The organism is Microbaculum mangrovi (assembly GCF_051390635.1).
Classification (GTDB): domain Bacteria; phylum Pseudomonadota; class Alphaproteobacteria; order Rhizobiales; family Tepidamorphaceae; genus Microbaculum.
Genome location: NZ_JBPODT010000002.1, coordinates 452,003 through 507,599 on the forward strand (window position 1 = coordinate 452,003; position 55,597 = coordinate 507,599).

A 55,597-nucleotide genomic window follows, 5' to 3' on the forward strand; every position below is an offset into this window, starting at 1 on the left:
CGGCGGTGGTCGCCACCGATATCGACGAGGCCGGTCTTGCCGCGCTTTCGGACGGTGGGATTGCGCGAACCCTGCGCCTCGATGTGCGCGATACCGACGCGGTGACCGCCGCCGCCGAGTCGGTCGGTCCGGTCGACATCCTGTTCAACGCCGCCGGCTTCGTGCATCACGGCTCGGTGCTCGACTGCTCGGAAGACGACTGGGACTTCTCCTTCGACCTCAACGTCAAGGCGATGCACCGCACGATCCGCGCGTTCCTGCCGGGCATGCTGGAAAAGGGCTCGGGCTCGATTGTCAACGTGGCCTCGGGGGCGGGCTCTGTGCGCGGCATTCCGAACCGCTACGTCTATGGCGCCAGCAAGGCTGCCGTGATCGGTCTGTCCAAGGCGGTCGCCGCGGACTTCATCAAGCAGGGCATCCGCTGCAACGCGATCTGTCCCGGCACCATCCAGTCGCCCTCGCTGGATCAGCGCATCGCCACGCTGGCCGCGGAAACGGGCCAGGACGAGGCGAACGTGCGCCAGGCTTTCATCGATCGCCAGCCGATGGGACGGCTCGGTACCGCCGAGGAGGTTGCCATGCTGGCGGTCTACCTCGCCTCCGACGAGTCGTCCTACACGACCGGCCAGATCCACCTCGTCGACGGTGGCTTCGCGCTCTAGGAGAAGGTCATGGATATCCTCATTACCGGTGGCGCCGGCATGATCGGACGCAAGCTCGTCGAGAGGCTCGCTCGCGATGGCACCTTGAACGGCAGGAGGATCGATCGCGTCACGTTGCAGGACGTTGTCGAGCCGGCCACTCCGGCGGACGCGCCGTTCGCCGTCGAGACCCGCGTCACCGATCTGTCCACGCCCGGTGAGGCGGACACGCTGCTTGGGAACACGCCGGACGTGATTTTCCACCTCGCCGCTGTCGTCTCGGGCGAGGCGGAGACCGACTTCGACAAGGGTTACCGGGTCAACCTGACCGGCGTCCTCAACCTGCTGGAGGCGGCGCGGCGCGCCGGAAACGTCCCGCGGATCGTCTTCGCCAGTTCGATCGCCGTCTATGGCGCGCCGTTCCCCGAGCCGATCCCGGACGATTTCTTCCATCAGCCGCTGACCTCGTATGGCACCCAGAAGGCGTGCGCCGAGCTGCTTCTGGCCGACTACACCCGCAAGGGCTTGGTCGACGGCATCGGCATCCGCCTGCCCACGGTCTGCATCCGGCCCGGCAAGCCCAACAAGGCGGCGTCGAGCTTCTTCTCCGGCATCCTGCGCGAGCCGCTCGCCGGCGTGGAAGCGGTCTGCCCCGTGGATGAAACGGTCCGCCACTGGGTTGCCAGCCCGCGTGCGGCGACACAGTTTCTGGTCCATGCCGCCGGCCTCGACGGCGACAAGGTCGGCCCGCGCCGCAACCTGTCGATGCCGGGCCATTGCGTATCCATCCGCGAGATGCTCGATGCCCTGCGTCGCGTGGCAGGCGACAAGGTCGCCGACCGCGTGCGTTTCGTGCCCGACGATTTCATCCGCAGGATCGTCGCCGGCTGGCCGCAGAATTTCGCGACGGATCGCGCGCTTTCGCTCGGGTTCAAGGCCGATCCCGACTTCGACTCGATCATTCGCTATCACATAGAGGACGAACTCGGCGGCAAGGTCGCGGATTGATCTGGCGAGGGAGGCGCGATTACGCTCGCCGCCCGGACCGCAAGCAATTGATACCGCACGCTATCGATACCGTACGCAATCTCTGGAGATATTAATGGCGACGATCCTGCAATTCGATTTCCCCTATCCCGGCCCGTGGGGCGCGGACGGCACAAAGGCGCTCAAGGATTTGGCCGACAGCATCGCCGCCCAGCCCGGCCTGATCTGGAAGGCGTGGACGGAGAACGAGGCCGAAGGAATCGCCGGTGGCATCTACTATTTCAAGGACGAGCCGAGCGCGCTCGCCTACAAGGACATGCACGCCGCACGTCTCGCCTCCTTCGGCATCAAGGATATTCGGGCGAAGGTTTTCGACATCAACGAGGGCCTCTCGGAGATCACCCGGTTCAAGAGCGCCTGAGCCGAAGGTCGCGCAAGACATATGATGAGCTGGCCGGATCCCGGTACTAATCGCGCCCGGCACCGGGTGCCGGCGGGATACCGGGTCCACGGTCACGCCATCGTCTCCGCCGATGACTTCATCGCCGGGGCGGACGGGCTGACCCCTCCCGCGTTGCGCAACGAAGCCGACTGGCGCCGTTTCCAGGCAGCCCTCAACGAGGCGACCGTGACCGTTCTCGGCCGTCTCGGCCACGAGGCCAATCCGAACTATGCACGCCGCCGGCGCCTGGTGCTGACGCGGCGGGTTCAGCGGCTGAAGGAAGGGGAGGGCTGCTGGTGGTGGAATCCGGCCGGCATGAGCCTCGCCGATGCGTTGCAGGACGTCGCGCCCGGCGGCGGCACGATTGCGGTGCCCGGCGGCCAGCCGGTCTTCGATTTCTTCCTGGCGGTCGGCTATGACGCCTTCGATCTGGCGCGCGCCGAAGACGTCGTCCTGGGCGAGGGGACCACGGTGTTTTCCGGTCTGGAGCCCGGCAGGACGGCGAACGACGTGTTGCGGGACGCCGGCCTCGTCGCCGATCCGGCCGAGGTCCTCGACCCCGCGGCAAACGTCACGCTGACGGTCTGGTGGAAGACCTGACGTCGCCGGGGCGCGGCCTTCTTCTAAGGCGGCCGGCTACACGCGTGGCCGGCTACTCGGACTGCGAAAGCACCAACGGGTCGCCGTTGGCCGAGATTCCCGTGAAGACCGATTTCGCCTCGTCGTAGTTCATCTTCGCCAGCACCCTGCCGCCGTCGTTCAGGAACACCAACTCGTGGGGCACGTCGATGCGCCACTTGGTGGCCTGGCCCAGCGCCGGATTGATCCCGCTGCATTCGGCGCCGCCATCGAGATGGCGGCCGCCTTTGACCTCCGCGTCGCCGAGTATGAGCTGGCAGGCCTCCCCTCCCGTACCGAGGGCCCACGGGCCTTCCGTCAGGTCCATCTGTCGGACATCGATTTCCGCGGCCGTGCCGGGCGTGGCGTAGAAAAGCGTTGCGAGCCCGAGGGCCGCGAGGGAGGGGAGCGTCTTTCGCATCAGGGTTTCCTTCAGTCCCGCAGGGGTGTTTCGACGACCGGCGTCAGCGGTTTTCCGGTCTCGAAGTAAGATTTGAGATTGTCCACGCACAACTGACCCATCTGGTTGCGGGTGTGGACCGACGCCGAGCCCACATGCGGCAGAAGCACCACGTGCTCCATCTCCATCAGTTCGGCCGGCACGTGCGGTTCGTTCTCGAACACATCGAGCCCCGCCGACAGGATCTTGCCGGTCTTCAGCGCCTCCACCAGGGCCTTTTCGTCGACCACGGAGCCGCGACCGACATTGATCAGGATACCGTCCGGGCCGAGGGCGTCGAGGATCTCGGCGTTGATCATATGGGTAGTGGCGGGGCCACCGGGGGCGACCGACAGCAGGATGTCGACGTCGCGCGCCATGTCCACCAGATTGGCGTAATAGCCATAGGGGACGTCCGCCTGCTCGCTGCGGCCGTGATAGACGACAGGCACCCTGAAGGCGTCGAGCCGGCGGGCGATCGCCTTGCCGATGCGGCCGAGACCGACGATGCCGATGCGACGGTCGCGCAGCGAGGCCTTGGTGAGCGGGAAGGGACCTTCCGTCTCCCAGCGCCCGGCGCGCAAATGACGTTCGGATTCGGAGAGCTGGCGCACGGTCATCAGCAGCAGGCCGAGTGTCGTGTCGGCGACTTCCTCGGTCAGCACATCCGGTGTGTTGGTGACGTAGATGCCGTGTGCGCCGGCCCATTTCGCATCGACCGTGTCATAACCGACCCCGAAATTGGAGACGATCTTGAGGTTGGGCAAACGGCTCATCAGGGGGTCGTCGACGGGCGTGTGCGGGCCGACCGCGATCGCCTCGATCTTGTCGCTGATCTCACCGATCATCGCGTCGGCGTCGTCGGCTTCCCACAGCCGATGCACCTCGTAGGCGGCGTCGAGCTGCTCCATCACCATCCGCATCATCGGCCCGGTCATCAGGAGATGGCGTTTCGTCATCGTATGTAGCCTTCTTGTTTGCGTACACGTCCGAACAAGAACCTAGCTGTTTGTCCGGTTCTAGGAAATTCTTCCCTTAAGGCAAACTGTTTGTCGCCTATTGCGGACCTTCGACGGCCCGTTCGCGGAACAGCAGATAGAGGCCGGAGGCGATGACGATGCCCGCGCCCAACAGGTTGGCCGTCGTCGGCACATGACCGAACACGGCGAAGCCGAACAGGGTCATCCAGATGATCTGCACATAGATGAACGGCGACAGGATTGGCGCGGGCGCATAGCGGTGCGCGGTAATCAGGAAACCGTGTCCGACAAAGCCGAAGACTCCCGTGCCAACCATCAGCGCTATGGAAAGCAGATCCTGCGGCCAGACCCATACGAACGGCATGGCCGGCAAGAAGGCCAGGGTGCCAACGAGCGAGGCATAGAACTGCTGGACCCTGTTCGAATCGGTTGCCGTCAGGATGCGGGTGACGATGGCGTAGAGTGCGTAGCAGACGCTGGCCGCGATCGAGTACAGCGCCGCCCACTGGAAACCGGCGGTGCCCGGCTGCGTCACGACGAGAACGCCGGCGAAGCCGAACAGAACCGCCGCCCAGCGGCGCGGGCCGATCCATTCACCGAGCACCGGGCCGGCGATGATCGCCACGAGAAAGGGCGAGGAGAAGAAGATCGAGACGGTCTCCGACAGCGCCAGGTAGCGAAGCGCCATGAAATTGCCGAGCGTCGAGCCGAACAGCAGCATTCCGCGCACGACCATCAGCACCGGGCGCCTGGTACGCCACATCGAGGGCAGATTGCGTGGCCCCGCACTACCGACCGTCAGCACCAGATGGCCCAGGAAGCGAACGAAAACCACCTGAATAGCTGCGAATTCGACGACCAGCAGCTTGGCGAAGGTGTCCAGCGCCGAAAAGCATACCCCCGCGACAATCATCAGCAGGATGCCGCGCAGCCTCAGCGATTGCTCGTCGACACCGGACAGGACCGTCACGGCGCGACCGGCGTGTTCCGCGTCATGGAAGGTGAGGTCTGCAGGTGGGGCACTGGACCGGATCCATACGTCGTTCGCGCGAGGCGATATCTGTACATTGCTATACCGACGCCGGGCGGCGCAAAGGTCAATTGGTTTGGCGGTATGGTTGGGGCGCGAACAATGCATACGTCGCGGGTGGGGCGAGCGCGTTTCGGATCGGCAACCAGCAACTGCTTGTGGGATGGCCGCGGAACGGCATAGAACGCCCCCAGTGGAGTGATGTTGAGGACGAACCATGGCACAGGCCTCGTCGCGTACGCGGGTGCGACGCAAAGCGGACGCTGCGGCGAACGACGCTGCGGCGGAGGATCGGTCGCAACGCGAGCGCGCCTTTGCCGATATCCGGCGCCGGATCCTCGAGAACGAATTGCCCGCTGGCGTCCAGATGCTGGAAACGGAAGTCGCCGACATGCTCGGCATGAGCCGCACGCCGGTGCGCGAGGCGCTGATCCGTCTTGCCGAGGAGGGGCTTGTCGAAATCCGTCCCCGCCACGGCATGCGCGTCAAGCCGGTTTCGCCGGACGACATGCGCGAAATCTACGACGTGCTGACCAGTCTCGAGGCGACCGCCGCCTCGCTTGCCGCCGCCCATGGCCTGCCGCCGGCCGAGCTGGCCGCGCTGGACAGATCGGTCGCCGACATGGACAAGGCGCTGAAACGCGAGGACCTGAAAGCCTGGGCCAATGCGGACGAGCGCTTCCATGATCTGCTGGTGGCCGGGTCCGGCAACAAGCGCCTGCGCGATATCGTGGCGACGATGCGCGATCAGGCGCACCGGGCGCGGATGTCGACGCTGACGCTCAGGCCGCTGCCGACGGAATCCAACGAGGATCATCGCGCGGTCGTCGAGGCGATCCGCGACCGCGATCCCGACGCCGCCTTCGCCGCGCACCACCACCACCGCCAGCGCAGTGGCGCGATGCTGGTCGAACTGCTGACGCGTTTGGGGCTGGGGGCAATCTAGGCGGCGCGAGTCCTAGGGCCGGTCCCCGTCCATGAACATCTGCCACTGACGTTCTCCGATATCGCAGGGAATCCGCGGCGAAGCCGCCGACGTCCGGATCAGTTTCGGCCGCTCGATGCCGGCAATCTCCAGAACCAGCTTGTTGCGGATCGCCTCGGCGAACTCCGACGCCGATCGGACGGGAAGCAAAAAGGCGCCGGGGCCGCCGATCACGCAGTCCTCGTAATAGATATCGAGCTCCGTCAGGTCGAACAGCGAAAGCGGTCCGGTCGGGTCGGGCACGAAGGGCAGCCCGTTGATGGTGATGCCCTGCGCGATGGCCGCGTCGCGAGCGAGATCGGCGCGGCTACCCTGGTTGTTCGGCCCGTCGCCGGACACGTCGATGACGTGACGCAAGCCCCGGAAGCCGTTGTTTTCGAACAATTTGCTGGAAAAGATCAGCGCGCCGCTGATCGACGTGCGGCGCAGGCGGGCGATCGGCGCTTCGGCCAGCAGAGCCGACATTTCGGCCGCGGCCGCCTTCCCGTCGATCAGCAGCCAGTTGATCGTCACGTATTGCGAGATCGCGCCGGCCCATTCGACATAGGCCACCGCTATCTTGCCGTGTATCCCCTGTTCGATGGCGTCGATGACACGCGGATCGAGGAATGCCTTGACATAGCCTTCTCGCTGCAGGGCCTGTTCGTCCAGGTCCATGCTCAGCGACACGTCGACGGCGATGACGAGTTCGAGGTCGACGGTGATTTCGTCCTGCGCCCATGCCGGCTTGGGCACGCCAAAAAGCGTTGCGGTGAAAAGGCACACCGCCGCAGCCACAATCGTACCGATCCGGCCTCGCGATCGCATGGGAGACCAGAATAGGCCAATGGCTCGCGAAGCGCATTCACGAATTGGCGACCCGCGACACGGTCGCCTCTTGCCGGCGCGGGAATAGCCGGGTTCACTGGCGCGAACCGGAGGAATCGCATGCGCGACGCGCTATTCGCCCGTATCGACGCCAAGACTGACGAACTTGTCGAGCTGACCCGCACCCTCATCCAGATTCCGACGATAAATCCGCCGGGCGAGGATTACGAGGATTGTGCCCGACTGATCGGTGAGCGCATGCGCGCGCGCGGCTTCGAAATCACCTACGTGCGCGGCGATGGCACGCCGGGCGATTCCGACCGCTATCCCCGTGTGAACGTGGTGGCGCGCCGCGAGGGCGGATCGCCGGGTGCGTGTGTCCATTTCAACGGCCATACGGACGTTGTGGAAGTCGGCAAGGGCTGGACCGTCGATCCTTTCGCCGGGGTGGTGAAGGACGGCAAGGTGTTCGGTCGTGGCGCCTGCGACATGAAGGGCGGCATCGCCGCCTCGATCATCGCGGTCGAGGCCCTGATCGAGATGCACCCGGACTTCCCCGGCGCTTTGGAGATATCCGGCACCGTCGACGAGGAGACCGGCGGCTATGGCGGCGTCGCCTATCTCGCCCGGCAGGGCTATTTCTCCAAGCCCCGCGTCGACCACGTCATCATTCCCGAGCCGCTCAACGTCGACCGGGTCTGCCTCGGCCATCGCGGCGTCTGGTGGGCCCAGATCGAGACGCACGGGCGTATCGCCCACGGATCGATGCCATTCCTCGGCGACAACGCCATCCGCCACATGGCAGCGGTTCTGGAGCGCTTCGAGGACGATCTCTATCCGCATCTCGCCTCCAAGCGCACCGACATGCCGGTCGCGCCCGAAGGCGCACGCCAGTCGACCATGAACATCAACTCGATCCACGGCGGCCTCGGCGAGGATTTCGACGGCTGGCCCTCCGCCGTCGTCGCCGATTCCTGCCGCGTCGTCGTCGACCGCCGCTACCTGATCGAGGAAAGCTACGACGAGGTGAAGGGAGAGGTCGTCGATCTGCTCGAGAGGCTGAAGCGCGACCGGAAGAATTTCCGGTACGATCTCAAGGAATTGTGGTCGGTGCCGCCGACCATGACCGACAAGGATGCCGCCGTGGTGCGGGCCGTCGCCGCCGAGATCGAGGCCGTGCTCGGCAAGCCGGCCGACTATGTCATCTCGCCCGGTACCTACGATCAGAAACACGTCGCCCGCTTCGGCCACCTGCACGACTGCATTGCCTACGGACCCGGAATCCTCGACCTCGCCCACCAGCCCGACGAATATGTCGGCATCGACGACCTGGTCGCCTCCGCCAAGGTGATGGCGGCATCGGCCTGGTCGCTGCTGACGGGACAAGTGGCGTGACGGGTTGCGATAGATTGCGTGCTAAAAAGAGATTCCCGGAGATTCCGGAAATAGGGATTCGGTGATGGCCGATCGATCGAAACAGTCACGCGCCCAGGCCGAGGCGGCCTTCCGCAAGGCACAGAAAGCCGAGCGGGACAAGGACAAGTCTTCCGCGATGCGGGAGTACGAATCCGAAATCGAGGCGACTCGCAAGAAAACCGCGCGCCTGAAGGAACTGCGCATGGCCAAGGAAGCGGAGGACTCGAAGGCCGCGGCCAAGGCCCCCGCTGCGAAAAGAAAGAAACCGGCCCCCAAGGGCTGATCGGCCCGTACGGGCAAGAAAAAACCCGGCGATCGTCGATCGCCGGGTCTCTAGAAGTTCGCGAACCCGCGATGTCTGATCAGACAGTCTGCAGGTCGGAAGCGGCGGTCTTGCCGCTGCGCCGGTCGGTGGTGACTTCGAAGGAGACCTTCTGTCCCTCGACCAGACCGCGGATGCCGGCGGCTTCCAGCGCGGTGGCGTGGACGAACACGTCCTTCGAGCCATCGTCGGGCTGGATGAAGCCGTAACCGCGGCCAGCGTTGTAGAATTTCACGATACCAGTAGCCATTGAGGATTTTCCTGAAGCAAGAGCACGCACAGGCGAGCCCGGGCCGCGTGACGATCACACGGCCTTCCGTCCGAACTCAGCGATGTCTTGGAGGAACCCCTCTTCGTGGGGGCAGGACTGCAAGGCAGGCTGCAAGTCGAAGTGCGAAACATATAATCTTGCGTCCACAAGATAGCAAGGATAACCGGTGAAAGGTCTGCCGGCGACTTCGGATGGGCGCGACCGAAGCCGACACGGGTGGTGCATAGCCGCGATGGCGAAGGACAGCGAGCGGATCGTCGGTCTGTACGAGCGCCATGCCCTCGCATTCGACCGGGATCGTGGCAGGTCGCTGTTCGAGAAACCCTGGCTCGACCGTTTCCTGTCTCTCGTTCCTCCGGGTGGCCGGATCCTCGACCTAGGATGCGGGGCCGGCGAGCCCATCGCGCGCTATTTCATCGAATCTGGCTGCCAAGTGACGGGGGGTCGACGCGTCGCCGACGCTGATTTCTATCTGCGAGGAGAGGTTTCCGGGGCATGGCTGGACGCTGGCCGACAGCAGTTTCGGGGGCGAGCCGATCTACCACGCAAACCTTGATCCGCACGAATATCGCGCGCTGCTGCGGGAGCACGGCTTCGAGGAGATTGCCCACGTCGCCGAAGATCCGGGCTGCAACGGCCATACGGTCTGGCTCGCACGTGCAAAAGATACGCCCGCAACATCAACGAATTGACGCGCCTTCGCTGGTTTCTGCTACTCTCGCGGAAACGGGTATCGCGTTCGAGGGAGAATACAATGAAGCGTTTCGGTTTGTTCGCCGCTCTGGCGTTCGCCGTGGCGGCGGTGTCGACGCCGGCGCATGCCGCCAGGACCGATCTGACCATGGGCCTCGTGCTTGAGCCGCCGCATCTCGATCCGACCGCCGGCGCGGCCGCGGCTATCGACGAGGTGGTCTACGCCAACGTCTTCGAGGGGCTTACCCGCATCGATCGCAACGGCGAGGTCAAGCCGGCACTGGCGAAAAGCTGGACCATCTCCGAAGACGGCCTGACCTACACGTTCGCGCTCAACGATGGGGTCAAGTTCCACGACGGTTCCGACATGACCGCCGAGGACGTCAAGTTCACGCTCGATCGCGCCATGGCCGAGGATTCGACCAACGCCCAGAAGGCCCTGTTCGAGCCGATCGAGATGGTCGAGGCGCCTGATCCGAAGACGGTGGTCATCACCCTGAAGCGCCCGACCGGCCACTTCCTGTTCAATCTCGGCTGGGGCGACGCCGTGATCGTCGCGCCCGAGACAGCGGATACCAACAAGGAGCAGCCCGTCGGCACCGGCCCGTTCAAGTTCGTCGAATGGGTGCCGGGAGACCACATTACGATCGAGAAGAACCCGGACTACTGGGGCAATCCGGTTGCGCTCGACACGGCGACCTTCAAGATCATCCCCGATCCCGCCGCCGCCACCGCCGCGATTTTGGCCGAGGACGTCGACGCCTTCGCCATCTTCCCGGCTCCTGAAGCCCTGCCGCAGTTCGAGGCCGACCCGCGTTTCACCGTCGTCAGCGGTTCGACCGAAGGCGAGACCATCCTGTCGACCAACAACGGCAAGCCGCCCTTCGACAATCTCAAGGTGCGCCAGGCGATCGCCCACGCCATCGACCGGCAGGCGATCATCGATGGGGCCATGTTCGGCCTCGGCACGCCCATCGGCAGCCATTTCGCCCCGCACCATCCCGCCTATGTCGACCTGACCGGCACCTATCCCTACGACCCGGAGAAGGCCAAGGCCCTGCTCGCCGAAGCCGGATTCCCGGACGGCTTCGAGGCGACGCTGAAGCTGCCGCCTCCGTCCTACGCCCGTCGTGGCGGCGAAATCATCGCCGACCAGCTCGGCAAGGTCGGCATCAAGCTGGAGATCATTCCGGTCGAATGGGCGCAGTGGCTCGAGCAGGCCTTCAAGGGCAAGGACTACGACCTCACCATCGTCTCGCACACCGAGCCGATGGACATCGGCATCTATGCGCGGCCCGACTACTACTTCGACTATCACAACCCGAAGTTCAACGAGGTCATGGACAAGCTGGCCGCCGAGACCGACACGGAGAAGCGGTACGATCTGATGCGCGAGGCGCAGAAGATCCTGGCAGACGACGCGGTCAACGGCTTCCTGTTCGAGCTCGCCAAGCCCGGTGTCTGGAACGCGAAGCTCGAGGGCCTGTGGGAAAACAGCCCGGTTCAGGCCAACGACCTGACGGAGGTTCGCTGGACGGAGTGAGGTCGCCCGAGGATTTGTGCCGGGCCTCGCCGATGCGCCACCGCCCCGGTTCTCTTTCGAACACGGGGAGGGGCGTCCGGTGCGTTGCATCGGGCGGTCCAGGGTAAGTCCCGGGCGCTCATGCTCACTTGGTCGACCCGTTCATGAGCCAGCTCCTCGCCAAACGCCTGGCCGCACTGGTCGCGACGCTGTTCGCGACCTCGCTGATCGTCTTCCTGGTGATGGCGGTGCTACCCGGCGACCCGGCGCAGATCATCCTCGGCATCGGCGCGCAGGAGGATACGCTCGCCGCGCTACGCCACGAGCTCGGTCTCGATCGGCCGCTGATCGAACAGTATTTTCTCTGGGTCAGCGGGCTGCTGACGGGAGACCTCGGCGAGTCCTACACCTATTCGCGGCCCGTCTCCGAGTTGATCGGCCAGCGTGTGCTCGTCAGCCTGCCGCTGGCGATATTCGCCATCATCCTTTCGACCGCCATCGCCATTCCCGCCGGCGTCTTCGCCGCCGCGAAGCACAACAAGGTCGCCGATGTCGGCGTCTCGGCGCTGGCGCAGATCGGCATCGCCATCCCGAACTTCTGGTTCGCGATGCTGCTGATCCTGTTCTTCGCGGTAACGCTCGGCTGGTTTCCCGCCGGCGGCTTCGCCGGCTGGGACGATGGCGTTCTGCCGGCGCTGCGATCCCTCCTGTTGCCGGCCGTCGCGCTGGCGCTGCCGCAGGCGGCGATCCTGACCCGCGTGACCCGGTCCGCCGTGCTCGAGGTGCTCGGCGAGGACCATGTTCGCACGGCCCGCGCCAAGGGGCTGACGCGCGGCGCCGCGCTCAGGCGCCACGCGGTGCGCAACGCGCTGATCCCGGTGGTCACGATCATGGGCCTGCAATTCTCGTTCCTGCTCGCCGGCACCATCGTCATCGAGAACGTCTTCTATCTGCCGGGTCTCGGCCGGCTGCTCTTCCAGGCGATCGCCCAGCGCGACCTGATCGTCGTGCAGTCGCTGGTAGTGCTTCTCGCCGGGGCGGTGGTGATCGTCAATTTCATTGTCGACCTGGCGTACCTGGTGATCGACCCACGGCTGAGGAAGGCCGTCCATGGCTGAGGCGGCCGCCATCCGCGAGGTCTTGTCGAAGGGATTGAGATCGAGCGCCTTCGTTCTCGGCGGCGCGATCACGGCGGTGTTCGTCTTCGTCGCCGTCGTCGCGATCGTCTGGACGCCGTTCTCTCCGACGGCAATGAACATCCCCGACCGGCTGCAGCCGCCGTCCTGGACGCACTGGTTCGGCACCGACCAGTTCGGCCGCGACGTCTTTTCCATGATCATGAAGGGCAGTCACAATTCTGTGCTGGTGGCCGTCGTCGCGGTGGGCATCGGCATGGGGCTCGGCGTTCCGCTCGGCGCGGCCGCGGCGGCGCGGCGCGGCTGGATCGACGAGATCGTCATGCGTTTCTCGGATTTCGCCTTTGCCTTTCCCTTCCTGCTGTCGGCGGTGATGATCACCGCGCTGTTCGGCCCCGGCGCAGTCAATTCCATCATCGCCATCGGCATCTTCAACATTCCGGTCTTCGCCCGGCTGACGCGCGGCTCTGGCCTGTCGGTGTGGCAGCGGGACTACGTGATGGCCGCCCGCGCGGCGGGAAAGGGCGCGGCGCGGATCACCGCCGAACACATCCTGCCCAATATCGCCAGTGTCCTGATCGTCCAGGCGACCATCCAGTTCGCGCTGGCGATCCTCGGCGAGGCAGCGCTGTCCTATCTCGGCCTCGGCACCCAACCGCCGCAGCCGTCCTGGGGCAAGATGCTGAACGAGGCCCAGACCATGGCCGCGATCGCGCCCTGGCTCGTCATCTTCCCGGGGCTCGCGATCGTCTTCACCGTGCTGGGCCTGAACCTGTTCGGCGACGGTCTGCGCGACGTGCTCGACCCCAGGCTGAGGCGGGCCCGATGACGGCGCTGCTCGACATCCGTGATCTGGTGCTCGAATTCCCGCTTCCCGGCGGCGCGGCGCGTGTGCTGCATCACGTCGATCTGCAGGTCGCGCCCGGAGAGTCGGTCGGCATCGTCGGCGAATCCGGCTGCGGCAAGTCGATGACGGCGCTCGCCGCCATGGGGCTGACGCCGGATGGCGCCGAGGTCTCCGGATCCATCCGGCTCGATGGCCGGGAAATCCTCGGCCTCGGCGATGCGGCGATGAGCCGGATCCGCGGCAAACGCATCGGCATGATCTTCCAGGAGCCGATGACCGCGCTCAATCCCGTGCGCACCATCGGCGATCAGGTCGCCGAGGGGCTGCGCCTGCATCTCGGGCTGTCGGACGCCGAGGCCCTGGACCGCGCCGTGGCGATGCTGGAGCGGGTCGGTCTGCCGCGATCGCGATTTTCGCCCGATCTCTATCCGCACCAGCTTTCCGGCGGCCAGCGTCAGCGGGTCGTTATCGCCATCGCGCTCGCCTGCGGCCCCGAGCTGCTGATCGCCGACGAGCCGACCACCGCGCTCGACGTCACGATCCAGGCGCAGATCCTCGACCTGATCTGCGAGGTGACGGCGGAAGCCGGCATGGCGCTCCTGATGATCAGCCACGATCTCGGTGTCATCGCCGAGACGACCGACCGGATGCTGGTCATGTATGCCGGCACCGTGGTGGAGGAAGGGCCGACGGCGGCGGTCTTCGCCGACATGGCCCACCCCTACACGCAAGGGCTTTTCGCGGCGATGCCGGCGGCGGAACTCGTTCGCGGGGAGGGGATCGGCGGCGCGCGGGGGCGGCTGACCACGATTCCCGGCCAGGTGCCGGATCCGCGCGAGCCTCGTGTCGGCTGCCCCTTCGCCGCGCGCTGCCCGCGCGCCCGCGAACGCTGTCGTATCGAGGCGCCCGCGGCCGATCCGTTCGGACCCGACCACACCGTGCGCTGCTTCTATCCGGGCAGGGAGGAGAGGGCGGCATGAGCACGCCCCCCCTCATCGAGATCGACAACGTCGTGCGCGACTATGCGCTGCCGCGGCCCGGTCTGTTCCAGCCGCATCCCGCGTTCCGCGCCGTGCACGGCGTTTCGCTTGCGATCGAGAGCGGGCGGAGCCTTGGGCTCATCGGTGAATCCGGCTGCGGCAAGTCCACGCTCGCCCGTATCGTCCTCGCCCTCGATCGCCCGACCGAAGGCACCGTGCGCCTCGACGGAGAAGACCTGTTCTCGGTCTCGCGGGCCCGCCTCGCCGTGCTGCGCCGGCGCATGCAGATCGTCTTTCAGGACCCTTATGGCTCCCTGGACCCGCGCCACAAGGTCGGCTGGATCGTCGCCGAGCCGTTGAGCGTGCTCGCCGCCGACCTCGGCCGTGCCCAGCGGCGCCAGCGCGTCGCCGAGGCGCTCGACGCCGTCGGCCTGTCGCCGGCCCATGCCGACCGCTATCCGCACGAGTTCTCCGGTGGCCAGCGCCAGCGGATCGCGATCGCCCGCGCGCTCGTCACTGGCCCCGAACTGATCGTCGCCGACGAGCCGGTCTCCGCCCTGGACGTATCGATCCAGGCGCAGATCCTCAACCTGATGATGGAGTTGAGCGAGGCGTGCGGCGTCACCTTCCTGTTCATCAGCCACGACCTGACGGTGGTCAGTCACGTCACCGACGACGTTGCGGTGATGTATCTCGGACGCGTGGTCGAACAGGGGCCGACAGCGCAGGTGTTCGCGGCGCCGGCGCATCCCTACACGCAGCTTCTTCTCTCCGCCGTTCCCAAGCCCGATCCGGCTTTCCGCCGCCGCGCCAAAGGAGTGCCCATCGAACCGCCGGCCGCACCGGCGGAAGGCGCGTGCCCCTTCGCGCCGCGCTGCCCGAGGGCGACGGAGAGGTGCCGGATGGAGGATCCGGCGCTGGAGGCGTATGGAGCGGGCCGGAAAGTGGCGTGCTTTCACCCGGTCGGGTGAAAGCGGTCGCCGCGTCCTCTGCCGGTTCCCGAAAAGGCTGGACCTAGGTCCAGGCGACAGGCTGCAGTGCCCCGCCCGTGGCGGCCGCCTTCACGGGGCGTGCGCCGAAGTTGGCCTACTCCGCCGCCTGCGGCAGGTCCTTCTTTCCGACAGCGTGGATCTGGGCCATTTCCTCGTCGCTCGCCCCGGGCGCCTTGCTGCTGGCGATATAGGTGTAGACCACCGGGATCACGAACAGCGTGAAGAAGGTGCCGACCAAAAGGCCGCCGACGATGACGAGGCCGATGTCCTGTCGGCTTTCGGCGCCGGCGCCCATGGCGATCGCAAGCGGCACCGCGCCGAGCACCATGGCGCCCGTGGTCATCAGGATCGGGCGCAGTCGCAGCACCGAGGCCTCGATCACGGCGTCGCGCATGTCCTTGCCGGCCGCCCGCAGCTGGTTCGTGAACTCCACGATCAGGATGCCGTGCTTGGTGATGAGGCCGATGAGGGTGACGAGGCCGACCTGGCTGTAGATGTTGAGCGTCGAGCCGTCGAGCCAGAGCGCCAGCAGTCCGCCGGTGATCGAAAGCGGCACGGTCAGCATGATGATCAACGGGCTGCGGAAGCTCTCGAACTGGGCGGCCAGTACCAGATAGATGAAGGCGAGGGCGAGCCCGAACGTCACGTAGATGCTCGTGCTGGAGCTCTTGAACTCGCGCGACTGGCCACCGTAGTCGGTGCGCGCGTCCAACGGCAGCGTATCGGCCGCGACCTCGTTCATGAAGGCGAGCGCCTGGCCTAGCGTGTAGCCGGGTGCCAGGCTGGCGGTGATCGAGGCCGAGCGCAGTTGGTTGAAGTGGTTGAGCTGGCGCGGCGCCACGGTTTCCTCGACCGTCACCAGGTTCGACAGCTGCACCATGTCGCCGTGCGCCGATTGCACGTAGATCTTTCTCAGATCGTCCGGGTTGGTGCGCTCGACGTCGGCGATCTGCACCACCACGTCGTACTGGTCGCCGCCGCGCTTGAAGCGGGTCACCTGGCGCCCGCCCAGCAGCGTCTCCAGCGTCCGGCCGAGCGCGGCGAGATCGACGCCGACGTCTGCGACCTTCTCGCGGTCGACCTCGACCTTCAGCTGCGGCTTGGTCAGCTTCAGGTCGGAATCGACGTTCACCAGCCCTTCGTTTTCGGCGGCGCGTGCGACGAAGGCGTCGACGAAGCCCTGCAGTTCCTCGTATGGCCGCGACGTCTGGATCACGAACTCGACCGGCGAGGATCGGATAGACTGGCCCAGCGGCGCCGGCGTCGAGGGGAAGGCGCGCACGCCGGCGACCTGACCCATCTTCGGCATCATCGATCCGGCGACCTGCTGAGCGGTGACGGTGCGCTCGCTCCAGGGATTGAGGCCGAGGAAGGCGATGCCCTGGTTTGCGAGCGGCGTGCCGACGATGACGAAGTAGCGCTGCAAGTCGGGAACATCGGCGAAGATGTCCTCGATCTGGCGGGCGTAGCGGTCGGTATAGGCGACGGTGGCGCCTTCAGGTCCGCTGAAGAAGCTGACGATGGTGCCCTGATCCTCGTAGGGCGCGAGCTCGGAATTGATGTTCTTGATGAGGAAATAGCTCGAGCCGGCCACGGCCAGGCCGAGCAGGATGATGAGCGGGCGCACCCGCATGGCCCCGCGCAGCAGCCCGCGATAGCCCGCCGTCAGCGAGTTTAGGCTGGTTTCGAACACCTGATAGAGCCAGTTGTGCCGGGTCTGGTGCTTCAAGAGCATCGCGCACATCATCGGCGTGGCGGTCAGAGCCACGAACCCCGACACCAGCACCGCCCCTGCAAGGGCCAGCGCGAATTCGGTGAACAGACGACCGGTCGATCCCTGCATGAAGCCGATCGGCACGTAGACGGCGGCAAGCGTGAGGGTCATGGCGATGATCGCGAAACCGATCTCGCGCGCGCCCTTGAAGGCGGCGGCCACCGGCGCCATGCCGTCCTCGATATGCCGGTGGATGTTCTCCAGCATGACGATGGCGTCGTCCACGACGAGGCCGATGGCGAGGACCATCGCGAGCAGCGTCAGCGTGTTGATCGAGAAGCCGAACAGGTACATCAGCGCGAAGGCGCCGATCAGCGACACCGGGATCGTCACAAGCGGGATGATGGTGGCCCGCAGCGAACGCAGGAACAGGAAGATGATCAGCACGACCAGCACGATGGCCTCGCCGATCGACACATAGACGTTGCGGATGGATTCCTGGATGAACAGCGTGCGGTCGTAGGACGTCGTCAGCACCATGCCCTCGGGCAGCGACTCCTCGATGCGCGGCAGCGCCGCCTTGACCTCGCTGGAGATGTCGAGCGGGTTGGCGGTCGCCTGCTTGATCACGCCGATCGCAACCGCCGTATTGCCCTTGAAGCGGACATTGCGGTCTTCGTTGCGTGGGCCGATCTCGGCGCGGCCGACATCGGCGAGGCGGACGAGATAGCCCGTATCGGTCTGCCGGATGATCAGGTTGTTGAATTCCTCGACCGTCTTGAGGTCGGTTTCCGAGAGGACGGTGAATTCGCGGTCGCGGCTTTCGATAAGGCCGGCTGGGATCTCGACGTTCTGCTGCCTGAGCGCCGCCTCTACGTCCTGGACCGTGACGCCGTAGCCCGCCATCCGTGCGATGTCGAGCCAGATGCGCATGGCGTATTCGCGGTCGCCGTAGATGCCGATCTGGGCGACGCCCGGAAGGCTCTGAAGCTGGTCCTTGACCACCTTTTCGGCGATTTCCGAGACCTCCAGCGGGCTGTGCGAACCGGTCGAATAGAGCGAAAGATAGATCACCGCATGGGCGTCGGCCTCCACCTTGCGGATGGTCGGCTCGTCGATTTCGTCGGGCAGCTGCCGGCGCACGCGGGACACGCGGTCGCGCACGTCCGCGGCGGCGTCGGCGGGACTGCGGTCCAGATTGAAGGTGATCGATATCTGGCTGCGTTCCTGCCGGCTGGTCGAGGTCATGAAGTCGATGCCCTCGATACCGGCCAGCGTATCCTCCAGGACATTCGTTACCTTGGTCTCGATGATCTCGGCGCTGGCGCCGGGATAGGACGTGTCGACGCTCACCACCGGCGGATCGATATTCGGGTATTCCCGCACCGACAGCCGGTCATAGGACACGAGCCCGACCAGCACGATCACCAGACTGAGCACAGTGGCGAATACCGGCCGGCGGATGCATATCTCCGAAAGTGTCATGCGACCGGCCTCAGGATGCCGACGGAGCGGTTGCCGCGGCGGGGGCCGCGGCGGGCTCGTCCAGCATTTTCACGTCGACCGCGGCTCCGTCGCGAAGCTTCATCTGCCCGGCGACCACCACCACGTCGCCCTCCGACAGGCCCTTCAGGATCTCGACCGTGCCGTAGCGGCGTTGGCCGAGCGTGATCGGTGTCAGCACCGCCTTGCCGTCGACGACCCGGTAGACGAAATTGTCGCCGCCCTGCGACACGATCGCGTCCTCCGAGGTGATGATGGCGTTGTCGCGCACCGCCGTCTGCAATCCGACGCGGGCGAACAGGCCGGGGCGCAGTATTCCGTCCGGATTGGGGACTTCCGCGCGCAGCGCGATCGAGCGGCCCGCCGGATCGATCTGCGGATTGATGGCGTAGACCGTGCCGGTGAATTCGCGGTCGCCGAGCGCGTCGACCTTGAGCCGCACGCTGGCACCGGTTCGGACGTCGGCCAGGTACCGTTCTGCGATCGAGAAATCGACCTTGATCGGGTCGATCTTTTCGAGATTCACGAGTTTCGCGCCGGGCTGCACATAGTCGCCGCGGCTGACGTTGCGCAGCCCGACAATGCCGTCGAAGGGGGCGGAGATCTTGGTCTTCTCCAGCCGCACCTCCGCCATGGTCAGGAGTGCGCGGGCGACCTGCATCTCAGACAGGGCCTCGTCGCGCGCCCGGACCGTGCCCACCTTGTTCTTGAGAAGACCGTCGGCCCGATCGAAGTTGCGCTGCTTGAGGTCGTAATTCGATTGCGCCTCGGCGAGCTGCGCCTCGTAGACCGAGGGATCGAGCTGAAACAGCAGCTCCCCTTCGTCGACCGGCATGCCTTCGTCAAAGGCGATCACCTCGATGCGGCCGGCGATCTCAGGGCTGATATCGGCGGATTCGGCCGACAGAAGCGTGCCTACGGCGGTCGCCTCCTCGACGACGCGCGCCACCGTAATGCTCCGTGCCTCGACCGTTACGGGGCCGCGCTGCGCCAGAGATACCTCTGTGAAGGATGCTGACGCAAACATGGCCAGCGCCGCACAGATGGCGGCACTTCGTACCGACCCGACAACTATTTTCGCCAACTGGCTGTCCTTTCTCGGCGAACCCGCTCAATCCGGCTTCGCGCGCAATCCCTGACCGCCCACCGAGCGGCCCGTGACCGACGGGGGTATTCAAGGTCGGATAAGGATGGCATCGGGCGCCGCGCGGTCAAGAGGGAGCCGATCACGTGTTCGCGGTCTAGCTTGCGGACCCGGTATCGTTTTCAAGGGGCTCCGGCGGCCTTCAGGCGCTCGCGCAAGGCCGCGGCGGGCATCGCTTCCGCCTGGTCGGCGCTGACGGCGCGCAAGGCCTCATAGGCCGCCTTTGCCTCCCGGTTGTCGATCGGCAGGTCCGCGGTGCGGTGGTGCCGTTGGTTCAGGTCGATCCTGCTGACGGCGGCCTCGACATCGGCGCTCGTGCCGATGACCCCGGAAACGAAGGTGGCCAGCCTGGAGATGCGCTCCCGTGCCTGCGGTGTAAAGAACTGATCGTAGTCGACGAGCAGAACCGGTTCGTCGCCCGAAAGCAGGCGGATGAAGTCGCGGTTGTGTTGCAGCCACATACGCGTCCCGATTGCCTTCGGCATCAGATCCCGCCGGGAGATCGAACGGCGGACGGCTTCCGGGTGGCGGAAGCAAAAGACGGTGCCTTCTACCGGAATCTGGTCATGCCAAAGGCCGTAGGTGACGGCGAAGCGCGGATCCTTGACGAACAGCCCCCGCGTGTGCGTCCCGAACGCCCCGATTTCTGGAGCCAGCGCATCGGCGCGTTTCCGCAACGTCGCCTCCGACGTCGACAACAGGTAACGCCACTTGCCCGACGTGAAGATGTTGACGAGCCGCTTCGCCGGGTTCGCCGGCGGGTGGATCCAGTTGTCGATGTCGACCCCGAGCCCGAGCAACAGCCGCAGATTGATGCCGACGGCTTCCTTGCTCTCGTAGTAGCCGCTCTGGTTCCATTGGTCGGCGGCGATCAAGTCGCCGGGATCGCCGAACGGTGCGCCGAGCTCGCTGAGCAGCATCGCCGTCATGGACGTGCCGGAACGGTGCATGCCGGTGACGACGATCATGGTCGCGCGGCCCCTTATTCCCAGGAGGCGATGATGGCGCGGTCGGGCTGCTTTCGCGTGCCGAAACCGACGGCGCGGCTCGCCACGTAGATCGGACGGCGTTTGGATTCCAGGTGGATGCGTCCGACATAGAGACCGACCACGCCGGTCACCATCAGCTGAATGCCGCTGAGGAACAGGATCAGTGTCGCCGTGGAGGCCCAGCCCGAGATTTCGTAGCCACTGAAAATGGCGCGGATGACGATGTAGATCGCGTAGACGAACGCGAAGAGCGACACCAGCGATCCGATCTGGACGATTGCCCGCAGCGGCCAGTCGGAGAAGCTGAACACCGCCGCGGCGGCCAGCTTGAGCATCTTGTGCAGCGGGTATTTCGTCTGTCCGGCGAAACGCTCGTTCCGGTCGAAGGCGACCTCGGTCTGGCGGAAGCCGTTCCAGGCGAACATGCCGCGCACGAACCGGTCCTCTTCGCGCAGGTAGAGGAAGGCGTCGAGCGCCGACCGGTCGACAAGACGGAAATCGCCGGTATCGAGCGGGATATTGAAGGGGGTCAGGAACGAGAGGATCCGGTAGAACGCCTTGGCGGTCGACCGCTTGAACCAGCTCTCGCCCTTGCGGCTGCGCCGGCGCGCGTTGACGACCTGGTACCCTTCCTTCCACTTCGCGATCAGGTCCAGGACCGTCTCCGGCGGATCCTGCAGGTCGGCGTCCATGACGATGACCGCATCGCCGCTGGCCAGATCCATGCCGGCGGTGATCGCGAACTGATGGCCGAAATTGCGGCTGAAGGCGATGATCTTGACGCGCTCGTCCTTGCCGTGCAGCGCCTCGAGCATGGGCAGCGATCGATCGGAACTGCCGTCGTCGATAAAGACGAACTCGACGTCTCCGTCGATTTTCTCCGCGAGCTGGCTCAGGCGTGCATACAGCTCGTTGATCGTCTCTTCTTCGTTGAAGACGGGGATGACGAGGCTGAACACGTGTTTCATCGCTGCATGTCTTGGAATTGCGGATTTGCCTTGCACCCTGTCGCGCCCAGTCCGGGTCGCGCGGCGGCGCAGGTCTTCACGGGTCGCCGTTTTTTCACTGTGCGGACGGGCAAAGTCAATCTAAACGACACCGGTTGCCGGCGTTGCGCCTGTTTGGCCGCGCCGATATCATCCGCCCGCGACCCGGGCCAGGCACCCGTCCGCCGGTTACCTCGCTCGCTCCCCTGACACCTTCGAACGGTATGGTCCAATGCGAAGTCGCTCCCTGCTAAGGCGTTCGCGGAGCGACGAGATCGCCAAACTGATGCTCTGGAAGGCGTTTGGCACCGCGGGCGTGCGGATGTTCCGCAAAGCGCCTCTCGCCGCGGTCCCGGATGTCTCGGAGACCTGTTTCGTCTTCCTGTGCGGTCTGCACCGCAGTGGCACGTCACTTCTGCACCGCATGCTGCGAGGCGCGGACGGCGTCACCAGTTTCGCCCGCACCGGCGTTCCGGAGGACGAGGGCCAGCACCTTCAGACCGTCTTCCCGTCCGCCCGCGCGCTCGGCGGTCCGGGACTGTTCGCGTTTGACGCGCGTGCGCACCTGACCGAGACGGAGTCCGCGCGCCTCGGCGATGGCGTCGGGCTCTTGCTGCGCGAGTGGGGCGCCTATCTCGATCTGACCAAGCCGTTCGCCATCGAAAAGTCGCCGCCGAATATCACGCGGTCGCGCTTTTTCCAGGCGATTTTCCCGAATTCCGCGTTCGTCTTCATCACCCGCCATCCCGTGCCGGTGGCGCTGGCCACGGCGTCGAAGTGGCGTGTCGATCCCGTGCGCGCATTCGACCATTGGGGCAGGGCGCATGCGATCATGCTCGAGGATATCCCGCACCTCGGGCGAAGCTGGACGCTGAGCTACGAGGCGATGGTGGCCGACCCCGAGACCTGTCTGGCGCCCGTTCTCTCCGGGCTCGGTCTCGACCAGGATCTGGCGTTGGAGCCGGTCATCGACGCCAATGCCGAGTATTTCGAGAAGTGGCAAAGTCTCGATCAATCGATCCGCAACGATATCGTCGCGCTGATGACGGACAGGTATGCGGACGTGCTTGATCGGTTCGGTTACGCGTTTCCCTGAAACACGGCGTCTTGTTGGAGACCACGGCGGCAATGACGCGCAGATACATCCTTCCGACATTGCTGTGGCTGGTGCTCGTCTATGCGCTGGTGAGCCTGGTCGAGCGGTTTCCGCCGACGGACCGGTGGTGGGCGTTTCTGACGCCCGACCGTGTTGCGGCGCTGTCCTGGTTCGCTGCCCTGTTCGCGCTCGCCACGATGATGCGTGCGCTGCGGTTCGGCGTTCTCGTGCGCAGTTCGGTGGCTGTCGGCTGGCCGGCCGTGCTGACGACCTTTCCCTGGCTGTTCATGATCGGCGCGCTAACGCCGTTCCGGCTCGGCGAAGGGCTGCGCGCGGTGTGGATCCGCAAGTACGGCGGCTCGTCGGGCGAGGCGATCGGCTTCATGGTGGGCGAACGGGCGATCGATTTCCTGATCCTGCTTCTGTTCGGCTTGCTCGGCCTGGCCCTCGCGCCCACGACGGGAGACCTGTCGGCCACGGCGCCGGCCGCTGTGTTGGTCGTCGCGATCGCGGGCCTTGTAGCGGCGACGCTGATGGGGCCGCGCCTGGCCGAACTTGCCGGCCGGGTGCCGCTGCTTGCACGGTTCGGGGTGCCGCAGCTGATCCTGGCTGTCGGCTTTCTGCGTCATGGCGGCCTCGGCGTCATAGCGATGGGGCTGAGCATCGCCATCTGGCTGGTCATGGCGCTGGCCTTCCTGATCCCGCTCAACGCAATGGTCGGATTGACCTCCGTCGGGGGCGCGTTGCTGGGCGTTGCCGCCGTCAATCTGATCCGGATCCTGTCGCCGGCACCCGGCAATATCGGATCCTACCAGGCGGCGATGGTGGCAGCCTTGTTCCTTTACGGTGTCAGCGCCGAGGATGGCCTCATCGCCGGCGTTCTGCTGCAGGTTGCCATGTTGACGACGATGGTCGCACAAGGTTTCCTCGCGCGCCTGATCTCACTGCTGGCTGGACTCGATGCGGTGAAATAGGGATTGGGTGGCTGGTCGCCGTCACGCCCGCATGGCATACGCCGCGGGCGCGAAAACCGCGCATGTTTTCAGCAGGCTTTGTCAGAGGGATTTGATGTCGCTGGACCTGACTAAGGCGGGAACGCCGACGAAGAACACGAGCGTACTCGCGCATCCGATGTTCTGGCTGGTCGTTTCGCTCGCCCTGTTCGCCGCGACGCGGGTGTTTTTCTACCTCAACATGGAAGCGATTCCGCTGACCGGCGACGAGGCCTATCAGATGGCCGTCGTCAGGAACGGCTTTTCCATAGGACGCGGCACGTTCATGCCCGGGATCGCGTACTTTGTGCGTATTGCCGGCGTCTTCTTCGACCCGTTGACCTTGCCCGACGCCCGTCTCCTGATGGGGTTGGGAAACGTCGCGCTGATGCTGGCGGCGGTCTTCCTGATCGTGAGGACGATGGGCGCCTGGTATGCCGCCGCCTTCGTATTCGCGCTCACATTCGCGTCGGACTGGAACATCGTCTCGTTCACGCTGTGGGGCGATCACGCCGGCAGCCTGCTGCTCGTCATCAATTTTCTCTACATGTACTGGCTGATCGACAAGGTCACGAGGAAGGAGCCGGTGGGCATCGCCCACTACGCGGTGCTGGCGGTCGTCTTCGCCGCCTCGCTTTACGTCCGCCAGAACTTCATCATCTTCCCGCTCATCGCCTTTGTCCTGAGCGCCATCGTCTTTCTCGTCATCTATTTCAAGAACGGTGAGACGCGCGTCCGCGTGTTTCTCGTACCGATGGTCTACGCCGTCGCCCTCCTGGCTCTCGTGCCCTGGTCGATCGCGCTGTCGAAGCACCTTGGCGGTTTTCGCGTCGCTCCCATCAGCCAGGAAATTTCCGTCGCGGTTCACTACGGCAAGAACCGGCTGATGAAGAAGGTGAACAAGGTCATCGCGGAACACGAGAAGGCCCTGGCGGAAATTCCCGGCAAGGCGGGCACGTTCAAGCGCAAGGGGAATACGTTCCTGGTGGTCCACCAGGCCGCCCGGATTCAGGCCAGGCAGCAGGATCGGCCGCTGCTGGAGATCTACAAGGAGTATCGCAGCTATGCTCTCGAGGGCGTGACGGCGCAGCATGTGCTGGTGCGCGTCAAGGATTCCTGGCATCGCTACCTGTACAGCGCGGGCAAGTTCAGCACGCGCTTCTTCGACATGGGCAAGTGGCGCTACAAATTGCCCAAGACCGTCCGGTACTGGATGGTGAACACGCATATGACGGTCTTCGCCGGTGCGTTTTTCCTCGCATTGGCGGTAACGATCATCCCGTTCTGGGGCACGCTTCAGCAGCAGCTCATGGTCGTCGCCTACAAGGGCGTGTTCTGTTTCGCCTGCCTGAACCCGTTCGTCCATCGCACGATCGCGAGGCATCACCAGTTCGTCGTTCCGCTCATGGTTCTGGGCGCGCTCCTGCTGTTCAGGGAGTGCCTGCGGGTCGCGAGGCGGTCGTCATATTCGGGCATGGCGACGGCGGAGAAGGTACTGTTCTTCGCCCAGGCCGCCGGCGGGCTGGCGGTCCTGGGGCTGGCGCTGGTCATCGCGTTCTATTCTGTCTGACCGGAGGAGGGGCCGCCGCGGCGGCCGAGTTCACGTAACGTCGCGGCTTTCCTGTCGCGTGCAAAGCCCTAGAAAGGCGTGGTGTCGTACGCCCGGGGCGCTGCGCGGGCGGGGAGGCCATTCAGGAGATCCGCATGTATTTCGATCTAGCCGAGATCGCACCGACCAAATACGCGAAACTGTTGAATACGACGGTCGTGCCCCGGCCGATTGCCTGGCTGGTGACCAGGAGCGCGTCCGGCGAACTCAACGCCGCGCCGTTTTCCTACTTCAACGTCTTTTCGGCGAATCCACCGATCGTCGGCATCGGAATTGGTTCGCGGGAAGGGGCGCACTCGAAGGACAGTTCGGCGAACATCCTGGCGACCCGGCAATTCGTCGTGAACATGGTCTCCTATGACATGCGGCACATGATGAACATCTGTGGCGCCGATTACGCTGCCGGTATCAACGAGATCGAAAAGGCCGGCCTGACCACCGTCGACGGCGTTCGGGTGGACATACCCCGCATCGCGGAAAGCCCGGCGGCGCTCGAATGCGAGTTCCACGACTCCATCGATCTCGGCAACAGCCGGCACATCATTACTGGACGCGTCCTGGCGGTTCATGTCCGCGACGACATGGTGATCGACAAGGACAGGCTTTACATCGACACGCCGAAACTCGACTTGATCGGCCGTCTGCACGGCAGCGGCTGGTACGCGCGGCTGAGCGACCTGTTCGAGATGCCGAGGGTTTCTGTCGAGGAAGTCGAGGAGCAGGCGAAGCGGCGATAGGCTGGCGCCGCGATCGCTCCGTCAGTCGAAGAACGTCTCGACGGTCCCGAACGGCGTGAACTCGGCCCGAACCGCATCGCCCGGTGCGATCGCATACTGTTTGGTGAAGGAGCCGGACATGATGCGTTGGCCGGCCGAAATCCCGCGTCCGTACTCGGCGAGCTTGTTGACGAGCCAGACCACCGAGAGCAGGGGCCCGGCGTCCATCACGTTCGCCCCCGAAGCCCGTTCGGTTGGACCTCCGTTCACGTAGACGGAAACCTCGGATCGTCCCAGATCGCCGTTCTCGGCTGTCAGCGGCATCGGCACCCCGGTGACGAACGCCTTCTGCTGGGCGTTGTCGGCCATCGCGAGCGGCAGGCCACCGGCAAGGTCGCCGCGCTTCTCGATGATCTCGAGCGCCGGCGCGGCGTGGGTGATGGCCGCGCGCACCGTGCCGGGTGACAGGTCCGGACCGTGCAGCGATGAACCAATCGTCAGGCAGAGTTCGTTTTCGAAACCCGGCGCGATCAGGTCGCCAAACGCGAACCGGTGCCCGCTCACGCGCGCGCCGCTTTCAAGCAGAAATCCGAAGCAGGGCTCGAACACACCTTGCTGTTCGCGCATCGCTCTTGCGGTCAATCCGACCTTCCAGCCAGCCTGGCGTTCGCCGCTTTCGATGTGCCTGTCGAGGATCGCGAGCTGGACGGCATACGCCTCTTCGAGGCTCAGGCGCCCCGCCCAGCGGGCCGGCATGTGCCGGCCGGCCTCGAGGTCCTGCCAGATGTCGTCCGCGGCAGCCTTGGTGTCCATGTGTTTCGCTCCGAACGGCAAGGGCGGCATGGATGATACCGGATGTCGGGCCGCGGGCCACTGTCCCGGATCGTGATTCGTTGGCGGCGCTACGGCGCGGGGATAACCGGCCGTTTGCGCGATTGTCTTCGAGCTTGGCCGGTGGAGGTTCGAAATCGGCTGACAAAACGTGGCAATAAAGCAACTGCCGGTCCGAGAATGCGGCTCGTCCCGGGAGTCACCCACTAATCCGGTTGGCGTGCGGGTTGGGAGGATTTAGTCAAGGGAGTCGAACTATCGAATCGAATTGGACCTGCGTTTGCGACGCGAGAACCGGGATGAGGTCATTCCGGTGCTTTTTGGGTTCCCAATCTTGGGTTCGAGCCTGTCGCCTTCGATGCCGCTAGCGGCGGTAAGGCGGTCCTGCGGGGACTGGATAATGATGAAGCGTATTCTCGGAACGGCCATTGCGATTTCGGCCACCTGTGTCAGCGCCAACGCCGCCGACATGATTATGGACGTGAAGGCACCCCGCGAACCGGTCTACCGGTGCGACATTACCGGATTCATCGAGCTGCCCGGCACCGACGTCTGTTTCAAGATCGGTGGCTACGCCGGTCTCGAGGTCTACGCGTTCGAAGACCAGTGGCCACCGTCGGTGGGCGCTGCCTACGGTATCATCCCGGACGGGCATGTCCTCGAGAACACGATGGGGATGTACGCCTTCACCCACGTGAACTTCGATGTGCGCACGGCGACCGAATACGGAACGGTTCGCGCCTTCATCGAAGGCGAGTTGACCGACAACGATTCGCGTACCGGCGGCAGCTTCGGCCTGCGCCATGCCTTCATCCAGTTCGGTAACTGGACGCTGGGCAAGACGTGGTCGACATTCCTGCATCTCGACTCAAGCCCGATCTATTCCGACGTCGTGACGGTGACCGGCGACAACTACATGCGCCGCAACCAGATCCGCTATACGCAGACCCTCGGAAACGGCTGGTCCATGGCGGTCGCGGTCGAAGACCAGAGCTACGCCTATCCCTATTCACTGCTGGCGACCGGTACGCTGGGACCTGTTACGACATTCTGCGGCGTGCCTAATGGCTGCTCCGTGGTGAACGACCGCAACGACACCCCCGACGTGGTCGCCAATCTCCGCGTCGATGGCGACTGGGGCAACGCACAGCTGTCCGGTGCCCTGCACAACAACAAGTTCCGCGACGTTTTCCTCGGCGCCGCGCCGGCACCGGTCCCGGGTAACCAGACCGATTCCGAGATCGGTTGGGCGCTGCTCGGCGGTGCCATGGTCAAGACGCCGGCGACCGGTGAGTACGACTACTTCACCTTGAAGGGCATCTATACGAACGGCGCGACGCAGTACAACGAAGACAATTTCCTGTATACCGCCAACGGGGTCTGGGGCGCCTGCAACCGGCTGGTTCCGGCGGCCGGCGACTGCATCGTCGACACCGTCACGACGTGGTCGGTGCTGGCTTCGCATACCCATTTCTGGACGGACCGTGTCTATACGACGATCGGTGCGGGCTATCAGAACGTGACGGCGCCGGTCAGCGCATTCAATCCGTTCGTCGCGACCCTCGCGTCGGATTTCGAAATGGATACCTACGAGATCTTCGGCAATATCTCGTGGCGCCCGGTCGCACAGACCACATTCATGCTGGACGTCCATTACGGCCACGTCGACTTCAACGGCGCTGGCACCGCGGGCGGTGTGTTCAATCCCTTCGTCATCGACCCGCTTGCCGATGACAGCCAGGGCGCCTTCCTCGTCGCGCTCGACATTCGCCGGTCCTTCTGACCGCGTGACGATCGGGGCGGCCTGACGCCGCCCTGAACCATCTTCCCGAATAGTTCCGATTTGCGGCGGCCGGTCTCACGGACCGGTTCGGCGCATCATGCGTCCCGTAGTCTGCGCCTTCCATTGACGGGAGAGCGGCGGGTTCGCTTGGCGTATCCTCCTTTGGTGATTTGCTGCCCCTTCCGGGGAAGAGGAGGCTGTCGGTCCTCTCTGCCCGGTGGCAAGCGGCCGACCTGTTTCGTTCCACTTGTCTCGTCGGACACGCGAGAGTTTGCTTGCCTAAATGTTTATATAAATAAATATAAAACAATAATAAGTTTGTATAATTTTTAATTCATAAAATTATAGGAAACTGATACAGAAGTTTTATTAGAACACAGTCGGGTCGGCAAACTATATATTTTGAGCCGACATGTATCTTCCGCTCGAATTCGTAATGCGGGAGATATTGATGCTGAGACCTCTAACGATTCCACTCGTTGCGCTGGCTATGGCGACCGGCGGGGTCAATGGATTCTCGGCCCATGCGCAAACAACCGGGGAAAGCCTGGTTCCGGGGGCGACCGTCTCGACGACGACATCGCCTGCCGGAGACCGCGCGGCCACATCGGAGTTTTCCCTCGGGCCGGGGCGTATCCTTTACGCGCCGCAGCCTAAGGTGAAACGAGATACGAAACCCGAGCCCGAGACGCCGATCGGTATCTACGATCCGTTGCGCAAGGCCAAGCGCGTACGCGGTATGGATATCGAACACGTGTTCATTCCCTGGCACCAGTTCGATGCGGCCGAACTCCGGCTGACGGCTCGTTATGCGCAAAAGCGCAAGCGCCGGATGATGATCACCGTCGAGCCCTGGACGAACGCGCCCAATTGGATCGATGGCGGCGAGAACCTGTTCGGCGACATCGTCGCCGGGGATTATGATGAGGCGATCACCAGGGTCTGCACCGAGATCGAGAAGATCCGCCGGCGGCCGCTGGTGCGTTGGGGCCACGAGATGGAAGAGGTCACCGGCCGCTACCCCTGGGCGCGGGATGACAGCGCTGGCTACATCAAGGCCTACCGGTACTTCGTGACGGCGTGCCGCGAGATTGCCCCGAAGGCACGGTTCGTCTGGTCTCCGATCGGCCATGACGGTCTGGACGACTATTACCCGGGGCGCGCCTACGTCAACATGATCGGATTTCCGGTCTGGGGTTACCGGAAGGCGGATCAGAAGTGGTACGGCCACGCCCGCACCTTCGAGGAGGCGGTCCGTGAAAAGTACAATCGCGTGAAGCGATACGGCAAGCCGTTGATCCTGGCCGAGATCGGCATCAGCGGTCCACGCAGATACGAAAGCCGCTGGATCGAGGCGATGAAGCAGGCGACCAGCACGTTCCGTCGTCTGAAGGCCGTCGTCTACTTCAACATGCTCGAGCCCGCGGCCTGGCCCGACGGACTGGGCAAGCCGGATTGGCGGATCAAACCGCGCCGCCTGCGCTGAATACGGACGCGCCGCCGGACCCCGGCATTCCCCGCCGGTCCGGCGCCGCCTTCGGGGCCCTACTGATCCGGCAAGGGCCATCCGACCGGTGGGTGCGCGTTTCGGCATGTTTGTGACCTAACGTAATCGTGGGTGTCGGGACTGCCGTGGACTGCCGACGCCATGTCTCTTTTCGCCTTTATCTAAAAGTAGAGTAGAATCCGAGAGTTTAGGAGAAACTCCCAGTATAATTTACGTTGCATTCTATCCCGACGTTATTGGGTCGAGGGTACGGGAATGCTCAGGTATTCGGTGGTCGGATTGGTCGCGGCCGTGGTGGCAAGTGGTTTGATGCACGGCGAACCTGCTGAGGCCACGAAGGAATCGACCGCGACGGCAAGTTTGGGCGTCTACGATCCGACGCGCGACTATCACCGCGTCGATCGCATGGCGATCGAGCACGTGTTCATTCCCTGGCAGAGTTTCGATCAGGCCGAGTTGCGGCAGACCGTTCGTTACGCCGGCCAGCGCGGCCGGCAGATGATGGTCACGCTCGAGCCGTGGACGAAGGCGCCCAACTGGAGGGACGGCGGCGATACGCTGTTCTCTGACATCCTGAGGGGCGGCTACGACGATGCCATAACCACGTCATGTACCGAGATCGGCCGCATGGAAGGCCTCGTCATGGTCCGCTGGGGCCACGAGATGGAAGAGGTGACGGGCCGCTATCCGTGGGCGCGGCACGACAGTGCCGGCTATATCGAGGCCTACCGGTATTTTGTCTCTGCGTGCCGCGAGATTGCTCCGCGGGCGCGGTTCGTGTGGTCGCCGATCGGCCACGAGCCGTTGAAGCGTTACTACCCTGGCGACGCCTATGTCGACATGGTTGGGATCCCCGTCTGGGGTTATCAGCAGGCCGACCGGCTATGGTATGGCTCCGACCGCAGCCTGAGCGACGCCGTGCGCGAGAAATACGCGCGGGTATCCGGCTACAACAAGCCGGTGATCATCGCTGAACTCGGCGTGGTCGGTTCTCGAGAGTATGAGGCGGAGTGGTTGTCGGGTCTGGAGGCCGTGCGAACGGCGTTTCCGCTGGTCAATTCCGTTGTCTACTACAACAGGAAAGAGCCGGCGGAATGGCCGGATGGACTGGGCAAGCCGGACTGGCGCGTCGGCCCGCAGGAATTCGCGAGCCTTTCCGAAAAGATCTGAGACATCGATCTCGACAAAAACGAAGCCCCGCGCCGGAGACCTCCGGCGCGGGGCTTTCTGCTTCGGCTATCTAAGCCGGTCAGTTGGCGAAGTTGAAGGCGCTGCTCGGTACCCGCCAGTCGGGTGTGCCGTGTCCTGGCCACGCGACCGGATCGATGTCGTTGAAGTAGACGATGCCTTCCAGCTTCCTGAACTGCGCGCCAGGCGAGACCAGTTCCTGGATGCAGCGATCGATATAGACCTGGTCTCCGGCGCAACCGGCCTCCGCCACGACCACCGGCTTGTTGTATTCCTCGACCAGCTTGTACCGAGCGGTCAGGTGCTCGGTGAAGCCCATTTCCCGGCCGTATTCGTCCTTGTCGAACTGCTGGAAGCCGAAGACGGTCAGGCCGATCGTATCGACATAGGCTTCGCCGGGATAATAGGCCTTGAGGGAGGCTTCGCCCAACGGCGACCACATGAACTTGGCGTTCGGGGCGACCTTGCGGCACTCGTTGACGAAACGCCGATACGCCTTCACGTAGTCTTCCGGCGACCAGAGCGACCAGGCGTAGCGCTCGGTGTTCGAGTCCATCTCATGCCCCCAGCGGATCGTGACGGGGGTATCGAGTTCGGCGACCGCGCTGCAAACGTTCTTGATATGCCCGTCGTAGTCGCCGGCCAGGATCATGTCGTGCAGCTGGTCGTTCGGCCGACTCCCGTCGGTGCTCCAGGACCAGGGCTCCACGCTCAGCAGCAAGGTGCGGCCGCGTTCGGCCGCGTAGGCGTCGGCCCTGCGAAGGCTTGCAAGATCGATATCCGACCACGGCATGAAGACATGCTCGATGTCGATGCCTTTGGCGTCGGCGAAATCGGCATTGGGGTCATAGACGCCGAATGCCGGCTTGTCGGTCGTGCCGGCCAGGCCCGGCTGCGGGATCGCCGCGGCAAATGACAGGAGAGCGGCTGCCGCCAGAGGCAGGGCGAATTTCAGATTTGTCGGCTTTGTCGGTCTACGCATTTCACGAACCATCTTGTTTGTAGTAACGCCGGCAAGTCGGCGCGTTGAATTTCGATCGCCGCTATCGGATCGAGACCAGACGCATGTCGGTTTCTTCGTCCAGCGTCCGGCCAACGGGCGACCCGTTGGCGGCAGGTGCGGTGGTTTCCTGTGCCGGCCCGTGGCGGGAGCTGTCGGTTCCCGTTCGCGTTGAACGACCGATACCGACAGCCTTGAAGCCATGCTTCAGGAGTTTGTCCGGCGCGTAGACGTTGCGCAGGTCGACGAAGACCGGCGTCCGCACCAGTTCGCGCAGTCGCTCGAGATCGAGGCTGGCGAATTCGACCCAGTCGGTCATGAGCACGACGGCGTCGCAACCCGTGGCGCACATGTAGGCGTCGTCGGTGAATTCGACGTCGGACATGAGCGCGCGAGCCTGCGGCATGCCTTCCGGATCATAAACGCGGACGGTCGCGCCGGCCCGCTGCAACAGTTCCACGACGGGAATGGACGGAGAGGCGCGCATGTCGTCGGTGTTGGCCTTGAAGGTCAGGCCGAGCACCGCGATGGTCTTGCCTTCGGCGGATCCGTCGAGGGCGTCCACGATCTTCAGCGCCATCCGCCGCTTGCGCGCGTCGTTGACAGAAACGGTCGTCTCGACAAGCCGCATGTCGACCCCGTGGTCCTGCGCGGTGCGCAGCAGGGCTAGGGTGTCCTTGGGAAAGCACGAACCGCCGAATCCGGGGCCGGCCTTCAGGAACTTGGCGCCGATACGGCTGTCCAGGCCGATACCCTCGGCCACCTCGTCGACATCGGCGTCGACCTGCTCGCACAGATCGGCGATTTCGTTGATGAAGGAAAGCTTGGCGGCGAGGAACGCGTTGGCCGCGTACTTGATCAGTTCCGCCGTCCGTCGCTTGGTGATCAGGATCGGCAGTCCGCCGGCCCGAACCCGCTCGTAGACGGCCAGCATGATCTCCCGGGCGCGCTCGTCCTCGGTGCCGATGACCACGCGGTCCGGTTTGGTGAAATCCTCGATCGCCGATCCCTCGCGGAGGAATTCGGGGTTGGAGACCACAGTGACGTCGGCGTCGGGCCGAACCTGGGAAATGATCCGCTCGACGACGTCGCCGGTGCCGACCGGAACCGTCGATTTGCAGACGACGACGGTATATCCGTCCACCGCCGCGCCGATATCGCGCGCCACCTCGTAGACGAAGGAAAGGTCGGCCTCGCCGTCGCTGGCGCGCGGCGGGGTTCCCACCGCGATGAACGCGACGTCGCAGTCCGCGAGCGCCGCGGCGAGATCGCGGGTGAAGCTGAGGCGGCCGCGCGCGACGTTCTCCGCCATCATCTGCTCGAGGCCGGGCTCGTAGATCGGCACGCCGCCGTTGGTCAGGAGTTCGATCTTGGCCGGGTCGCGGTCGACGCAGACGACCTCATGACCCCAATCGGCAAGACAGGTGCCGGTGACGAGCCCGACATATCCCGATCCGATGACTGATATTTTCATGTCCCAGCCCTTCTCTCGTAGCTTCAACGCCGACTCAACACAGGCGTTATCTCGCGGGCCCCGATCCCACTTATCGTTGCGCCCGTAGTTTCGCATCCGAAAATATCAGTCACGCCGTAACATATCCTTGAAGAAGTCGGGATTGAACTTGAGCTTGGTTATGCCACGCCCACCGTGACCGGCGCCTGACACCGTGTAGGTCAGTTTGGTGAGGCCGATATCCTGCGTACCCCAGGCGATGGCCTGAATGCCCGTCTGGCCGTTGACCGCGATGGCCGCGACCGGTGTCGCCGAGGCCAGAACGACGAGGGCGGCCTGAGCGGCGACGATGCGTACGGGCTTGCCTTTGAACTCGAGGCCGTTTTCCTTGATGTGACCACCGACGATCACCATCAGCGAGATCGCATAGAACAGGGCGCTCACGCAGGCGAGGATATAGAACCCGCGCGCGACTTCGATATTCGACAGAAGGAGCGCCGGGATCGCCGAGCCGATGGCGAGAAGCGCGTACGGCATTACAACGCGGAAAGGCAGCGGCGCGACGGCGCCCGAGCCTTTCGGCGTGACGCGGAAGTCCACGAAGGTTCCCGTTATCCAGTCACGAAAGGCGGCGGCCGTGCCGAGGAGGGACCAGGGCCAGCGCACCAGCGCGAAGACCATCGCTTCCCAGCTGACGATCTTGGTATCGACCGGCCGCGCCCACCCACCGCTCTTCAGGATGTAACACAGGATCATCATGGTCACCGAGACCGGGAGCGCGTGCAGGATGAAGTTCGGATAGCTGACCTGCGCGTAATTGAAGTCGAAGACCAGCGCGATGATCGGCAGCAGGTACATTGCCGCCATTGAAGACGAAAAAAACGGGTACCAGAGCTGCGAGAACAGGAACTGGAACTTGAGCCGGGGCGGCAGCATCGGCACGTATTTCGGCGAATACTGCAGCAGGATCGTCACCAGGCTGCGCGACCACTGGAACTCTTGGGTGACCAGATCGGAGAAGGTGTTCGGGCCGTCGCCGTGGGCGATGGCGTCGATCGCATGAACGCCCCGCCAGCCGTGGGCATTCATCATCAGCGTCGTCGAATGGTCCTCGGCGAGCTCGGGCCCCAGGCCTCCGATCTCCTTCACCGCCCTGGTGCGGACAGCGTAGTGGGAGCCGATGCACAGTGGAGCCCAGCCGCCGGTATAGCCGACCTGCAACGGTCCGTGAAACATGCCCTCGACGAAAAGGCGCCCGCGGGCCGACCAGCTTTGGGCCGCGTTCTTGTCGCATATGCTGGGCGCCGATACGTAGCCGACCGAGGGGTCGGCGAACGGCCTCACCATTTCTTCCAGATAGGTCGGCGACGGCACATGGTCGGCGTCGAGCTGTGAGACGATGTCGTAGTACTCGTAGCCGTAGTGGTCGTAGAAGAAGGAAAGGTTGCCTTCCTTGCAGCGGGTCCGTCGCGGCCAGGTTGTGCGATGATAGTCCTGCCGCCCGCGCCGGGTGGAGATCATCACGCCATTTGCTTCGCACCAGGCGATCGTTTCCGCGCTCGGGTCCTCGTCGGCAAGCCAGGTGTCGTGCGGGTAGGTCTGTCCCAGCATCGCACAAAGTGTCTCACGGACGACGGAGAACGGTTCCGACGGTGCCTTCGTGACCACCATGGCGACGCGCACGTCCGTCGGGGCGGGGCGGCTGGGATTGGCCTTCTTCGCGTTGAACATCACCGCCACGAAATAAAGCGGCAGCAGCATGACCCAGGCGACGAGCACCGAGAGTACGACGTAGGGCACGGTGTCGATATTGTGCTCGGGCCGAAGCCACCAGCCCCAGAAGTATACGAGGCTGGCGACCCACAGCGAGACGCCCACATAGAAAAGGACCTTCTGCCTCCGGTTCATCAAGGGAACGAGGTAGGGGTCCGCGTCGGGAATTCGCAGCGGCATGGCCCGGTCGTAAACGAGATCGGTCATGACAACAATTCTAGCCCGAACGTCGGCGCCGCGGTCCGGACGATCGTGTCGATATCGGACAGATCCGCCGAGAAGCCGAGCGTGTCCCGGGCGAGCCGGGGATCGGCGACGAGGACCGGCGGATCGCCGGGCCGGCGCGGCTCCATGACCGTGGGCACCTCGCGCCCGGTAATGCGTTGGATCGCGCGCAGGATCTCAAGGATCGAAACGCCGTGTCCCGTTCCGAGATTGACGGCCGTGCTGGCGCCGCTCTTGGCCAGATAGTCGGTTGCCATGGCGTGGGCGCGGGCCAGATCGGTCACATGGATATAGTCGCGCACGCAGGTGCCGTCGTCGGTGTCGTAGTCGTCGCCGAAAACGGAAAGATGCGGGATGCGGCCGCTCGCCGCCATCAGCGCGCGCGGAATAAGATGGGTCTCGGGATCGTGCCGCTCGGAGAGTTCGCCGTCCGGATCGGCGCCGGCCGCGTTGAAGTATCGCAGCGCCACGTACCGCAGGCCGTAGGCGGCCGCGTAGTCGGCGACGATCTCCTCCATCATCAGCTTGGTGCGGCCATACGGATTGATCGCATGCTGCGGCTCGGACTCGCCGATCGGCAGCGTGCGCGGGATGCCGTAGGTTGCGCAGCTGCTCGACAGGATGATGTTGTCGATGCCCGTGGCGCGGCATGCATCCAGCAGCGAAAGCGCGCCGGCGACATTGTTGCGGTAGTATTTGGCCGGGTCCTCGACCGACTCTCCGACATAGGCGAAGGCCGCGAAGTGGATGACCGCCTCGGGGCGATGCTCGGCGAGGGCGGCTGCGACGCGGCCCGTATCGAGAATGTCGCCGGGGACGAAGGGCCCCCAGCGCACCGCGTCCTGATGGCCGGCGATGAGATTGTCATACGTAATCGGCACGACACCATGCTTCGCCAGCACCTTGCAGGTGTGACTCCCGATGTAACCGGCGCCGCCGGTTACGAGGATTCGCCGTTCGCTCAAGCCGCCGAACCCGCAGCGACCGGACCGTCCTCGCTGAGGCAGCGGTCGAAATAATCGATCGTCTTGGCCAGGCCTTCGGCCAGCGGAACCTGCGGTTCCCAGCCAAGCGTCTCCCGGGCACGATCGATATTCGGCTGCCGCCGATGCGGATCGTCGATGGATGCGGGGAGATGGATGATCTTGGAGCGCGAGCCCGTCATCTCGACGACCATATGGGCGAAGTCGCGTATCGTGAACTCGCCCGGATTGCCCAGGTTGATCGGTCCGGTCACCGCGTCGGGCGACTTCACAAGCCGGACGAAGCCCTCGATCAGGTCGTCGACATAGCAGAACGAGCGGGTCTGAAGGCCGTCGCCATAGATCGTAAGGTCTTTGCCCTTGAGCGCCTGGACGATGAAGTTCGACACGACCCGGCCGTCGTCCGGCCGCATCCGCGGCCCGTAGGTGTTGAAGATGCGGGCGACCTTGATCCGGGTGCCGTGCTGACGGTGATAGTCGAAGAACAGCGACTCGGCGCAGCGCTTGCCTTCGTCATAGCAGGCGCGCGGACCGACCGGATTGACGTTGCCCCAATAGCCTTCCAGCTGCGGATGCGCGGTCGGATCTCCGTAGACCTCCGACGTGGAGGCCTGGAACACCTTGATGCCGCGCGCCCTGGCGACTTCCAGCACGTTGAGTGCGCCCAGCACGCATGTCTTAGTCGTCTGGATCGGCTCGGCCTGATAGTACGGCGGCGAGGCGGGGCAGGCGAGATTGTAGATCTCGTCGACTTCCATTCCGTGAGGAACGGTGACGTCGTGCTCGATGAACTCGAACCGGGGATTGCTCACCAGATGCGCGAAGTTGCGCCGGTGTCCGGTTTGGAGGTTGTCGAGGCACAGGACCTGATGGCCCTCTCCTATAAGGCGGTCACACAGGTGCGAGCCAAGAAAGCCCGCGCCTCCGGTCACCAGAATCCGTTTCGGGTTAGTGTGCGTCCGCGAATACGCAGTAATTCGCGACGACTCGAACTGTCTGACGGTCATACCCAGCCTACTTGTCCTAGCCGCGTCGACGACCTCCCCAAAGGTGGTCCCGGCATTCCATTCCAAACGCTGCGCATCGGCGATGTCGCAGCCCGATAATCCCAACCTCGTGTCCCGTTTCGACCGGATCTCGTATCCCTGTCCCGCGAAATGGGACGAAAGAGACGTATCCGGCTGGCTCCCCAGTGTGCGTTGGTCAGTGTTTTTATGGTTCTGCCTTGGTCGGTCCCTCGATCGATGCATGTTTCGGGCCAAAGTCGGACGAGATCCGATATTGACGGAGGCCATCGATGCAAAACCGACCGCGCCGAATACCGGACATCCTAAAGATGCGATTTCGGCAATCTGTAAGTCCCGAGCTAAAGCTCAAAAGTCAGTTTCGCGATGCACCTCGACGCTGAATCACGCGAATGAACTGTCGTAACGTAAGTTATATTCTTTAGTATGCTTCCAGCGATTTTGTCATTCAGGTGTTCCAGATGAGAGTGCTTAGGATCAGCCGAAAGGAACTTCGTAATACTTCAATTCGGCGCATTTTTTTCAGCAACTCAACAGTTCTGGTTCCCTGTGTTCGCTCTCGTTCTGTTTTTCATAAATTTGTATGTATTGCAATCGGACGACAAGAGTTCCGAGGATTAAAATTTCGTATGGTTTACGCGGCGCCGGACCGGAAAGAGCTGCGATAAGTCTGTAAAATCAATGTGATGGAAGACTATCGATCGTGCCTAGCTACGCGAAGCATGGGTGCTATGGCCGTAAGGCGTAGGAGCGCCGTCTGGGCACCTGAGAAGCATTTCTCGTAGTCCGGGGATTGGGGTGAGTCGCGTGTTCAGGCGGGGAGGGCGTGAAATAAAAATGGTATTAATCATTAATAATCGCGCGGGATGGCGCGGAATCACCCAATAAAAGCGGCGCTCGTTTACATTAACGAACGTTGCCACTCAAGGTTGTGCCGGCAGATTGATTCGAAATCGCCGGAGTTCCTGCCTGTCTCTTGGTCGAGGCCGGGAATGAGCGGGGCGGTGATCTATCCGGATCTGGAGGAGACGTTGGTGGCAACCCCGGTCTTCGCGGCCGGCGTGGCCCGGAGATGGTGGGCCCGGCAGGACTCGAACCTGCAACCAGACCGTTATGAGCGGCCGGCTCTAACCAATTGAGCTACGGGCCCGGGGAAAATCCGGAGCGCTCTTATCGCAGGGCGTTGCCGGCCCGGCAACCGCAAGGCGCCAGCCGTCGAAACCGGTGGAAAAGTGCTCGCATCGGGAAGAAAGGTTGGCCGCCCATTTTTTGGGGGGCATCGAACCCGGGTCACGTATCGAGCGTTGCGCGCCGCGCTTGACCCCGGACCTCTTCGTGCTCCCACCCGGATCCCGTCCCGCTCCCGCCCGGATGCCGTTCCGCGCGCGACGGCGTACGGGCGATGCGGTCGGCGATTTATTCGGCCGCCGATGCGGGCGCGTGACAGACCACACAGAGCTTGTTTCCATCCGGATCGCGGACATAGGCCGCATAGAAGTCCGGGTGATAGTGGGATCGCACCCCGGGAGCGCCCTCGCAGCGCCCGCCCGCCGATACCCCGGCGGCATAGAAGGGGTCGACGGCGGCTCGGGCCTTCGCCTCGAAAGCGACCGTCACGCCGTTTCCGGCACTTGCGGGGTTGCGGTCGTGGGGCATCACGATCCAAAACGGTGGCTCGATTCCGGAAAACCCGACCGGCGCGTAGCCGGCGGCAATCTTGAGGCTGCGATGGCGAGACAAGCCAAGCGGCGCCAGAACGGCGTCGTAAAAACCTGTTGCGCGCCCGATATCTGCCGTGCCGAGTGTGATATGACTGAAGACTGCGTCAATATGTCGCATTATGGTTGTCGTATCCCTGTGGCCCATCCGTCGTCCCACTCCCGGCCTCCCTGGATGGGAAGAGTGGGAAGGGGCAATGTGCGGGAGAACGTGATATTCCCGTCTCCCGAATGTGGTTGGAAGGCGGTCGATTGATGGGTCGGAACCTCTGTGAGACACTTTATTTAATCAAGAAAAGCAATTGTGGGAGGAAGAGAATGTTCTGCACCCTAGCATCTCGTGCCGTTGTCGCTTTGAGCCTGCTCACCGGAAGCGCGGCAATGGCCTCCGCCGAAGATCCGGTGGACATCACTTACGGATACCATCCCTATTGGACGGGTGGCTGGAACGGGGTGATCATCAAGAACAAGGAACTGTGGAAGAAGTACCTGCCGGAGGGCAGCACCGTTAAGTTCGAGGCGCATCTCACCGGCCCTCCGATGGTCAATGCGCTCCTCGCCGACAAGATGCAGATTGGCACCATGGGCGACATGCCGTCGCTTGTGGCCACGACCAAGAAGGCGCAGGGCGATATCCGTCTGGTTTCGGCGCCGATGATCTCCAACGGCATGAACTGCAACAAACTTCTGGTGCACAGTGATGCGCCGGACTTCGCTTCCTTGAAGGAGGCGATGGAATGGATGAATGGCAAGCCGTTCGCCGTGCACAGGGGGACCTGCGCCAATCGCGCGGTCCTCGCGATCGTGGCCAAGGGCGGGTTCGAGCCGTCGGAAGTCGTCTACATGCCGATCGAGGTGATCGCCTCGAATTTCGAAGCAGGCAAGCTGGACGCCGCGGCAATGTGGGAGCCGCACGCGCGCCGTATGGTCGAGCTCGGTCACGCGAAATACGCGACGACCGGAGCGCCATGGGGCGAGAAGGACGCGAACTTCACCTTGATGAGAGAGGACTTCATCGAGGACCATCCGGAAGCGGCGAAGGGCTGGATGAAAGCCGAAATCGAGGCGGTCCAGTTCATGATCAACAATCCGGAGGAGACCGCGCGCATCATCGCCGAGGAAACGACCGGCTACACACCTCAGATTGCTTGGTCGGCGCTCTACGAGCGGATCGACGAAAAGAATGGCGGCGATCCGGTCAACTATGTCGGCAAGATGGTCTTCGACGACGAGGTGCTCGAGATCATGAAGACCGGATACGCGTTTCTGAACTCGCTGAAGGTCATCGAATCGCCCGACATTCCCGACGGAGCCTACAACGATGGTCCGTTGACGGCGGCGCTGAAGGAAATGGATCTCACCGCCCCGGTCGGTGAGATCAAAGGCGTGCCGCGCAAGGAAGTGAAGTAGCGGCAGCGAGTCCCCGTTCAAGAAGGATTGCCGGGCCCGCGGCGTGCGGGAGCGGGCATGGCTTGCGGACACGACGCGTTTCGGCAGCACACGAAACCGGCCGGTGGCAGAGAGGCGATAGATGGGCAAGGTTGAAGCAACGGCTCCGATCACCGAGGTTTTTCCCGGTGAGAAATCAACCGGCGCGGAACTCGAGACGATCAGCACGCACTATGGTTCCTGCGCGTGGACGCCCAAACGGGGCTATACGGCCTGGACCAAACAGGGCGAGGTCGAGATGTTCGAGAACGGCGGTCAGCGGGCCGTCGAACTGATGCTTATGACCACCGCGGCGTGCCTGAATTACTTTCTGGCCGAACACGTCAAGGTTCACGACCTGCCGGTCACCAGCATCCGGGTCGCCTGTGACGGTGCCATCGTTCCCGACCCCGACAGGCTCGGCCGTATTACGACGCGTGTCACCATCGAAGGCACCCTGTCTCGCGACGAGCGCAAGGCACTGCTCGAAGCCTGCCAGAACAAGTGGAAGGTGATGAACACGATTACGCATGGGCCCGTCTGCGAAACGATACTGGTGACGCCATCGGGAGAGGTCATCGATCGCGCGTCGTAGCGGGCGGTCTCAGGGCAAACGGGGATATGGCAAACAGGGAATTAGTGGGTTCGAGTGGCGTCATGGCGCTGCGCAGCCAGAAATTCTGGCTGATGTGGGTCGGCGTGATCGCATTTGTGGTGCTCTGGTACGCGGTGGTCCGCTGGTCGCCCTTCAAGCCGTTCAATCGGCTGCCCGACCCGTTGCAGGTTGTGATCGAGTGGTTTTCGCCGGATCCGGTGTTCGGGCTTTCGGTCTTCACCGAGACCTACTGGCAGCACATCGTCTACAGCACGTACCGCGCCTACACGTCCTTCTTCCTGGCGCTGGCGCTCGGCGTGCCGCTTGGCATCCTGATGGGATGGCGCGTGAAGATATACGACTACGTCTACGCCCTTTTCAGCCTGCTGAGGCCCGTACCGCCGCTCGCCTGGGTGCCGATCGCCATTCTGCTGTTTCCCGGTGTGGAGATGGCCGTGATCTTCGTGACCTTTCTCGTCGCGTTCTTCGCGACGACGATGAACACGTTCGTCGGCGTGCGCGCCATCAACGAGGACTACTTCCGGGCCGCACAATGCCTCGGCGCCAGGCCGTCCGACGTTTTGAAGGACGTCATTCTGCCGGGCGCCATGCCCCACATATTCACCGGCCTCCAGATAGCCATGGGCGCGGCTTGGTTCTCTCTGGTGGCCGGCGAGATGATCGCCGCCCAATACGGGCTCGGCTATGCCATCTGGGATGCCTACAACCTTGTCCAGTACCCGACCATCGTTATCGGCATGGCAACCCTCGGCATCATCGGCTACGCCTCCAGCGCGCTGGTGCGCTGGGTGGGCATGCGCCTGATGGCGTGGCGAGAGCGCCGTCTTGGGGCGGTCGCTTGAGGAACGGGGCCATGTCCGAATCGCAAAACACGTCTGCCGCAGGGAGCGCCTCTGATCGCCCGGATTTCGGTCGCGTTTCGATCTCCGACCTTGGCAAGGTCTACGATCCCGAAGGCGCCAATGTCGTCGCTTTGGAGCACTGTGATCTGGAATTCGCCCCGGGCGATTTCGTCGCGATCGTGGGGCCTTCCGGGTGTGGCAAGAGCACGCTCCTCAACATCCTCGCGGGCTTCGACACCCCGACCTCCGGAACGGTGACGGTCGACGGGACGCTGTTGGCCGCGGCCGACAAGCCGCCGAAACCCGGGCCGGATCGCGTCGTCGTTTTCCAGCAGGGCGCGCTGTTCCCGTGGAAGACGGTCATCGAGAACGTGACCTACGGTCTTCTCAAGCAGCGCAATGTCGGCGTCAGCGAGGCGCGCGAACGCGCGATGTCGCTGCTGGCCAAGGCGGGCGGACTCGACCGGATCGCGGACGCATATCCCGGCCAACTCTCCTCCGGCATGCAGCGGCGGGTCGAGATACTGCGCGCGCTCATCAACAATCCGCGAATGCTGCTGCTCGACGAGCCGTTCCGGGCCATGGACACGGTCAACAAAGCGCGCATGCACCAGCACCTGCTGGATATCTTCGCGGCTGACCGCAAGACGATCCTGTTCATCACCCACGATTTGGAGGAGGCGCTGTTCCTCGCCGACCGGGTCGTTGTCATGACGACGCGGCCGGGCACGGTCCGGCTCGACATCGTCATCGATCTGCCGCGCCCCCGCACGCGCGAAATGATGCTGAGTGATGAATACATCCGGCTGAAACAGCAAACGATCGAAGCCGTGCACGAAGAGGCCCGCAAGGCCTTCGAGCGCGGCGAACGGGAGATGGCGTGATGCACGGGCCAACCGCCGACGGAGTCGAACCGGCCAAGGCCGTTGCGGCGGAGCCATCAAAGCGGTCGGCCGCGGCGCCGCGTTGGGCCGGTCTCGGCAGGAGGTCGCGGGGACTTGTCTCGGTCGTCGTTTTTTTCCTGCTTTGGGAGATTGCCGTCACGTTGCGCTGGCCGGGCTTTGAGGAAATGCCGGGGCCTGTGACGGTGGCGGTAACGTTCGGGGAGTACCTGCTGCGCGCCGACTACTGGCAGTCGTGGTTTGTCAGCTTTCGCCGGGTTCTCATCGGCTTTGTGATCGCGCAGATCATCGGCATCCCGCTCGGCCTTGCGCTCGGTACCAGTCGCCGTTTCAACTATCTCATCTTCCCGATCTTCGAGATGATGCGGCCGATACCGCCGCTGGCCTGGGTTCCGCTGTCGATCCTGTTCTGGCCGACGACCGAGGCCAGCATCATCTTCATCACGTTCATCGGCGCGTTCTTCATAATCACGATCAACGTCTACGACGGTGTCTCCAGTATCAAGAAGGAGCATCTGTGGCTGGCGCGTTCGCTTGGCGCCGGGGCGATTCGCATCTTCGGGCGCATCATGCTGCCGGCAGTCATCCCGTCGATCGCCGTCGGCATGACGCTGGGCATCGCGGTCACGTGGAATGTGGTGATCGCCGCGGAAATGATTGCCAGCGATTCCGGCCTCGGGCGCCTGACCTGGGAAGGCTATGTCAGCCATACCGCCCCCGTCGTTTTCGTGGGAATGATCTCGATCGGCATTGCCGGCTACTTGTCCACCTTCATGGTCGATTACATCGAGCGGCGCATGATGCCCTGGCAGAAGACGAGGTAGGTCGTGGGAAAGGGTGAACTCGTCGGCGTCGGCCTGTCGAAGGCCTACCCGCAACCGGGCGGTGAGCCGCTGCCGGTCCTGAATAACTGCGAGTTCCGGTTCGAGCCGGGAAAATTGAACGTGGTGATGGGGTCGTCGGGATGCGGAAAATCAACGCTGGCCTACATTCTGGCGGGATACATCAAGCCCGATGGCGGTAGCGTGACCATCGACGGGGCCCCGATCGTGGGCGCCGGCCCCGATCGTATGCTGGTGTTTCAGGAAACGGCCCTGTGGCCGTGGATGAACGTCGAGGAGAACGTCATGTTCGGCCCGCTGTCGCGCGGCGTGGCGCGGCGTGAGGCGTCCGAGCGGGCGGCAGAGCTTCTGGATCGGTTCGGCCTGGGCGGTTTCAAGACGAAGTACCCGACCCAGCTTTCTGGCGGCATGATGCGCCGTGCGGAGCTGGCGCAGGCCTTGATCAACAGTCCGCGGGTCATGATCCTCGATGAGCCGTTCCGCGGTCTCGACGTCATGACCCGTGAACTCATGCAGGAATACTATCTCGAGCTCTTCGAGGAGACGCATCTGTCGACTGTTTTTATTACCGCCGAGCTGGAGGAGGCGCTGTTCCTGGCCGATCGCATCTACGTCATGTCGGACGCGCCAAGCCGGATCATGGCGACGATCGAGGTGGATCTGCCCCGCCCGCGCGATTTTTCTGTACGCGCCACGCGGCGCTACGCCGAACTGGAGCAGGAAGTCCTCGATGCACTCTATGCCGGACGGCCGGCCGAAGAGCGCACGGTTCCTATGGATACGGCGACGACGGCCGATCGGGTCTGATCACCGGCCGTGCCGCGGCCCCCGGTCCTGGTACCCGGTCCTGGCACCCGGTTCGTTGTCCGTCGCGGCGGGATAACGCTCTTGGCTCTCGCGAACATCGACGTGTTCCAGGATGCAGGCGAACCGCTGCGTGCCGACCCGGGACGGCTTCTTCGAATGCCTTGTCTTTCCTGCCTCGCACAGTGTCCGGACGGTCCGGCTTGAAGCGACCCGGTTCGTTGGGGTCGGTCAGCGAGAGGCGCCTCGGCGTGCCGGGCCCGATAGGTAGCGACGGGGCGACCGTACCCGTCGGATCGCGTCACACGCTCACTTGAGCCCGGCGTTCGAGCTTGGCTTGATCGCGAATACGAACGCGACCGCGATCAAGAGCAATCGCGCCATCGCGCTCGAGTTCCTTCAATGCGCGCTGCACCACCTCGCGCACGGAGCCGACCATGGACGCGATCTCCTGATGCGTAATGCGCGCGCAGGCGTCAGGTGCCCGCTCGACAATGTGCGTACGCTGTCCGGCACAACCGAGAAGCAGCCGGGCCACCCGGGTGGTGACGTCGCGTAGCGCCAGGTCTTCCACGACACCGCCGAGCGTTCGCTGGCGCCAGGACAGGAGCTTCAGCGCAGCCATCGCAACCTGGGGATGGCGATCGACGAGCGCCAGCATTCTCGATTTGGAGATGAGGCCGACCGTTGTGGAACCGACGGCCTCCGCCGCGTCCGAATTGGGTCCGCCGTCAAAAACGGCAACATCGTTGAAGGTCGCCCCGGGGCCAAGAACACCGAGCACGTGTTCGCGTCCCTCGGCCGATACCCGTGTCAGACGGACGTGTCCTGTGATGACGAAATAGAGCCCGTCGCAAGGCCTGCCCTCTACCAGGATGGTTTCTCCGCCAACCACGGCGCGCTGACGCACGGTGCGCGCGATCTCCTCGAGGGTCGTGCCGTCCAGATCGGAAAAATATGGCATCCGGGCCAACAGATTGCCGAGGGATGTCGTGGTCATCGTGTGCGCGATCATCGTGCCCTCTTCGTCCGACCAGGCATTTTTCGTCTTCGGCGACTTAAGTCGCTGTGCGCGGCGAACCACCTGGACATCCTTCGACCTGGAATGGTTCCACCAGGTTAGGAGATCTCACATGACCAAGATCAAGTCGCTTGCAGCCTTTACTCTCGCGTTCGGGGTGCTGTTCGGCTCGCAAAGCGCACAAGCCCACTGCGATTCTGTGGGCGGGCCGGTCGCCAAGGTTGCGCTGGCCGCTCTCGACACCGGCAATGTCAATCTGGCACTACCCTATGCGCCGGCCACGGCCGAAAGCGAGATCAAGGCGGCCTTCGAGCAGTCGCTGAAGGTCCGTGCACTGGGGCCGGAAGCGAAAAAGCTGGCCGATCATGCCTTCATCGAGACGACCGTGCGGCTGCACCGGGCCGGCGAAGGCGCGGCCTATACCGGGCTGAAATCATCCGGGATTGACTACGGCCCGGCTATTCCCGCCGCGGAGCGAGCCGCGGAGACCGGACAATTGGAACCGGTCAGGGCACTGCTTGTCGAAGAGCTGGAACATGCGCTGCACGCCCGTCTGGCCCATGTGCAGGAGGCACGGAAGGTCGGCCTCGAAGAGCCGGACGCGGCAGACGATGTTCCCGCCGCGCGTGCGCGCGTCAGTGCCGAGTTCGAATTCGTGACGTACGTAGAGGCACTGCGACAGGCGATCCAGGGCGCAGCCGGCCACGCTCACAAGGATTGAAGAGATGTATCAGCCGGCGCTACGGCGCCGGCTCCGTAGCCGGGACGTCATCCGGCATCGCACTGTGCCGACACACGTGCGGCACAGTTTCCCGTCCGTTCCGAATTGTCCAAGGTGGCGAAGTCTGGAAAACCCCGGAAATGCTGGGGAAAGGTTGGCTGGGGGACCTGGATTCGAACCAGGACTAGCGGAGTCAGAGTCCGCGGTTCTACCGTTAAACTATCCCCCACCCGGGGAGTCGTGCTGAGATAGACCACCGCCGCGGATTTCTCAACCCCCCTACTGCCATTCGGGCGCGTTGCGGTCGGATATTGGAACGATCGGCCCGATATTCTCATTATCCACCATGGAAATGGCTCGTGGGGGGACAAATCAGATAACGTCTCCCTATATTACGCATTCGGAAAACCGAATATGAACCTGCCCGGCGCGCCGTTCCGCGCGCCGACATCCGCGCCAGAACGGGAGTGAAAGCATGAAAACCGCGAAACCGGACGTCGTCGGCTATTATCATGAGCCAACCTTTTCGGTCGCCTATCTGGTGATCGATCCGGCGACGCGCCAGGCCGCGATCATCGATCCGGTGCTCGACTACGACGAGAAGGCCGGCCGCGTTTCCACCGATTTTGCCGACATGCTTCTGGCGGAAGTGGAGAAGCGGGGGCTGACGGTCGCCTGGATCCTCGACACCCATCCCCACGCCGACCATTTCTCGGCAGCCGCCTATATGAGGGAGAAGCTGGGTGCGCCGACGGCGATCGGCGCGCACGTCATCGATGTCCAGAAGCTCTGGAAGGATTTCTACAACCTGCCGGACTTTCCCGCCGACGGGTCCCAATGGGACCGGCTGTTCGCGGAGGGCGACACCTTCCAGATTGGCGAATTGGCGGGCAGGGTGCTGTTCTCGCCGGGCCATACGCTCGCCTCGATCACCTACGTGATTGGCGAAGCCGCCTTTGTCCACGACACGCTGTTCCAGCCCGATTTCGGTACGGCGCGTGCCGATTTTCCCGGCGGCGACGCGGCCGAACTCTATCGGTCCATCCAGGCGATCCTGTCACTTCCCGGCGACACGCGCCTGTTCACCGGCCACGACTATCGCCCCGGAGGTCGCCCGGTCGCCTTCGAATCGACGGTGGATGAGCAGAAGCGGGAGAATATCCATCTGAAGGACGACCCGGACGAGGCGACCTACGTAAAGCGTCGCAACGAACGCGACGGTACGCTGCCGATGCCAAAGCTGATCCTGCATGCCCTGCAGGTGAATATCCGCGGCGGCCGTCTGCCCGATCCCGAAGACAACGGCCGCGTCTATCTCAAGATCCCGATCGGTGTGCTGTGACGGCGCCCGTCGCTCACTCGGTGGAATAGCGCGTGCCGTGGCGGGCGGCGAAGTCGGCGAAAGGCAGGCTTTCCAGACGTTCCAGGCATGCGTCGTCGTCCGAGTACGCAAACGCGTAGATTCGGACCGTATCGCCGTCCAGCGCCAGGCGGCAGAACCCGTCGGCGTTGGCCGCGAACTCGACCGGGCAATCGTCCAGATCGATATGCGGAACCATGGCCTCGAACATCGTGTAGGGGATGTAGCAGGCCTCCTGTGCTGTCGCCGGCATCGCGGCGAAGGCGAGACCCGCGACCAGATCGGACCGTGATGGAATGTGTCGCTCCCATTTGTCCCGATCGGCGGGCCGAACTGGCACTATAACATGATTATAAAAGTCAGAATTAAGGGAAGCGATGCGACACTGCGGCGCAGAGGCCGTCGCGCGGGTAGGTCTTCGGCAAGTGCGCAGATTGCGCTTTTCCGCCGTCTTGCTAACCTGTCACGCAACTCGCAATCCGCGCCGCGCCCTGGCGCGTCACACGACGCGACGGCCGGCGAGAAGGGACAGGACATTTGGACAGGAACGACGGCAGCGCCGGCTATGAGGCGCGCGGGCCGGCGGGCGATGGGCGGTCAGGCGAAAGAGGCCGTTCCCGATTCCGCCCCCGCGGGCCCGGGAACAGCCGCGCTTCGGCGGCAAACGGCGACTTTTACGCCGCCCTTGATCTCGGCACCAACAACTGTCGCCTGCTTGTCGCGCAGCCGACGCGCCGCGCCTTCCGCGTCGTCGATGCGTTTTCTCGCATCGTTCGTCTCGGCGAGGGCGTGACAGGTTCGGGCCGGCTCGCCGACGATGCCATGAAGCGAGCCGTCGACGCGCTCGTCGTCTGCCGCGACAAGATGAACGCCCGCGGCGTCACGCGCCGCCGCCTGATCGCCACGGAGGCCTGCCGGATCGCGGACAACGGCGAGGAATTCCTCGGCCGGGTCCGCGAGGCGACCGGTCTCGAATTGGAGATCGTCAACCGGGAGACGGAAGCCCGTCTTGCCGTATCCGGTTGCGCCTCGCTGGTCGATCCGGATGCGCACGGTGCCATCGTCTTCGACATCGGCGGAGGCTCGACGGAGCTGGTCCTGCTCAAGGCCGGCGGCAACGGCTTCCGCAGCCCGTTCGCCGTGCAGCAGAATGTCGCCGCCTGGACATCGTTGCCGGTCGGCGTCGTGACGATTTCCGAGATGTTCGGCGGCCGCGATGTCGATAGGCCGCTGTTCGAGCGGATGGTCGCCCATGTGCAGGAAGCGCTGGCGACGTTTGCCGGCGAAGTCGGTCGCCTGAGCCATTTCGACGAATCGAGCGTTCACCTGCTCGGCACGTCGGGCACCGTGACGACGATCTGCGGCGTCCATCTCGGCCTCGACCGCTACGACCGCCGGCGCGTCGACGGCACCTGGATGCAGCGCGACGACGTCGTCCGCGTCACCGGCGAGCTTCTGTCGATGGACTACGACCAGCGCGTCGGCAATCCGTGCATCGGCGCTGACCGGGCCGATCTGGTACTGGCCGGTTGCGCGATCTTCGAGGCCATACGGCGCATCTGGCCGTGCGATCGGGTGCGCGTCGCCGACCGTGGCCTGCGCGAGGGCATGCTGCTCACGCTGATGGCCGATGACGGCGTATGGCGTCGCGGCCGGCGCGGCGGGCGACGGCGCGGCAGGAGCGGACGCCCGCAGGACCGCCAGCCCGACAACCCGACCGGAGAAAATTCGTGACCAGCAAGTCCGGTGGCCGTCAGGACCGCCTCAAGGTTCGCGTCAAGACGGCCAAGAGGCGCTCGACCGCCTCCACCCGCTGGCTGCAGCGCCAGCTGAACGATCCCTATGTCGCCAAGGCGCGCTCGGAAGGCTACCGCTCGCGCGCCGCCTACAAGCTCGCCGAAATCGACGACAAGTACCGGTTCCTGAAGCCCGGCGGCCGTATCGTCGACCTTGGCGCAGCGCCCGGCGGCTGGTCGCAGGTCGCCGCCGAGCGGGTCGGCTCGGCCGAGGGAAAGGGCCAGGGCAAGGTCGTCGCCATCGACATCCTGGAGATGGACCCGGTCCCCGGCGTCGACGTCCTGCATCTCGATTTTCTCGACGACACCGCGCCCGAACGCCTGCGCGAGGCGCTTGGCGGGCCCGCCGACGTCGTCCTCTCCGACATCGCCCCGCCCACGACCGGTCACAAGCAGACCGACCACTTGCGCATCATGGGCATGTGCGAGACGGCGCTGGAATTCGCCCGCGAGGTGCTGGCGCCGGGCGGTACCTTCCTGGCGAAGGTGTTGCGCGGCGGCACGGAGGCGCAGCTCCTGAACGATCTGAAGCGGGACTTCGACAAGGTCCGCCACGTCAAGCCGCCGGCGAGCCGGGCCGATTCCGCCGAGCTCTATGTGATGGCGACCGGCTTTCGCGGCCGCGATGAGGCGGCCGGCGACGAAAGGTGAGGAGCCGTCCAGTGACGGATGCCAGCATCAGCTTTCTCGATATCCTGATCGCGATCCTCGCCCCGGGATTCGTGTTCGGCGCGCTTGTCGGCGGGGCGGTCTGGTTTCTCGCCGTGGGCAGGCGCTGGTGGCTTGGATCAGTGCTTGGCGCGTTCGCCGGGACGGCGAGCTGGTATGCCTGGCTGCGCTTTATCTGAAACAGGGCGGAGCGCACCGTGTCCGAAATCGAACCAGGCGGACTGCAGTTCGCGCTTGTCGCTTTGGTCTTCGGCCTGCCCTGGCTGTTGGGCGGAGCGGTGGCCGGAGCGGTGCTCTGGCATACGACCTGGCGGCGGCGCTGGTGGCTCGGTGCGCTGGTCGGGGCCTTCCTCGGCGCGACCACCGGCTTCTTCGCGATGATGCCGTAGCCGGGAGCGGCCGGCCTGTCGGCCAGGTTCAATGGTCCCCGGCGGTATGAATTGGGGGATCGGCAATCGAAAGCCTTGTGCGTTTTCTGTCAGCACGTGGAAAGGAAGATTGTGAGATGGATCATCCAAAACTGATCGTGTTCGTGAAGTTCAAGACGTCCCTGTCGTTGGATGAGGTAACCGCCGTTGCGAATGATCGGGCCGACGAATTCCGCGCGCTTTCCGGGCTGATACAGAAATATTACGTCGAGGACGCGGTGTCGGGCGAGTATGGCGGTGTTTATCTGTGGGAGTCGCCGGAGGCCTTCGACGAATACCGTCAATCCGAACTTCGGGCGAGCATCGGCGCCGCCTATCGGACAATCGGCGAGCCGCGTGTCGAGGTGCTGAAGGTGATCATGCCGCTTCGGCAGGCCGTGTAGCCGACGCGAAAAGGCCGAAAGGACCATCGCGTCCGTTCGGCCTTAACGGGCGAAACACCGCCCGGTCGTTGAGTGCCGATGCGCGGCGGCGCGTCTACCGCTCCCGAGCCGCCGTCACGGCATCCGGCGCCAGGTCCCGGCGGTGACCGGAGACTTCCTTGCCGGCATCCTTCGGCAGCGTCAGGAACAGGATTACCGAGGCAGCCGTCGCCAGGCCGACGACGACGAAGGCGGCGGTGAAGTCGGTAATCGCGAGTGTCCCGCCGCCGCGGCCCACGCGCGACAGCTCCAGCGATATCGCAGCCACCGAGATGCCGACCGAGAGCGAAAGCTGCTGCACGACGCTCGACATCGAGGTCGCCCGGCTCATGCGGCTCGGTTCGATATCGGCGATGGCCAGACTGTTGGCGCTGGTGAATTGCAGCGAGCGGAAGAAGCCCCCGATCAGCAGCACCAGCGTGAAGGTCAGGATCGGTGTCGACAGGGTGAAGGCGGCTGGCAGGCCGATGAATATCGCGCAGATGATCCCGTTGATGATGAGGATGGTCCGGAAACCGAGGCGGCGCAGCACCGGCGGTGCCACGAACTTCATGGCGATCGCCCCGATCGCCGCGGCAAATGTCGTCAGCCCCGACTGGAACGGCGACAGCCCGTAGACGATCTGCAGAAGCAGCGGGATCAGGAACGGCGTCGCCCCGACGCCGACGCGGAACAGCCCGCCGCCGAGCACGGCGATCCGGTAGGTCGGGATCGTGAACAGGCCGAGGTCGAGGATCGGCGCCGGTGCCCGCCGGGCGTGGAAATAGTAGGCGATCAGCAGTGCCGAACCGATACCGAGCATCGACCAGATCGCCGCCGCCGGAATCACCTGCAGGCCGAGATTGGTGCCGCCAGAGACCACCAGCGCCAGCCCGACCCCCGACAGCACGAAGCCGAGCGTGTCGAACTTGGTGCGCGTCTCGCCGCGCACGTCCGGGATGTAAAGGGTGGCGAAGACAAGGCCGATCAGTCCGATCGGCACGTTCACCCAGAAGATCCAGCGCCAGGTCAGGTAGGTGGTGATGAACCCGCCGAGCGGGGGGCCGAGCAGCGGTCCCGTCAGAGCCGGCACCGTCAGCCAGGCCATGTAGCCGATCAGTTCCGATTTCGGGATCGAGCGCATGATCACGAGCCGGCCGACCGGCACCATCATCGCCCCGCCCATTCCTTGCACGACGCGGGCAACGACGATCTCGGGGATCGACGAGGACAGCCCGCAGGCGATCGACCCCAGCGTGAACACGATGATCGCCATGCGGAAGACGATACGCGCCCCGAAGGTGTCGGCGAACCAGCCGCTCGCCGGAATGAACACCGCGAGGCTGATCAAATAGGAGGTCAGCGCCAGCTTGAGCTGGATCGGATCCTCGCCGAAATCGAGAGCGATCGCCGGAAGGGCCGTGGAGAGAACCGTCGCATCGAGGTTCTCCATGAACAGGGCGCAGGCAACGACGAGAAGGACGATGGTACGGTTCTGCATGAGGCGATGAGAGGTACCAGAGCGCGCCTGCACTGGCGAGGCCGGCCGTCGGGACCGGGCCTGCGCGGGCCGCATAGCGACGCGCCGGTCGCCCGCCCGCGCCTGTCCGCGCGAAATGTCCTCGGCGGTAGCCGCCGACAGCGAGGCCGGGGAAGGCCGCGCTGTCGCGGCTCGTCCCCGGTCTGGCCGACCGTCGGTCGAGCCTAGATCAGCGCTTGATCCTGATGTTCAGCCCTTCGAGGTTGATCGAAAAGTCCACGCCCATCTGCGTGCCGATCACTTCGATGGAGGTGCCGTTGGCGTTGACCATCACCGCCGCCTTGCCGCCGGCGGCCACCGCGAGCCCGGCTCCGGCCGCCGAGAACACGCCCTCGATATCCTCAGGGCGGTTGATGTTGCGCACATTGCCTTCCAGCATCGCCTTCGACAGGGCGACCTGCCAGCCCGCGCTGATCCCCCCGATCGACAGGGGATAGGACTTGCCGTCGAAAATAAGCGTGCCCTTGCCGCCGGACGCGCCGACGATGAAGGCGGCCTTCACGATCTCCATCTTGATCTTGCCGGATCCCGCATTCGCCCCGGGGACGCCGGCCAGCAAACCGGTCATCAGGACCGCGATCGCTGCTGCAACACCAAGTCCACGCCATCTAGCCATAAAAAATCTCCTTAGAATCAGAAAATGGATCGCAGCCAACGTACTAATTTACGTTCGCCCGGGAACTTGCTTTTTCCAACCGGAGGATCGTGCGCCCGCGGCTTGGCGCGGGCGACCTGGCAGCGATGGTAACGGCGCCCGGATTATTTGGTATAGGATCGACCCAGCAACGGCCTTCGGGGGCCGCGTGTGGATTGCGTAAAAACGCATCAGGAGCTTTCCATGACGAGATTTTTCCCCGTACTCGCGCTGGCGGCGGTCGCCGCGTCTCTATCGGTCGCCACTCCCGCTGGCGCCCAGTCCGCTGGCACCCAGTCCGGCGACGACACCGAAGCCGCCATGATCGTCGCCACGCAGCTTCGCTCGCAGGGCTACGATTGCGTCGATCCGCACAAGGCGGAACGCGACACAAGCGCCTCCACGCCCGGCGAAGAGGCCTGGATCGTCACCTGCGACAACGCCACCTACCGCGTAAAGCTCGTCCCCGATCAGGCCGCCAAGGTCGAACAGATCGACTGACCGGCAGGTAAGTCTGGTGACGGTGGCCGGTTGCGCCATATACCGGGTCAGGCAGGCGATGGCGTCCGCCGCGAAACCGGGAGAAGACGATGAGCTGGATGCCCGACAAGGATCCTGTCCTCGGAGATCCGCGTTCCTGCGATGCCCTCGACCTGGTGATCGTCCCGCGTGTCCGCGACATCGGCGGCTTCAACGTCCGCCGCGCCTTGCCTCACGGGCGGCGGCAGATGGTCGGTCCGTTCATCTTCTTCGACCAGATGGGCCCGGCGCAGTTCCTCGCCGGTCAGGGCATGGATGTGCGGCCTCACCCCCATATCGGCCTGGCCACGGTCACCTATCTGTTCGACGGCCGCGTCATGCATCGCGACAGCGAAGGCAATGCGCTGGAGATCACCCCCGGGGCGATGAACCTGATGACCGCCGGGCGCGGCATTGTCCATTCCGAGCGCACGCCGGCCGCGACACGGGCGGCGGGCGGCGGCATGTTCGGCATCCAGAGCTGGATCGCGCTTCCTGAAGCGCACGAGGAGACCGCGCCTTCTTTCCAGCATTTCGATGACGCCAGTCTGCCCGTGGTCGAAGATGGCGGCATCCGGGCCCGCGTGATCGCGGGCACGGCCTTCGGCCGGACCTCGCCTGTCGGCATGCTGTCGGATTGGCTTTATGCCGAGGTGATGCTCGACGATGGCGCAAGTGCGCCGCTCGACCCCGATCACGAGGAGCGCGGCATCTACGTTGTGACCGGCACCGTCGAGGTCGCCGGCGAGCGCTTTGAGGGACCGCGCCTGCTGATATTCCGTCCCGGCGACCGCATAACCGTGACGGCGATCGGGCCGGCGCATCTGATGTTTCTCGGCGGCACGGCGATGGGAGGCCCGCGCTACATCTGGTGGAACTTCGTGTCCTCCCGCAAGCAACGCATCGAGGAGGCGAAGGAGGACTGGAAGACGGGCCGTTTCAAGCAGGTGCCGGAGGAGACGGAATTCATCCCGCTGCCGGAGCGCTAGTCTGGCCCCGACACTGTGCTAAGAATCGCGGGAGACCGCTGTTTGGGGAGGAACGCGATGCCGGTTGGACTGGTATTGAGTATCATTGCCGCGGATCGGCCCGGTCTGGTGCAGATCCTGTCGGAAGCGGTGGCGGCCCACGGCGGAAACTGGATCGACAGCTCCATGGCGCGTCTCGGCGGGGAATTCGCAGGCATCGTGCTGGTCGAGGTTCCAGAGGGCTCGGTGGCGGGACTGGAAGCCGCGCTTGGCGGGCTCGGCGAACGGGGCATCATCGTTACCGCGAAGCGATCCGACGGTACCGTGGCACCGGCGGGCCACACCGCTCTCCTGGAACTGACCGGTGGGGATCATCCCGGTATCGTCCGCGATATATCGGCGGCGCTGGCAAGGCACGGCGCCAGCATCGACGAACTGGAAACCCATGTCTTTACCGGTTCCATGTCGGGCGAAGCGCTGTTCCAGGCCACGGCGCGGATCGTCATCCCCGACAGCCTCAGTACCGAAAGGCTGCGGCAGGACCTGGAGGATATCGCGCAGGACGTCATGGTCGATATTGTATTGAAGGAGGCCGACTAGAGATCGGCATAGGGGGAGGGGGTAGTGATCAGTCTCAAGACTTTCTACGACGAGCATCCGATCAACGAGGCGGAGATCCTCCGCAAGCTCGAGGCCGAAGGTATCGGTCGGGCCGATATTCGCCCCGAGGACCTGTCCCGATACGATCAGGACCACTACGGCG

55 protein-coding genes, 2 tRNA genes and 1 pseudogene (2 of these 58 cut by a window edge) are annotated in these 55,597 nt (G+C 64.2%); 36 read left to right on the forward strand and 22 right to left on the reverse strand.

Annotated features, from left to right (window positions below):
- From ACSF9G_RS08540 to ACSF9G_RS08555, 4 genes are all read left to right on the forward strand, one after another.
- Positions 1–662, forward strand: partial view of an SDR family oxidoreductase gene (locus tag ACSF9G_RS08540; RefSeq protein ID WP_436640511.1) — the 3' portion only. It extends 94 nt beyond the left edge of the window; the window shows 662 of its 756 coding nt (coding positions 95–756); its start codon lies beyond the left edge, outside the window; its stop codon occupies positions 660–662.
- Positions 663–671: 9 nt separating this feature from the next.
- Positions 672–1,649: a D-erythronate dehydrogenase gene (denD, locus tag ACSF9G_RS08545; protein ID WP_436640513.1), complete on the forward strand. Its 978-nt coding sequence runs from the start codon at positions 672–674 to the stop codon at positions 1,647–1,649.
- A 94-nt stretch (positions 1,650–1,743) separates the two neighbouring features.
- Positions 1,744–2,049 carry a monooxygenase gene (locus tag ACSF9G_RS08550; RefSeq protein WP_436640515.1) on the forward strand — a complete coding sequence of 102 codons (306 nt, stop codon included), beginning with the start codon at positions 1,744–1,746 and terminating at the stop codon, positions 2,047–2,049.
- 24 nt (positions 2,050–2,073) lie between these two features.
- Positions 2,074–2,670, forward strand: coding sequence for a dihydrofolate reductase family protein (locus ACSF9G_RS08555; RefSeq protein WP_436640517.1), 597 nt, complete (start codon positions 2,074–2,076; stop codon positions 2,668–2,670).
- 52 nt (positions 2,671–2,722) lie between these two features.
- Here the strand turns inward: ACSF9G_RS08555 and ACSF9G_RS08560 are convergent, their stop codons facing one another.
- The 3 genes from ACSF9G_RS08560 to ACSF9G_RS08570 all read right to left on the reverse strand — a co-directional run bounded on the left by ACSF9G_RS08560 (position 2,723) and on the right by ACSF9G_RS08570 (position 5,077).
- On the reverse strand, positions 2,723–3,109 hold the full coding sequence (locus ACSF9G_RS08560; RefSeq protein ID WP_436640519.1) for an AprI/Inh family metalloprotease inhibitor: 387 nt from the start codon (positions 3,107–3,109) through the stop codon (positions 2,723–2,725).
- A gap of 11 nt (positions 3,110–3,120) precedes the next feature.
- Entirely contained in the window at positions 3,121–4,086 is a 966-nt protein-coding gene (locus tag ACSF9G_RS08565) for a 2-hydroxyacid dehydrogenase (RefSeq protein ID WP_436640521.1), read from the reverse strand.
- A 97-nt stretch (positions 4,087–4,183) separates the two neighbouring features.
- Entirely contained in the window at positions 4,184–5,077 is an 894-nt protein-coding gene (locus ACSF9G_RS08570) for a DMT family transporter (protein WP_436640523.1), read from the reverse strand.
- A 277-nt stretch (positions 5,078–5,354) separates the two neighbouring features.
- Here ACSF9G_RS08570 and ACSF9G_RS08575 point away from each other — a divergent pair, with 277 nt between their 5' ends.
- Positions 5,355–6,083, forward strand: a complete 729-nt coding sequence (locus ACSF9G_RS08575) for a GntR family transcriptional regulator (protein WP_436640525.1) — start codon at positions 5,355–5,357, stop codon at positions 6,081–6,083.
- Positions 6,084–6,095: 12 nt separating this feature from the next.
- On the opposite strand, the gene ACSF9G_RS08580 is transcribed toward ACSF9G_RS08575, so the two are convergent.
- The gene (locus tag ACSF9G_RS08580) at positions 6,096–6,857 is read right to left on the reverse strand and encodes a DUF1194 domain-containing protein (protein WP_436640527.1); all 762 of its coding nucleotides are present in this window, start codon (positions 6,855–6,857) and stop codon (positions 6,096–6,098) included.
- A gap of 192 nt (positions 6,858–7,049) precedes the next feature.
- Between ACSF9G_RS08580 and ACSF9G_RS08585 the strand changes: the two genes are divergently transcribed.
- Both ACSF9G_RS08585 and ACSF9G_RS08590 read left to right on the forward strand, forming a co-directional pair.
- On the forward strand, positions 7,050–8,324 hold the full coding sequence (locus ACSF9G_RS08585) for an acetylornithine deacetylase/succinyl-diaminopimelate desuccinylase family protein (protein ID WP_436640529.1): 1,275 nt from the start codon (positions 7,050–7,052) through the stop codon (positions 8,322–8,324).
- 64 nt (positions 8,325–8,388) lie between these two features.
- The gene (locus ACSF9G_RS08590) at positions 8,389–8,628 is read left to right on the forward strand and encodes a hypothetical protein (RefSeq protein WP_436640531.1); all 240 of its coding nucleotides are present in this window, start codon (positions 8,389–8,391) and stop codon (positions 8,626–8,628) included.
- Positions 8,629–8,707: 79 nt separating this feature from the next.
- Here the strand turns inward: ACSF9G_RS08590 and ACSF9G_RS08595 are convergent, their stop codons facing one another.
- Positions 8,708–8,917 carry a cold-shock protein gene (locus tag ACSF9G_RS08595; RefSeq protein ID WP_436640533.1) on the reverse strand — a complete coding sequence of 70 codons (210 nt, stop codon included), beginning with the start codon at positions 8,915–8,917 and terminating at the stop codon, positions 8,708–8,710.
- Positions 8,918–9,692: 775 nt separating this feature from the next.
- Between ACSF9G_RS08595 and ACSF9G_RS08600 the strand changes: the two genes are divergently transcribed.
- The 5 genes from ACSF9G_RS08600 to ACSF9G_RS08620 all read left to right on the forward strand — a co-directional run bounded on the left by ACSF9G_RS08600 (position 9,693) and on the right by ACSF9G_RS08620 (position 15,087).
- On the forward strand, positions 9,693–11,174 hold the full coding sequence (locus ACSF9G_RS08600) for an ABC transporter substrate-binding protein (RefSeq protein ID WP_436640535.1): 1,482 nt from the start codon (positions 9,693–9,695) through the stop codon (positions 11,172–11,174).
- A 143-nt stretch (positions 11,175–11,317) separates the two neighbouring features.
- The gene (locus tag ACSF9G_RS08605; RefSeq protein WP_436640537.1) at positions 11,318–12,271 is read left to right on the forward strand and encodes an ABC transporter permease; all 954 of its coding nucleotides are present in this window, start codon (positions 11,318–11,320) and stop codon (positions 12,269–12,271) included.
- A complete protein-coding gene (locus ACSF9G_RS08610) occupies positions 12,264–13,118 on the forward strand; it encodes an ABC transporter permease (protein ID WP_436640539.1) in 855 nt (284 codons plus the stop codon). Before ACSF9G_RS08605 ends, ACSF9G_RS08610 begins: the two co-directional genes overlap by 8 nt.
- Positions 13,115–14,116, forward strand: a complete 1,002-nt coding sequence (locus ACSF9G_RS08615; protein ID WP_436640541.1) for an ABC transporter ATP-binding protein — start codon at positions 13,115–13,117, stop codon at positions 14,114–14,116. Before ACSF9G_RS08610 ends, ACSF9G_RS08615 begins: the two co-directional genes overlap by 4 nt.
- The gene (locus ACSF9G_RS08620) at positions 14,113–15,087 is read left to right on the forward strand and encodes an ABC transporter ATP-binding protein (RefSeq protein ID WP_436640543.1); all 975 of its coding nucleotides are present in this window, start codon (positions 14,113–14,115) and stop codon (positions 15,085–15,087) included. Before ACSF9G_RS08615 ends, ACSF9G_RS08620 begins: the two co-directional genes overlap by 4 nt.
- 115 nt (positions 15,088–15,202) lie before the next feature.
- Here ACSF9G_RS08620 and ACSF9G_RS08625 read toward each other — a convergent pair whose 3' ends face one another.
- The 4 genes from ACSF9G_RS08625 to ACSF9G_RS08640 form a co-directional block, all read right to left on the reverse strand.
- Positions 15,203–18,307: an efflux RND transporter permease subunit gene (locus ACSF9G_RS08625; protein WP_436640545.1), complete on the reverse strand. Its 3,105-nt coding sequence runs from the start codon at positions 18,305–18,307 to the stop codon at positions 15,203–15,205.
- Positions 18,308–18,317: 10 nt separating this feature from the next.
- A complete protein-coding gene (locus ACSF9G_RS08630) occupies positions 18,318–19,352 on the reverse strand; it encodes an efflux RND transporter periplasmic adaptor subunit (RefSeq protein ID WP_436640548.1) in 1,035 nt (344 codons plus the stop codon).
- Between the two features lie 239 nt (positions 19,353–19,591).
- Positions 19,592–20,437, reverse strand: coding sequence for a sulfotransferase family protein (locus ACSF9G_RS08635; RefSeq protein ID WP_436640550.1), 846 nt, complete (start codon positions 20,435–20,437; stop codon positions 19,592–19,594).
- Between the two features lie 14 nt (positions 20,438–20,451).
- A complete protein-coding gene (locus ACSF9G_RS08640) occupies positions 20,452–21,426 on the reverse strand; it encodes a glycosyltransferase family 2 protein (RefSeq protein WP_436640552.1) in 975 nt (324 codons plus the stop codon).
- 250 nt (positions 21,427–21,676) lie between these two features.
- Here ACSF9G_RS08640 and ACSF9G_RS08645 point away from each other — a divergent pair, with 250 nt between their 5' ends.
- The 4 genes from ACSF9G_RS08645 (at position 21,677) to ACSF9G_RS08660 (ending at position 25,878) form a co-directional block, all read left to right on the forward strand.
- Positions 21,677–22,540 carry a sulfotransferase family protein gene (locus tag ACSF9G_RS08645; protein ID WP_436640554.1) on the forward strand — a complete coding sequence of 288 codons (864 nt, stop codon included), beginning with the start codon at positions 21,677–21,679 and terminating at the stop codon, positions 22,538–22,540.
- Positions 22,541–22,572: 32 nt separating this feature from the next.
- Positions 22,573–23,514 (forward strand): lysylphosphatidylglycerol synthase domain-containing protein, encoded by a 942-nt coding sequence (locus ACSF9G_RS08650; RefSeq protein WP_436640556.1) that lies wholly within the window; start codon positions 22,573–22,575, stop codon positions 23,512–23,514.
- A gap of 94 nt (positions 23,515–23,608) precedes the next feature.
- On the forward strand, positions 23,609–25,102 hold the full coding sequence (locus ACSF9G_RS08655) for a hypothetical protein (RefSeq protein WP_436640558.1): 1,494 nt from the start codon (positions 23,609–23,611) through the stop codon (positions 25,100–25,102).
- A gap of 134 nt (positions 25,103–25,236) precedes the next feature.
- Positions 25,237–25,878, forward strand: a complete 642-nt coding sequence (locus tag ACSF9G_RS08660) for a flavin reductase family protein (RefSeq protein WP_436640560.1) — start codon at positions 25,237–25,239, stop codon at positions 25,876–25,878.
- Positions 25,879–25,899: 21 nt separating this feature from the next.
- Here ACSF9G_RS08660 and ACSF9G_RS08665 read toward each other — a convergent pair whose 3' ends face one another.
- Positions 25,900–26,670: a 2-keto-4-pentenoate hydratase gene (locus ACSF9G_RS08665; RefSeq protein WP_436640562.1), complete on the reverse strand. Its 771-nt coding sequence runs from the start codon at positions 26,668–26,670 to the stop codon at positions 25,900–25,902.
- 418 nt (positions 26,671–27,088) lie between these two features.
- Here ACSF9G_RS08665 and ACSF9G_RS08670 point away from each other — a divergent pair, with 418 nt between their 5' ends.
- From ACSF9G_RS08670 to ACSF9G_RS08680, 3 genes are all read left to right on the forward strand, one after another.
- Positions 27,089–28,471 carry a DcaP family trimeric outer membrane transporter gene (locus ACSF9G_RS08670; RefSeq protein WP_436640564.1) on the forward strand — a complete coding sequence of 461 codons (1,383 nt, stop codon included), beginning with the start codon at positions 27,089–27,091 and terminating at the stop codon, positions 28,469–28,471.
- Positions 28,472–28,922: 451 nt separating this feature from the next.
- Positions 28,923–29,957 carry a glycoside hydrolase family 26 protein gene (locus tag ACSF9G_RS08675; RefSeq protein ID WP_436640566.1) on the forward strand — a complete coding sequence of 345 codons (1,035 nt, stop codon included), beginning with the start codon at positions 28,923–28,925 and terminating at the stop codon, positions 29,955–29,957.
- A 276-nt stretch (positions 29,958–30,233) separates the two neighbouring features.
- On the forward strand, positions 30,234–31,148 hold the full coding sequence (locus tag ACSF9G_RS08680; RefSeq protein ID WP_436640568.1) for a glycoside hydrolase family 26 protein: 915 nt from the start codon (positions 30,234–30,236) through the stop codon (positions 31,146–31,148).
- A gap of 79 nt (positions 31,149–31,227) precedes the next feature.
- Here ACSF9G_RS08680 and ACSF9G_RS08685 read toward each other — a convergent pair whose 3' ends face one another.
- The 7 genes from ACSF9G_RS08685 to ACSF9G_RS08715 form a co-directional block, all read right to left on the reverse strand.
- The gene (locus ACSF9G_RS08685) at positions 31,228–32,148 is read right to left on the reverse strand and encodes a glycoside hydrolase family 26 protein (protein WP_436640570.1); all 921 of its coding nucleotides are present in this window, start codon (positions 32,146–32,148) and stop codon (positions 31,228–31,230) included.
- A gap of 61 nt (positions 32,149–32,209) precedes the next feature.
- The gene (locus ACSF9G_RS08690) at positions 32,210–33,640 is read right to left on the reverse strand and encodes a UDP-glucose dehydrogenase family protein (protein ID WP_436640572.1); all 1,431 of its coding nucleotides are present in this window, start codon (positions 33,638–33,640) and stop codon (positions 32,210–32,212) included.
- 105 nt (positions 33,641–33,745) lie between these two features.
- The gene (locus ACSF9G_RS08695) at positions 33,746–35,599 is read right to left on the reverse strand and encodes a glycosyltransferase family 2 protein (protein ID WP_436640574.1); all 1,854 of its coding nucleotides are present in this window, start codon (positions 35,597–35,599) and stop codon (positions 33,746–33,748) included.
- Positions 35,596–36,582, reverse strand: a complete 987-nt coding sequence (gene galE / locus ACSF9G_RS08700) for a UDP-glucose 4-epimerase GalE (RefSeq protein ID WP_436640576.1) — start codon at positions 36,580–36,582, stop codon at positions 35,596–35,598. The genes ACSF9G_RS08695 and galE overlap by 4 nt, the downstream gene beginning before the upstream one ends.
- Positions 36,579–37,607, reverse strand: a complete 1,029-nt coding sequence (locus tag ACSF9G_RS08705; protein WP_436640578.1) for a UDP-glucuronic acid decarboxylase family protein — start codon at positions 37,605–37,607, stop codon at positions 36,579–36,581. Before ACSF9G_RS08705 ends, galE begins: the two co-directional genes overlap by 4 nt.
- A 1,091-nt stretch (positions 37,608–38,698) precedes the next feature.
- Positions 38,699–38,775: transfer RNA gene (locus ACSF9G_RS08710), tRNA-Ile, on the reverse strand.
- A 266-nt stretch (positions 38,776–39,041) separates the two neighbouring features.
- Positions 39,042–39,464: a VOC family protein gene (locus ACSF9G_RS08715; RefSeq protein ID WP_436640580.1), complete on the reverse strand. Its 423-nt coding sequence runs from the start codon at positions 39,462–39,464 to the stop codon at positions 39,042–39,044.
- A 260-nt stretch (positions 39,465–39,724) separates the two neighbouring features.
- Here ACSF9G_RS08715 and ACSF9G_RS08720 point away from each other — a divergent pair, with 260 nt between their 5' ends.
- From ACSF9G_RS08720 to ACSF9G_RS08745, 6 genes are all read left to right on the forward strand, one after another.
- Positions 39,725–40,753, forward strand: coding sequence for an ABC transporter substrate-binding protein (locus ACSF9G_RS08720; RefSeq protein WP_436640582.1), 1,029 nt, complete (start codon positions 39,725–39,727; stop codon positions 40,751–40,753).
- Between the two features lie 121 nt (positions 40,754–40,874).
- Positions 40,875–41,366 (forward strand): OsmC family protein, encoded by a 492-nt coding sequence (locus ACSF9G_RS08725; RefSeq protein WP_436640584.1) that lies wholly within the window; start codon positions 40,875–40,877, stop codon positions 41,364–41,366.
- A 62-nt stretch (positions 41,367–41,428) separates the two neighbouring features.
- Positions 41,429–42,229, forward strand: coding sequence for an ABC transporter permease (locus tag ACSF9G_RS08730; RefSeq protein ID WP_436640586.1), 801 nt, complete (start codon positions 41,429–41,431; stop codon positions 42,227–42,229).
- An 11-nt stretch (positions 42,230–42,240) separates the two neighbouring features.
- A complete protein-coding gene (locus ACSF9G_RS08735; protein ID WP_436640588.1) occupies positions 42,241–43,113 on the forward strand; it encodes an ABC transporter ATP-binding protein in 873 nt (290 codons plus the stop codon).
- A complete protein-coding gene (locus ACSF9G_RS08740) occupies positions 43,113–43,955 on the forward strand; it encodes an ABC transporter permease (protein ID WP_436640591.1) in 843 nt (280 codons plus the stop codon). Before ACSF9G_RS08735 ends, ACSF9G_RS08740 begins: the two co-directional genes overlap by 1 nt.
- 3 nt (positions 43,956–43,958) lie before the next feature.
- Positions 43,959–44,780 (forward strand): ABC transporter ATP-binding protein, encoded by an 822-nt coding sequence (locus tag ACSF9G_RS08745; RefSeq protein ID WP_436640593.1) that lies wholly within the window; start codon positions 43,959–43,961, stop codon positions 44,778–44,780.
- Between the two features lie 298 nt (positions 44,781–45,078).
- Here ACSF9G_RS08745 and ACSF9G_RS08750 read toward each other — a convergent pair whose 3' ends face one another.
- Entirely contained in the window at positions 45,079–45,792 is a 714-nt protein-coding gene (locus ACSF9G_RS08750; RefSeq protein ID WP_436640595.1) for a Crp/Fnr family transcriptional regulator, read from the reverse strand.
- 118 nt (positions 45,793–45,910) lie between these two features.
- On the opposite strand from ACSF9G_RS08750, the gene ACSF9G_RS08755 reads away from it, so the two are divergent.
- The gene (locus ACSF9G_RS08755; RefSeq protein WP_436640597.1) at positions 45,911–46,519 is read left to right on the forward strand and encodes a DUF6448 family protein; all 609 of its coding nucleotides are present in this window, start codon (positions 45,911–45,913) and stop codon (positions 46,517–46,519) included.
- A gap of 155 nt (positions 46,520–46,674) precedes the next feature.
- Here ACSF9G_RS08755 and ACSF9G_RS08760 read toward each other — a convergent pair.
- Positions 46,675–46,748 (reverse strand) — tRNA-Gln (locus ACSF9G_RS08760).
- Between the two features lie 246 nt (positions 46,749–46,994).
- Between ACSF9G_RS08760 and ACSF9G_RS08765 the strand changes: the two genes are divergently transcribed.
- Positions 46,995–47,861 carry an MBL fold metallo-hydrolase gene (locus ACSF9G_RS08765; RefSeq protein WP_436640602.1) on the forward strand — a complete coding sequence of 289 codons (867 nt, stop codon included), beginning with the start codon at positions 46,995–46,997 and terminating at the stop codon, positions 47,859–47,861.
- A gap of 13 nt (positions 47,862–47,874) precedes the next feature.
- Here the strand turns inward: ACSF9G_RS08765 and ACSF9G_RS08770 are convergent, their stop codons facing one another.
- On the reverse strand, positions 47,875–48,132 hold the full coding sequence (locus tag ACSF9G_RS08770; protein WP_436640605.1) for a hypothetical protein: 258 nt from the start codon (positions 48,130–48,132) through the stop codon (positions 47,875–47,877).
- Positions 48,133–48,515: 383 nt separating this feature from the next.
- Here ACSF9G_RS08770 and ACSF9G_RS08775 point away from each other — a divergent pair.
- From ACSF9G_RS08775 to ACSF9G_RS08795, 5 genes and pseudogenes are all read left to right on the forward strand, one after another.
- Positions 48,516–49,613 (forward strand): annotated as a pseudogene (locus tag ACSF9G_RS08775) (Ppx/GppA phosphatase family protein); the annotation flags it as partial.
- Positions 49,610–50,326 carry an RlmE family RNA methyltransferase gene (locus ACSF9G_RS08780; protein ID WP_436640607.1) on the forward strand — a complete coding sequence of 239 codons (717 nt, stop codon included), beginning with the start codon at positions 49,610–49,612 and terminating at the stop codon, positions 50,324–50,326. The pseudogene ACSF9G_RS08775 and the gene ACSF9G_RS08780, both read left to right, overlap by 4 nt.
- An 11-nt stretch (positions 50,327–50,337) precedes the next feature.
- Positions 50,338–50,523 carry a hypothetical protein gene (locus ACSF9G_RS08785; RefSeq protein ID WP_436640609.1) on the forward strand — a complete coding sequence of 62 codons (186 nt, stop codon included), beginning with the start codon at positions 50,338–50,340 and terminating at the stop codon, positions 50,521–50,523.
- Positions 50,524–50,541: 18 nt separating this feature from the next.
- Positions 50,542–50,733, forward strand: coding sequence for a hypothetical protein (locus ACSF9G_RS08790; RefSeq protein ID WP_436640611.1), 192 nt, complete (start codon positions 50,542–50,544; stop codon positions 50,731–50,733).
- Positions 50,734–50,849: 116 nt separating this feature from the next.
- Positions 50,850–51,155, forward strand: coding sequence for a YdhR family protein (locus ACSF9G_RS08795; RefSeq protein ID WP_436640613.1), 306 nt, complete (start codon positions 50,850–50,852; stop codon positions 51,153–51,155).
- Between the two features lie 94 nt (positions 51,156–51,249).
- Here the strand turns inward: ACSF9G_RS08795 and ACSF9G_RS08800 are convergent, their stop codons facing one another.
- Positions 51,250–52,674 (reverse strand): DHA2 family efflux MFS transporter permease subunit, encoded by a 1,425-nt coding sequence (locus ACSF9G_RS08800; RefSeq protein ID WP_436640615.1) that lies wholly within the window; start codon positions 52,672–52,674, stop codon positions 51,250–51,252.
- A 208-nt stretch (positions 52,675–52,882) separates the two neighbouring features.
- A complete protein-coding gene (locus ACSF9G_RS08805) occupies positions 52,883–53,329 on the reverse strand; it encodes a hypothetical protein (protein ID WP_436640616.1) in 447 nt (148 codons plus the stop codon).
- A 222-nt stretch (positions 53,330–53,551) separates the two neighbouring features.
- Between ACSF9G_RS08805 and ACSF9G_RS08810 the strand changes: the two genes are divergently transcribed.
- The 4 genes from ACSF9G_RS08810 to ACSF9G_RS08825 all read left to right on the forward strand — a co-directional run.
- The gene (locus ACSF9G_RS08810) at positions 53,552–53,848 is read left to right on the forward strand and encodes a hypothetical protein (RefSeq protein ID WP_436640618.1); all 297 of its coding nucleotides are present in this window, start codon (positions 53,552–53,554) and stop codon (positions 53,846–53,848) included.
- A gap of 89 nt (positions 53,849–53,937) precedes the next feature.
- Complete coding sequence (locus ACSF9G_RS08815; RefSeq protein ID WP_436640620.1) at positions 53,938–54,855, forward strand: pirin family protein; 918 nt, start codon at positions 53,938–53,940, stop codon at positions 54,853–54,855.
- Between the two features lie 57 nt (positions 54,856–54,912).
- Positions 54,913–55,434: a glycine cleavage system transcriptional repressor gene (locus ACSF9G_RS08820; RefSeq protein ID WP_436640622.1), complete on the forward strand. Its 522-nt coding sequence runs from the start codon at positions 54,913–54,915 to the stop codon at positions 55,432–55,434.
- 24 nt (positions 55,435–55,458) lie between these two features.
- Positions 55,459–55,597, forward strand: partial view of a class I SAM-dependent methyltransferase gene (locus ACSF9G_RS08825; RefSeq protein ID WP_436640624.1) — the beginning only. Its footprint extends 686 nt past the window's final position; only the first 139 of its 825 coding nucleotides appear in the window; the start codon lies at positions 55,459–55,461; its stop codon lies off the right edge, out of view.

Bases quoted from the DNA above. Each gene is read 5' to 3' on its own strand.
- denD (WP_436640513.1), top strand. From the start codon at position 672: ATGGATATCCTCATTACCGGTGGCGCCGGCATGATCGGACGCAAGCTC.
- ACSF9G_RS08550 (WP_436640515.1), top strand. From the start codon at position 1,744: ATGGCGACGATCCTGCAATTCGATTTCCCCTATCCCGGCCCGTGGGGC.
- ACSF9G_RS08555 (WP_436640517.1), top strand. From the start codon at position 2,074: ATGAGCTGGCCGGATCCCGGTACTAATCGCGCCCGGCACCGGGTGCCG.
- ACSF9G_RS08560 (WP_436640519.1), bottom strand. From the start codon at position 3,109: ATGCGAAAGACGCTCCCCTCCCTCGCGGCCCTCGGGCTCGCAACGCTT.
- ACSF9G_RS08565 (WP_436640521.1), bottom strand. From the start codon at position 4,086: ATGACGAAACGCCATCTCCTGATGACCGGGCCGATGATGCGGATGGTG.
- ACSF9G_RS08575 (WP_436640525.1), top strand. From the start codon at position 5,355: ATGGCACAGGCCTCGTCGCGTACGCGGGTGCGACGCAAAGCGGACGCT.
- ACSF9G_RS08585 (WP_436640529.1), top strand. From the start codon at position 7,050: ATGCGCGACGCGCTATTCGCCCGTATCGACGCCAAGACTGACGAACTT.
- ACSF9G_RS08590 (WP_436640531.1), top strand. From the start codon at position 8,389: ATGGCCGATCGATCGAAACAGTCACGCGCCCAGGCCGAGGCGGCCTTC.
- ACSF9G_RS08595 (WP_436640533.1), bottom strand. From the start codon at position 8,917: ATGGCTACTGGTATCGTGAAATTCTACAACGCTGGCCGCGGTTACGGC.
- ACSF9G_RS08600 (WP_436640535.1), top strand. From the start codon at position 9,693: ATGAAGCGTTTCGGTTTGTTCGCCGCTCTGGCGTTCGCCGTGGCGGCG.
- ACSF9G_RS08605 (WP_436640537.1), top strand. From the start codon at position 11,318: ATGAGCCAGCTCCTCGCCAAACGCCTGGCCGCACTGGTCGCGACGCTG.
- ACSF9G_RS08610 (WP_436640539.1), top strand. From the start codon at position 12,264: ATGGCTGAGGCGGCCGCCATCCGCGAGGTCTTGTCGAAGGGATTGAGA.
- ACSF9G_RS08615 (WP_436640541.1), top strand. From the start codon at position 13,115: ATGACGGCGCTGCTCGACATCCGTGATCTGGTGCTCGAATTCCCGCTT.
- ACSF9G_RS08620 (WP_436640543.1), top strand. From the start codon at position 14,113: ATGAGCACGCCCCCCCTCATCGAGATCGACAACGTCGTGCGCGACTAT.
- ACSF9G_RS08625 (WP_436640545.1), bottom strand. From the start codon at position 18,307: ATGACACTTTCGGAGATATGCATCCGCCGGCCGGTATTCGCCACTGTG.
- ACSF9G_RS08630 (WP_436640548.1), bottom strand. From the start codon at position 19,352: ATGTTTGCGTCAGCATCCTTCACAGAGGTATCTCTGGCGCAGCGCGGC.
- ACSF9G_RS08635 (WP_436640550.1), bottom strand. From the start codon at position 20,437: ATGATCGTCGTCACCGGCATGCACCGTTCCGGCACGTCCATGACGGCG.
- ACSF9G_RS08640 (WP_436640552.1), bottom strand. From the start codon at position 21,426: ATGAAACACGTGTTCAGCCTCGTCATCCCCGTCTTCAACGAAGAAGAG.
- ACSF9G_RS08645 (WP_436640554.1), top strand. From the start codon at position 21,677: ATGCGAAGTCGCTCCCTGCTAAGGCGTTCGCGGAGCGACGAGATCGCC.
- ACSF9G_RS08650 (WP_436640556.1), top strand. From the start codon at position 22,573: ATGACGCGCAGATACATCCTTCCGACATTGCTGTGGCTGGTGCTCGTC.
- ACSF9G_RS08655 (WP_436640558.1), top strand. From the start codon at position 23,609: ATGTCGCTGGACCTGACTAAGGCGGGAACGCCGACGAAGAACACGAGC.
- ACSF9G_RS08660 (WP_436640560.1), top strand. From the start codon at position 25,237: ATGTATTTCGATCTAGCCGAGATCGCACCGACCAAATACGCGAAACTG.
- ACSF9G_RS08665 (WP_436640562.1), bottom strand. From the start codon at position 26,670: ATGGACACCAAGGCTGCCGCGGACGACATCTGGCAGGACCTCGAGGCC.
- ACSF9G_RS08670 (WP_436640564.1), top strand. From the start codon at position 27,089: ATGATGAAGCGTATTCTCGGAACGGCCATTGCGATTTCGGCCACCTGT.
- ACSF9G_RS08675 (WP_436640566.1), top strand. From the start codon at position 28,923: ATGCTGAGACCTCTAACGATTCCACTCGTTGCGCTGGCTATGGCGACC.
- ACSF9G_RS08680 (WP_436640568.1), top strand. From the start codon at position 30,234: ATGCTCAGGTATTCGGTGGTCGGATTGGTCGCGGCCGTGGTGGCAAGT.
- ACSF9G_RS08685 (WP_436640570.1), bottom strand. From the start codon at position 32,148: ATGCGTAGACCGACAAAGCCGACAAATCTGAAATTCGCCCTGCCTCTG.
- ACSF9G_RS08690 (WP_436640572.1), bottom strand. From the start codon at position 33,640: ATGAAAATATCAGTCATCGGATCGGGATATGTCGGGCTCGTCACCGGC.
- ACSF9G_RS08695 (WP_436640574.1), bottom strand. From the start codon at position 35,599: ATGACCGATCTCGTTTACGACCGGGCCATGCCGCTGCGAATTCCCGAC.
- ACSF9G_RS08705 (WP_436640578.1), bottom strand. From the start codon at position 37,607: ATGACCGTCAGACAGTTCGAGTCGTCGCGAATTACTGCGTATTCGCGG.
- ACSF9G_RS08715 (WP_436640580.1), bottom strand. From the start codon at position 39,464: ATGCGACATATTGACGCAGTCTTCAGTCATATCACACTCGGCACGGCA.
- ACSF9G_RS08720 (WP_436640582.1), top strand. From the start codon at position 39,725: ATGGCCTCCGCCGAAGATCCGGTGGACATCACTTACGGATACCATCCC.
- ACSF9G_RS08725 (WP_436640584.1), top strand. From the start codon at position 40,875: ATGGGCAAGGTTGAAGCAACGGCTCCGATCACCGAGGTTTTTCCCGGT.
- ACSF9G_RS08730 (WP_436640586.1), top strand. From the start codon at position 41,429: ATGGCGCTGCGCAGCCAGAAATTCTGGCTGATGTGGGTCGGCGTGATC.
- ACSF9G_RS08735 (WP_436640588.1), top strand. From the start codon at position 42,241: ATGTCCGAATCGCAAAACACGTCTGCCGCAGGGAGCGCCTCTGATCGC.
- ACSF9G_RS08740 (WP_436640591.1), top strand. From the start codon at position 43,113: ATGCACGGGCCAACCGCCGACGGAGTCGAACCGGCCAAGGCCGTTGCG.
- ACSF9G_RS08750 (WP_436640595.1), bottom strand. From the start codon at position 45,792: ATGATCGCGCACACGATGACCACGACATCCCTCGGCAATCTGTTGGCC.
- ACSF9G_RS08755 (WP_436640597.1), top strand. From the start codon at position 45,911: ATGACCAAGATCAAGTCGCTTGCAGCCTTTACTCTCGCGTTCGGGGTG.
- ACSF9G_RS08765 (WP_436640602.1), top strand. From the start codon at position 46,995: ATGAAAACCGCGAAACCGGACGTCGTCGGCTATTATCATGAGCCAACC.
- ACSF9G_RS08770 (WP_436640605.1), bottom strand. From the start codon at position 48,132: ATGCCGGCGACAGCACAGGAGGCCTGCTACATCCCCTACACGATGTTC.
- ACSF9G_RS08795 (WP_436640613.1), top strand. From the start codon at position 50,850: ATGGATCATCCAAAACTGATCGTGTTCGTGAAGTTCAAGACGTCCCTG.
- ACSF9G_RS08800 (WP_436640615.1), bottom strand. From the start codon at position 52,674: ATGCAGAACCGTACCATCGTCCTTCTCGTCGTTGCCTGCGCCCTGTTC.
- ACSF9G_RS08805 (WP_436640616.1), bottom strand. From the start codon at position 53,329: ATGGCTAGATGGCGTGGACTTGGTGTTGCAGCAGCGATCGCGGTCCTG.
- ACSF9G_RS08810 (WP_436640618.1), top strand. From the start codon at position 53,552: ATGACGAGATTTTTCCCCGTACTCGCGCTGGCGGCGGTCGCCGCGTCT.
- ACSF9G_RS08815 (WP_436640620.1), top strand. From the start codon at position 53,938: ATGAGCTGGATGCCCGACAAGGATCCTGTCCTCGGAGATCCGCGTTCC.
- ACSF9G_RS08820 (WP_436640622.1), top strand. From the start codon at position 54,913: ATGCCGGTTGGACTGGTATTGAGTATCATTGCCGCGGATCGGCCCGGT.